Source organism: Kaistia sp. MMO-174 (assembly GCF_037147815.1).
GTDB classification, from domain to species: domain Bacteria; phylum Pseudomonadota; class Alphaproteobacteria; order Rhizobiales; family Kaistiaceae; genus Kaistia; species Kaistia nematophila.
In genome coordinates, this window is record NZ_JBBCUO010000006.1 from 54,184 (window position 1) to 109,757 (window position 55,574).

Sequence of the window (55,574 nt, forward strand, 5' to 3'; positions counted from 1 at the left end):
TCGACCAGGAAGCGCACCACCGCGATGGCGCGGGCCGAGGACAGTTCCCAGTTGTTGCGGAAACGACCGGAGCCGGAAAGCGGACGCGCGTCGGTATGGCCGTCGACGCGCAGCACCCAGGCGATCTCGGGCGGGATCTCGCCTTCCAGCACCTTGAGCGCGTCGGCGAGCTTGGTCATCTCGACCCGGCCCTCTTCGTTGATCTCGTCCGAGCCGGACGGGAACAGCACTTCCGACTGGAAGACGAAGCGGTCGCCGACGATGGTGATGTCGGGCCGGTTGCCGAGGATCTCGCGCAGGCGGCCGAAGAAGTCGGAGCGATAGCGCGACAGTTCCTGCACGCGCTGCGCCAGCGCCACGTTCAGCCGGCGGCCGAGGTCGGCGATCTTGGTCTGGCTTTCGGTATCGCGCTTCTCCGAGGCGCCCAGCGCTTCTTCGAGCGCGCCGATCTGGCGGCGCAGCGCCGCGATCTGCTGGTTGAGGATCTCGACCTGCGACAGCGCCTTCTGGCTGACGACCTTCTCGTTCTCGAGCGCCTTGGTGATGATGGCGATCTGGCCCTCGGCCGAGCCGGCGGCGGCGGTCGAGCTGTCGGCGGCGCCCTTCAGGCGGTCGCGTTCCGCCTCGGCGGAGGCGAGGCTCGCCTGCAGATTGGCGAGCTGGTCGGCGACGTCCTGCTTGCCGGCGCGCTCCATCGCGAGCAATTCGGTCAACTCGGCGATCTGGCCATTCAGCCGGTTCAGCACCGTGTCCTTGCCAGTGATCTCGCGGCTCTGCAGGAACTGCAGCAGCGCGAAGATTGACAGCAGGAAGATGAAGACGAGCAGCAGGTTCGACAGCACGTCGACAAACGCCGGCCAGACATCGCTCCTGGCCTCGCGGCGGCGGGCACGGGCGGCCACGCTTATTCTCCGGCCGGTTGCTTGAGGGCCCTGGCGATCACTTCAAGCAGCTGCTGCATCTCGCGCTGCTGGTCCGCCTGCTGCTCGACCCAGCCGCGCACCACCTGCTGTTCGCTGCGCATGTGCTGGACCAGGCCCTGGATGCCCTCGGCGAGGTTGGCCATCGCCGCGGTCGCGCGCTGCGTCGAGCCGCCGGCGCCGGCGCCGCCGCCTTCATGCACGGCGGCCGCCAGCCGTTCGATGGCGACGCGGAGATCCTCGCCCGAGGTGGCGCCTTCGCGCACGTCGAGCATGCTCGGGTCGAGATCGGTGACGGTGGAGAGCCAGTCTTCCAGCTCGGTATAGAACTTGTTCTGCGCCTGCCCGGCCTGCAGGTCGAGGAAGCCGAGGATCAGCGAGCCGGCGAGGCCGAACAGCGAGGACGAGAACGCCGTGCCCATGCCGGTCAGCGGGCCCTCCAGGCCAGCCTTCAGGTCCTCGAAGATCACCGTGCTGTCGCCGGCGCCGATGTTGAGGCCGCGAATGGCGTCGGCGACGGCGCCGACGGTCTCGAGCAGGCCCCAGAAGGTGCCGAGAAGGCCGAGGAAGATCAGCAGGCCCGCCAGATAGCGCGACGTGTCGCGATCCTCGTCCAGGCGCATCAGGATCGAATCGAGCACCGAGCGCATCGTCTGGGTCGAGATCGACATGCGGCCGAGGCGGTCGCCCAGGATCGCCGCCATCGGCGCGAGCAGCACCGGGGCGCGCTCCAGCTCGATCGAGCGGTCGGAATTGCGGAAGCCGTTGACCCAGCGGATTTCCGGGAAGATGCGGATCACCTGCCGGAAGGCCAGCAGAATGCCGATGAACAGCACGCCGATGATGACGCCGTTCAGGGCCGGGTTGGCGAGGAAGGACGTATAGACCTGGCGATAGAGGATCAGCGCGACGAAGGCGGCGATGACCAGGAAGATGATCATCCGCCACAGATAGACCTGCGGGCTGGCAAGTTTGTAAGGGTCGAAGTCTCTTGCCATCGTTCTCCGCCGGATCACGCTGCGTCTCGTTTCGCCTTCGCGCATCCTGGCCCAGCGATTTCCGCTGGCCGAAGCGATGCGCCAAGTCCGGTTCGAGAGTGCCAGTTCTTGCTCCGGAATGCGGCGACAGCAAGCCGCGCCGCATTCCGTCGATCAAGGTTTAACGTGATTTGACAGAGGATAGAAAGTCCCTAACGCAAGCGTCCGTCACGATGGACTCCTTGCCTCCGTCGACGCGTGGCGTCAGGCGATCTCGCGCTCCAGTTCCGGCGTCCACTGGCCGAGCGCGGCGAGGCCGTTCATGCGGCTGCGGTGCAGGAACGCGGCCTGGCCGGCGGCGATGTTCTCGCGCTTGCCGCCCCATGCCTTGAGGGCGGCCGCCTGCAGCGCGCGGCCGTAGGAGAAGGTGATCGCCCACGGACGGTCCGGGATCTGGTTGATCCGAGACAGATGCTCGGTGGCCAGCACGTCGGACTGGCCGCCCGACAGGAAGGCGATGCCGGGCACGCTGGTCGGGACGGTGGCGTGGAAGGCGGCAACGGTGCGCTCGGCGACTTCCGTCGTCGAGGCGTTCTGGCCGCTGTCCTTGCCGGGAACGACCATGTTCGGCTTCAGGATCATGCCGGTCAGGTCGACGCGGGCGCGTTCCAGCTCCTCGAACACGGAAGCGAGCGTCGCCTCGGTCACCTTCTGGCAGGTCTCGATCGTGTGGGTGGCGTTCGGATTGTCCATCAGGACTTCCGGCTCGACGATCGGGACGATGCCGTTCTCCTGGCAGAGCGCCGCATAGCGGGCGAGCGCATGGGCGTTGGCCGAGATCGCGCCGGGCGTCGGCAGGCCGGCGCCGATGGTGATGACCGCGCGCCACTTCGCGAAGCGGGCGCCGAGCTTGTGGTACTCGACCAGGCGCTCGCGCAGGCCGTCGAGGCCCTCGGTGATGGTTTCGCCGGGGTAGAGGGCGAGGGGCTTGGCGCCCATGTCGACCTTGATGCCGGGGATCGAGTTGTTGGCCTGGATCAGCTGCACCAGCGGCCGGCCGTCGCGGGCCGACTGGCGGATGGTCTCATCGAACAGGATGACGCCGGAGATGTGTTCGCGCATCGCCGTCTCGGCCGAGAACAGCATTTCGCGATAGTCGCGGCGGTTGTCCGCCGTCGATTCCAGCCCGATGGAATCGAACCGCTTCTTGATCGTGCTCGAGCTTTCGTCGGCCGCGAGGATGCCCTTTCCGGGGGCGACCAGACGACGGGCAATATCCTGAAGGCTCTCGGTCATGCGGTGCGATCTCTTCCCAAACGCGGTCCTGGACCGTCCAGGCCGTCCGCAGGACGCATACCGCGTCGGAATAGATTTTGCACTGCAAAATAAAACAACTTCCAAGTCGTCAGAACTCGGAAGTTGTTTAATTTTAACGATCAAATTATCGCAACGATAGCGCGAATTGCTTGGTTGCGATCCGCGATACTCAGCCGTTCTGCCGCAGCACTTCGACGCCGGGCAGGGGCTTGCCTTCAAGCCACTCCAGGAAGGCGCCGCCGGCGGTCGAGACATAGGAGAAGTCGTCGGCGACGCCGGCATGGTTGAGCGCCGCCACCGTGTCGCCGCCGCCGGCGACCGACAGGAGCTGGCCGGCCTTGGTGCGCTTGGCGGCATGGCGGGCCGCCTCGACCGTGCCGCGGTCGAACGGCTCCATCTCGAAGGCGCCGAGCGGGCCGTTCCAGACGAGCGTCGCCGCCTCGTCGATGGCGGCGTTGATGCGCTCGACCGACAGGCCGCCGACGTCGAGGATCATGCCGTCCTCGGGGATGGCGTCGACGCCGTAGGTCTGAGTCGGCGCATGGGCCTGGAAGTGATAGGCGACGGTGGCATCGACCGGCAGGATGATGGCGCAGTTCGATTCCTGCGCCTTGGCCATGATGCGGCGGGCGGTGTCGGCGAGGTCCTTCTCGCAGAGCGACTTGCCGACCGGATAGCCCTGGGCGTGCAGGAAGGTGTTGGCCATGCCGCCGCCGATCACCAGCGCCTCGACCTTGGTGACGAGGTTTTCAAGCAGCTCGATCTTGGACGAGACCTTGGCGCCGCCGACGAGCGCGATCACCGGGCGCTGCGGGCTGGTCAGCGCCTTCTCCAGCGCCTCCAGCTCGGCCTGCATGGCGCGGCCGGCATAGGCGGGCAGCTGGTGGGCGAGGCCCTCGGTCGAGGAATGGGCGCGATGGGCGGCCGAGAAGGCGTCGTTCACATAGACGTCGCCGAGTTCGGCGAGAGCGCTCGTGAAGATCGGATCGTTCTTCTCCTCGCCCTTGTGGAAGCGGGTGTTCTCGAGCAGCAGCACGTCGCCGTCCGACAGCTTGGCGATCGCCTGGGCGGCGTCGTTGCCGATGCAGTCATTGGCGAAGCCGACGGGGCGGCCGAGCAGGGTCTCCAGCGCCGGCACGACGGGGGCGAGCGACATTTCGGGCACGCGCTCGCCCTTGGGACGGCCGAAATGGGCCAGCAGGATCGCCTTGCCGCCGCGCTTCGACACGTCGCGGACGGTCGGCAGGATGGCGCGGATGCGCGTGTCGTCCGAAACCATGCCGTCCTTCATCGGGACGTTGAGGTCGACGCGGATCAGGACGCGCTTGCCCTTGATGTCGGCGGTATCGAGGGTTCGGAAGGTCGACATGCGCGCTCTCTCCTACAGGGCGTCGATCGCCCGAAATGTGAAAATGGCCCGGAGGGTGTCCGGGCCATCTGGTTCTAGCTGATCTGGTTTCGCCGGATCAAATCGTCTTTGGCGCGAGAGCGCCGAACGATCCGATCGCGATGGTCAGATCGTCTTCGCGAAATAGGCCGCCATGTCGGCCATACGGTTCGAGAAGCCCCACTCGTTGTCGTACCAGGCCAGCACGCGGACGAAGTTGCCGTCGATGACCTTGGTCTGGTCGAGGTGGAACGTTGCCGAATGCGGGTCGTGGTTGAAGTCGTGCGAGACGTTCGGCTGGTCGGTGATCGCGAGCACGCCCTTGAGCGGGCCGGCGGCGGCCGCCTTCATCGCCGCGTTGACCTCGTCGATGGTCGTCGCGCGCTTGGCGACGAACTTCAGGTCGATCAGCGAGACGTTCGGCGTCGGCACGCGGATCGACGAACCGTCGAGCTTGCCCTTCAGTTCCGGGATCACGAGGCCGATCGCCTTGGCGGCGCCGGTCGAGGTCGGGATCGAGGAGAGCGCCGCCGCGCGGGCGCGGTAGAGATCCTTGTGCATGGTGTCGAGCGTCGGCTGGTCGCCGGTGTAGGAATGCACCGTCGTCATGAAGCCGTGCTCGATGCCGACCGTCTCCTGCAGGACCTTGGCGACCGGCGCCAGGCAGTTGGTGGTGCAGGAACCGTTCGAGATCACCAAATGGTCCTTGGTCAGGCCCTCATGGTTGACGCCGAAGACGGCGGTGTAGTCGGCGCCGTCGGCCGGGGCCGAGACGATAACGCGCTTGGCGCCAGCGGTCAGGTGCGCGGCGGCCTTTTCGCGGCTGGCGAAGATGCCCGTGCACTCGAGCGCGATGTCGATGCCGAGCTCCTTGTGCGGCAGCTCGGCCGGATTCTTGATCGCCGTCACCTTGATGCGGTTCTTGCCGATGACGAGCGTGTCGCCGTCGACGACCACTTCATGCGGGAAGCGGCCATGGACCGAATCGAAGCGGAGCAGGTGGGCGTTGGTCTCGACCGGGCCGAGATCGTTGACCGCGACGACCTCGATGTCGGTCCGGCCTGACTCGACGATCGCACGAAGGATGTTCCGGCCAATCCGACCGAAGCCGTTGATAGCTACCCGCACCGCCATATTCGATCTCCTTGAGGCGCGCATCGCGCCTTCGTCCAGGTCGGCCGGGCGCGTGCCCGGCCGGGGTTCAGTTCATTGGGTTCAGGCGTTGGACTTCAGCCGTGCCAGCGCCGCATCGGCGGCGTGCTGCGCCGTGATGCCGAAGTACTCGTAGAGCTTGTCGGCCGGCGCGCTGGCGCCGAAGCCGTTCATGCCGATGAAGATGCCGTCATTGCCGATGACGCGGTCCCAGCCGAGGCGGATCGCCGCCTCGATGCCGACGCGCACCTTCGAATTGCCGATGGTCGCCGCCTTGTAGGCGTCGTCCTGCGCTTCGAACAGCTCGAAGCTCGGGACCGAGACGACGCGGGCCGTGTGGCCGGCTTCCTCGATCTTCGCCTTGGCGTTGACGGCGATCTCGACCTCGGAACCGGTCGCGAACAGCGTCACGTCGGCCTCGGCCGGGCCGGCGAGCAGGTAGGCGCCCTTGGCCGACTTGTTCTCGCTGACATGCTCGGTGCGCAGCGTCGGCAGGTTCTGGCGCGACAGCGCCAGCACCGACGGGTTCTTCGGGCTCTCGATGGCGATCTGCCAGACTTCCGCCGCCTCGACGGCGTCGGCCGGGCGGAAGACGAGCATGTTCGGGATGGCGCGCAGCGCCGCCAGGTGCTCGACCGGCTGGTGCGTCGGGCCGTCCTCGCCGAGGCCGATCGAGTCATGCGTCATGACATAGATCACGCGCTCATGCATCAGCGCCGAGAGGCGCATCGCCGGGCGGGCATAATCGGTGAACACCAGGAAGGTGCCGCCATAGGGGATGAAGCCGCCATGCAGCGCGATGCCGTTCATCGCCGCCGACATGCCGAATTCGCGGATGCCGTAGTGGATGTAGCGGCCCGAATAATCGTCCGGCGTCAGCGGCTGCTGGCTCTTGGCGCGGGTCAGGTTCGAACCGGTCAGGTCGGCCGAGCCGCCGGCGAGTTCCGGCACGACGGTCGCCAGCATGTCGAGTGCCATTTCGGAGGACTTGCGGGTCGCGACCTTCGGCTTCGTCTCCGACAGGGTCTTCTTGTAGGCGTCGATGGCGGCGTCGAGGCCGGCCGGCAGCTCGCCCTTCATGCGGCGCTCGAATTCCGAGCGCACGGCGGCGTCGGTGGCGGCGAGGCGGGCTTCCCACTCGGTGCGGGGCGCCGCGAGCTTCGCTGCCGCGCCATGCCAGTCGGCATAGACATCGTCCGGAATCTCGAACGGGGCGTAGGGCCAGCCAAGCGCCTCGCGGGCGCCGGCGATTTCCTTGTCGCCGAGCGCCGAGCCGTGCGAGGCGTGGCTGTCGGCCTTGGTCGGCGCGCCATAGCCGATGATCGTCTTGCAGGCGATCATGCTCGGGCGGTCGGAATTGCGGGCGCGCTCGATGGCGGCGGCGACCGCCTCCGGATCGAGGCCGTCGACGCGCTCGGCGTTCCAGCCGCTCGCCTTGAAGCGGGCGACCTGGTCGACCGAGGTCGAGAGATCGGTGTGGCCGTCGATGGTGATGCCGTTGTCGTCGAACAGCACGATCAGCTTGTTCAGCTTCAGGTGGCCGGCGAGGTCGATCGCCTCATGGCTGACGCCTTCCATCAGGCAGCCGTCGCCGGCGATCACATAGGTGTAGTGATCGACGAGGCCGTCGCCATATTCGGCATTCAGCATGCGCTCGGCCAGCGCGAAGCCGACCGACATGGCGAGACCCTGGCCGAGCGGGCCCGTGGTGGTCTCGACGCCCGGCGTCACGAAGTTCTCGGGATGGCCCGGCGTCTTCGAGTGAAGCTGGCGGAAATTCTGCAGCTCGCTGATCGGCAGTTCCTTGGAGCCGAGCAGATGCAGCACGGAATAGAGCAGCATCGAGCCATGGCCGGCCGACAGGATGAAGCGGTCGCGATCCGGCCAGTGCGGCTGGTTGACGTCGTATTTCAGGAAGCGCGTGAACAGCACCGTGGCGACATCGGCCATGCCCATCGGCATGCCGGGATGGCCGGACTTGGCCTTTTCGACCGAATCCATCGCGAGCGCACGGATGGCGTTCGCCATGCGCTTGTGAGTCTCAGGAGCTGTCATATCTGCTTCCACGCTTGTGGGCCGGACCGCTGCTCACTGATCGAGCAGCGAGCGGCCTCGTTGTTTTGTGGGGGTCTGTACCCGGCCGCCGACCGTCGCGGAAAGGCGCTGCGACAAATAACAGACCACCTTGGTGAGTCAATCTCGTGACCACGTCGCACAACCGGCGCGCGCCCCGGAAATGCGCGGAGAATCCCCGCCGCAGCTTAGGCCATTGACGCCCTGTTTCGGGCCTGCCTAATGTCCGGGACGATTTCAGGCCGGCTGCATCAGGGAGATTCCGCCACAATGCGAGGGGCGTCGCCCATTGACGGTGCGTTGCGGCGCTTGAGCGCGGCGCTGGACGGGCTGGAGGGCGCGGTCGATCGCCGCCTGAATGCCGGGGCGCGCCTTGGCGAGATCGAAATCGAAATGCAGCGCATCGGCCTCGACCGTTCGCGGCTGGCCCAGTCGGTCGATGCGGCGGAGGCCCGTTCCGAGCGTCTGGAAGAAGCCAACAAGGAAGTTTCCCGCCGTCTCGTCGCCGCCATGGAAACGATTCGTTCCGTGCTCGAGCGGAATGACGGCTGACCGGAGCGACAATGCCGCAAGTCAACGTCACGATTAACGGCAAGACCTACCGCATGGCCTGTGACGACGGCCAGGAGGCGCATCTCGAGGGCCTGGCCGATCGCCTGAACGAGATCATCGGCCAGCTGCGCCAGAGTTTCGGCGAGATCGGCGACCAGCGCCTGACCGTCATGGCGGCGATCACCATGGGCGACGACCTGGCCGAGGCGCATCGGCGCATCCGCCGGCTGGAGTCGGAACTCGCCGCCGTCAACGAGACCAAGACCGCCGTGATTTCACGCTTCGAGGAATCCGAGGCGAGCATCGCCCGCGCCATCGATCAGGCGGCCGGCCGGCTCGAGAGCCTGGCCCAGAAGCTCGTCTCCGGCGACAAGCGCGACTGATCCGCGCCCACGCGCAGCCGGCAGAAAAAAAGTCCTGCGCACATCGCGTCGAGATTGCTGGCTAAGCGGTCAGCGGTCCCCTATATTTGGGGTCGGCGAGGCTGCGCGGTGCGACAGGAGCTCACAATTCCCCGGGGCCTTATCGATCCAAAAGGGAGCTGTCCCTGACCGGAGCCCTGGTTCCGGACATACGGCGCCCACCTACGCTGTAGGTTCCCGGGATCGATCACTCCATCGGCCCATCGTGGCTCGCCACCCTTCTTTCCTTCCAGTTTTTCCATTGCCGTGACGAACAAGAACCAGCTTCGCGCCGCCGCCCTTGCCCGACGCGACGCCGTCGACGGGGCGTCGCGCGCCGCCGCCCGCGAGCGGATCGTCCAGCATGCCGGACCGCTGTTCGACCAGCCCGGCAACATCGTCTCCGGCTACTGGCCGATCCGCAGCGAGGCCGATCCCGGGCCGCTGCTCGACCGGGCCCGGCAGGCCGGCGCGACGATCGCGCTGCCGGTCCTGCTCGACGCGGAGACGCTTCTGTTCCGTCGCTGGGACCCCGGCGCCGTGCTCGAGCCGGCCGGTTTCGGCACGGTCGGCCCTTCCGTCGCCGCGCCTTTCGTCATTCCCGACATCGTCATCCTGCCGCTCGCCGCCTTCGACCGGCGCGGCCATCGGATCGGCTATGGCAAGGGCCATTACGACCGCGCCGTCGCCGGTCTGTTCGCCTCGGGGAGGCGGCCTTTGCTGGTTGGGCTTGCCTTCGCGGTGCAGGAGGTCGACAAAGTTCCCTTTGAGCCGCACGACATCCCCCTCGACTTCATCCTGACCGAGGAAGAACTGATCGCTGCGCCGAAACATGGCTGACCGATCAAGGGGGTTTGTGTGCGACTGCTGTTTCTGGGTGATATCGTGGGGCGGACCGGGCGCAACGCCGTCATCGAGCGGCTGCCCGGCCTGATCGACCGCTACAAGCTCGACTTCGTCGTCATCAATGGCGAGAACGCCGCCGGCGGCTTCGGCATCACCGAGGAAATCGTGCGCGACGTCCTCGATGCCGGCGCCGACGTCATCACCACCGGCAACCACGCCTTCGACCAGCGCGAGGCGCTTGTCTTCGCCGAGCGGCAGCCGCAATTCCTCCGCCCCGTCAATTATCCGCTCGGTACGCCCGGGCGCGGCGCCAACCTTTTCGTCGCCCGCAACGGCGCGCGCGTGCTTGTCGTCAACGCGATGGGCCGGATCTACATGGATGCGCTCGACGATCCCTTCGCCGTCATCGACCGCGAGGTCTCGGCCTGCCCGCTCGGCGAGCAGGCCGACGCGATCGTCATCGATTTCCACGCCGAGGCGACCAGCGAGAAGCAGGCGATCGGCCATCATCTCGACGGCCGTGTCACCCTTGTCGTCGGCACGCACACCCATGTGCCGACCTCGGATTGCCGGGTGCTGCCGGGCGGCACCGCCTACCAGTCGGATGCTGGCATGTGCGGCGACTATGATTCCGTGCTCGGCATGGAGAAGGAAGAGCCCGTCCGCCGTTTCCTGACCAAGGTGCCGTCCGGGCGCTTCCAGCCGTCGGGCGGTCCCGCCACGCTGTGCGGCCTCGCCGTCGAGGTCGACGACACCACCGGACTGGCTCGCGCCGTGTCGCCGCTGGCGATCGGCGGTGTGCTTGAAGAGCGGTTGCCGACCTTCTGGGGTTGACGCCGGTCGTCATTCCGTGATGGGAGAGGCAAACGCTTCCCCCATTTCAGATTTGCTCCGTCCGGGCGGGTTCGCCTCGATACCGCCGGACGATGCTGCAGGAGTTTCGCCCATGGCCCGCTCGGCCCTTCTCAACGTCATGGTCAATGCGGTCACCAAGGCCGGCCGTCCGCTCGCGCGCGACTTTGGCGAGATCGAGAACCTGCAGGTTTCGCTGCGCGGCCCGGCCGATTTCGTTATGGCCGCCGACCGCAAGGCCGGCCAGGCGCTGATCGCCGAATTGACCAAGGCGCGTCCGGGCTATGGCTTCCTGACCAAGGATCGCGGCGCGCTTGCCGGTACTGACGAGACGCATCGCTGGATCGTCGATCCGCTCGCCGGCGCGACCAACTTCCTGCACGGCATCCCGGTGTTCGGCGTCTCGCTGGCGCTGGAGCGGGAAGGGCAGATCGTCGCGGCGGTGCTGTTCAACCCCGTCACCAACGACCTCTACGTCACCGAGCGCGGCACGGGCGTGTTCCTGAACGACCGCCGCCTGCGCGTCGCCGGACGTAGCGCGCTCGCCGACGCCGTCGTCGCGACCGGCATTCCCCATCTCGGCACGCCGGACCATGCCGGCGCCATCCGCAAGATGCAGGGCGTGATGATCGAAGTGGCCGGCATGCGCGCCAGCGGTTCGCCGGCGTTCGAGCTTGCCTCCGTCGCCGCCGGCCGTCTCGACGGCTTCTGGCAGGAAGGCCTGCAGCCCTGGGATATCGCGGCCGGCGCACTGTTCGTGCGCGAGGCGGGCGGCAAGAGCACGGATCTCTGGGGCGGCGAGCGCATGATCGACACCCGGACGATCTGCGCCGGCAACGAGAAGATCCAGGGCCGGCTGCTCGCCGCGCTCACCAACGCGCGCGGCTGATACGCCTGACGTTCCGCGCGATGGCTTGAATGCCGTCGCGCTTTCGCCATAAGGCTGTGGCGTTTTCGGATGCGTTGTTGAAAGCGATCATGGCCAAGAAGAAAAAAGCCCCTCCGCCAGAGCCGTTTGCGCGCCTGTGCCTCGTCACGCCCGCGGGCCTCGATCCCGAGGCCTTCGCGCCGATGCTGGACGCGGTGGTGAAGGCCGGCGACGTCGCGACGCTGTTCATCGTCTCGGAGACGTCGAACGCAGCCGAGCTGCAGCGCATTGCCGAGGCGCTTGTGCCGGTGGCGCACGCAAACGGCGTCGCGGCCATCGTGCCGAACGACACCCGCCTGTTCGGCCGCGCGCGCGCCGACGGCCTGCATGTCGATACCGGGCTCGCCGATCTCAAGGACGCTGTCGCGGCCCTGCGGCCCGACCATATCGTCGGCGCCGGCGGCGTCACCACCCGGCATGATGCGATGCTCGCCGCCGAGACGGACTGCGACTACATCTTCTTTGGCCGTTTCGACGGCGATACCGGCGAGCAGAGCTTCGACAAGGCGTTCGATCTCGCGGCCTGGTGGTCGGCCGTGTTCGAGATACCGGCGATCGTCATGGGCGGCAGCAGCCTCGCCTCGGTCGAGCCCGCCGTCGACGCGCATGTCGAGTTCGTGGCGCTGCGCTCGGCGATCTGGAACCATGCCGCCGGCCCCGTCGCCGCCGTCACCGAGGCGAACGCGTTGATCGCCGCCCGCCAGGCCGAAGCGACCGAATGAAGCGGAGAGGCGCAATCCCGATGAGAGCCGCGATCCTGGGCGTCGTTCTTGTCGCTGTTGCGCTGCCGGCCCAGGCCGAGAAGGCCGTGTCCGTTCCGGCCAAGGCTACGCAATCGGCCAAGCAGGCTGCCTCCGACAAGGCGGCGCCGGCGAAGGACGCAGCCGCCGAGAAATCGATCGGCGTCGCGCCGGTGCTCGATTCGGACGGCACGCTCGGCGTGCCGCCGCCGGCCGCCGGCCTGATGCCGAGCGCCGACGACCTGATCCGCTCCGGCCGGGCTTTGACCGACGAGGGCGAGGGAGACCTGGCGTTCGGCGCGTTCCAGCGCGGCCTCTACCTCACCGCCTTCCAGATCGCCATGAGCCGGGCGCAGCGCGGCGACGCCATTTCCGCGACGCTTGTCGGCCGCCTCTATGGCGAGGGCCTTGGCGTCAAGCAGAACGACAAGGCCGCCGCCGCCTGGTATCAGCAGGGCGCGCTCGGCGGCGATCCCAATGCGCAGCTCGCGCTCGGCCTGCTCTATCTCGACGGGCGCGGCGTCAAGAAGGATCGTGCCAAGGCCGCCGACGCTTTCGAGCAGGCGGCCGAATGGAACGAGCCGCAGGCGCTCTACAATCTCGGCCTGCTCTATCTCGACGGCACGGCGCGGCCGCGCGATCCGGAAAAGGCGGCTTCGCTGTTCAGCAAGTCGGCCGGCCAGGGCAATATCGACGCCGAGTTCGCGCTGGCGCAGCTTTATGCGGAAGGCGAGGGCGTGCTGCTCGACGACGGCATCGCGACCATGTGGATGGCCAAGGCGGCCAAGGCAGGCCATCTCGACGCGGCGGTCGAATATGGCATCCGCCTGTTCAACGGCATCGGCACCCATAAGGATATCATCGCCGCGGCGGGCTGGTTCCAGCGCGCCGCCGAGGCCGGCAATCCGATTGGCCAGAATCGCTATGCGCGGGTCCTTGCCAGCGGCATGGGCGCCGACCCCGATCCGGTCGCGGCGGCGAAATGGCACCTGATCGCCGAGAAGCGCGGCGCCAAGGACGAATGGCTCGACGAATTCGTCGAGAAGCTGCCCGAGGGCCAGCGCAAGGCCGCCGAGATCGCAGCGGAACGCTGGCCTGCCGGCCACTGAGCCGACTTTATTTCAAGCCTTCTTGCCCCTATAAGCGGGGCGATCGCGCGGCGCCGCGCCGCCCATTTGCTTCAATAGGACGCCCCAGATGGCCGGACATTCCCAATTCAAGAACATCATGCACCGCAAGGGTGCGGCCGACGCCAAGCGGTCCAAGCTGTTCGCCAAGCTGGCGCGCGAAATCACCGTCGCCGCGAAGCTCGGCCTGCCGGATCCCAAGATGAACGCCCGCCTGCGCCTCGCCATCCAGAATGCGCGCGCGGAAAACATGCCGAAGGATAACGTCGACCGCGCCATCAAGAAGGCGTCCGGCTCCGACAGCGAGAACTATGACGAGATCCGCTACGAGGGCTACGGCCCCGGTGGCATCGCTGTCGTCGTCGAGGCGCTGACCGACAACAAGAACCGCACGGCGAGCGCGGTGCGCTCCTACTTCACCCGGTCCGGCGGTGCGCTCGGCGAAACCGGCGCCGTCTCGTTCATGTTCGATCACGTCGGCCAGATCGTCTACAAGCCCGAAGCCGGCTCCGCCGACAAGGTGCTCGACGCCGCGATCGAGGCAGGCGCCGACGACGTGCAGAGCAACGAGGACGGCCACGAGATCATCACCTCCTTCGAGACCCTCGGCGATGTCGCCAAGGCGCTCGAGGAGACGCTCGGCGAACCCGAGTCCGTCAAGGCGATCTGGAAGCCGCAGAACCTCGTCCCGGTCGACGAGGAGAAGGCCGTCGGCGTGATGAAGCTGATCGACGCGCTCGACGACGATGACGACGTCCAGAACGTCTACACCAACTTCGAAGTCTCCGACGAAGTCATGCAGAAGCTGACCGCCGCCTGAGGCTCCTTCGATATGGCCGGCCCGCCACGCGCGGGCCGGTTGCCGCCTTTGCGGCAGCGCGCTCGACAGCGCGCCGATGCACCCTAGTTGCTCCTTCCGATGGCCATGTCGGCCGTCCCGCCCCGGAGCGACCCATGCGCCTTCTCCCCCTTGTTACCGCCGGCTTCCTTCTGACCTTCGGCTCCCTCGCCGCGCAGGCGCAGCAGGCGGCGATGCCCGACCGCGTCGGTGGCACGGTCGTGAGCTTCGCCGGCGACATGCTGACGATGAAGACCGGCGACGGCCAGACCGAGACGGTGCGCGTTCCGCCCACCGTCAACGTCACCGCCTTGCAGAACCGCAAGCTCAGCGACATCAAGGCCGGCGATTTCGTCGGCTCCGCCGCCGTGAAGGGGCCTGACGGCAAGCTGCACGCGCAGGAAGTGCATATTTTCGCCGAGAGCATGCGCGGCACGGGCGAGGGACAGCGGCCGATGTCGGGCGTCAACCGCTCGATGACCAACGCCACCGTCACCACCGTGATCGCCGACCCGAAGGGCCAGACCCTGCGCCTGACCTACAAGGGCGGCGAGCAGGACATCGAGGTGGGGCCGGACGCCCGCATCGTTGCCATCGTCCCGGGTGACCGCTCGCTGCTGAAGCCGGGCGCCGCCGTCTCCGCCTTCGTCGTCAAGGGCGCCGACGGCAATCTGTCGGCCCGCGCCGTGCAGGCGGAAAAGGACGGCGTCAAGCCGCTCTAGGCGCCTCCGCCGGGCGACCGCGTGTCTCGTCGGCTGCCGATGTTCCCCGAATGTTCTTCACAAGCGGGCGAGGGTCGGCTAGGCCTTTGGCATGACACATACGATTCGCATCATCGGCATCGACCCGGGGCTCCGCCGCACCGGCTGGGGTGTTGTCGACAGCCGCGGCAATGCGCTTTCCTTCGTCGCCTCCGGCACGGTCAAGGCACAGCTCGACGGCGAACTGGCGCACCGGCTGGTGACGCTGCATGCGGGCCTGACGGAAGTCATGCAGCAGTTCAAGCCGGACGAGGCGGCGGTCGAGCAGACCTTCGTCAACAAGGACGCGGGCGCGACGCTGAAGCTTGGCCATGCGCGCGGCATCGCGCTGCTGGTGCCGGCGCTCGCCGGTCTTTCGGTCGCCGAATATTCGCCGAACGCGGTCAAGAAGACGATCGTCGGCGCCGGCCATGCCGGCAAGGAGCAGATCCGCATGATGGTGAAGGTGCTGCTGCCCAAGGCCGAATTTGACGGGGACGACGCGGCGGATGCGCTCGGCATCGCCATCTGCCACGCTCATCACCGCGTCTCGCTCGCCCGTATGATGCGGGCGGCGGGGTAGTTCGTCTCGACGCAGGATCCGATCCGGTGGGCTCGCCGCCTTACGGGTCGCCGTTTTCGGAGGCTGGGGAAAGCATGATCGGCAAGCTCAAGGGGATCGTCGATTCGTTCGGCGATGACTGGGTGATCCTGGATGTCGGCGGCGTCGGCTACCTGGTGCATTGCTCGACCCGCACCCTGCAGGGCCTGCCCGCGCCGGGCGAGGCGGCCCAGCTCGCCATCGAGACCTATGTGCGCGAGGACATGATCAAGCTGTTCGGCTTCGGCGCCGATGTCGAGCGCGAGTGGTTCCGCCTGCTGATGACCGTGCAGGGCATCGGCTCAAAGGTGGCGCTCGCCATTCTCGGCATCCTGAAGCCGGCCGACCTCGCCAACGCGATCGCCCTGCAGGACAAGGCGCAGATCTCGCGCGCGCCGGGCGTCGGGCCGAAGGTGGCGGCGCGCGTCATCGCCGAGCTCAAGGACAAGGCGCCGGCCTTCTCGACCGCCGACCCGACCTTCGTCTCCCTGCAGGAAGAATTGCACGACAAGCGCGCGCCGCAGGCGGTGGCCGATGCCGTCTCGGCGCTGACCAATCTCGGCTATGCCCAGCTGCAGGCGAGCGCCGCGGTGGCCGCGGCGGCGCGTTCGGCCGGCGAGGCGGCGACGACCGAAACGCTGATCCGCCTCGGCCTCAAGGAACTGGCGCGATGATCCGGACCGTCGCGGGGAGGGGGCTGCCGTGACCGGGATCCGCGCGGCGCTCGCCCGGCGCTGGCCGACCATCGTGATCTTCATGCTGCTGGGACCGTTCCTCTTCATGCTTTTCGACATGGCCTTCGAGCAGATGAGCCAGGATCCGGGGCTGACGCTTGCCCGTCTCGGCAACTGGATCGCCGAGGATGTCTTCTTCGTGCCCCGCTTCGTCTTCATGCTCGGCGCGTTGCCGGCGGCGGTCGTCGGCGCTCTGGTCGCCTGGCGCGATTCGCGCGGGCTGGCCTCTGGCCGCTGGATCGGCGGTCTCTCGGCCGGTTTCGGGATCGTCATCGGAATTTTCTTCGCCCGGAACCTCTTCATCTTCACGCCGCCGCCCTTGGGTGCTCAGCTGGCGATCGGGGCGCGGGCTTTCGTCAGCGTGGTCCTTGCCGGCTTCCTCTGCTACGGACTGAGCCGACCATTCGCGCGGCCGCTGTTGTCGCAGGAGGAACGATGAGCGACGGCCGCCTGATAGATCCGGAAATGCAGAGCGAGGATTTCGACCGCACGCTGCGGCCGCAGGTGCTCGCCGATTTCGTCGGCCAGCAGCAGGCGCGCGCCAACCTCTCGGTCTTCATCGAGGCGGCGCGCAACCGCAAGGAAGCGCTCGACCATGTGCTGTTCGTCGGGCCGCCCGGCCTCGGCAAGACGACGCTGGCGCAGATCGTCTCGCGCGAGCTCGGCGTCAATTTCCGCGCCACTTCGGGACCGGTGATCGCCAAGGCCGGCGACCTCGCCGCGCTCCTGACCAATCTCGAGGAGCGCGACGTCCTCTTCATCGACGAGATCCACCGCCTCAGCCCGGCGGTCGAGGAAATCCTCTATCCGGCGATGGAGGATTTCCAGCTCGACCTGATCATCGGCGAGGGACCGGCGGCGCGCTCGGTGAAGATCGACCTGGCCAAGTTCACGCTCGTGGCGGCGACGACGCGTCTCGGCCTCCTGACGACGCCGCTGCGCGACCGTTTCGGCATTCCGGTCCGGCTGCAGTTCTATACCGTGCCGGAGCTGGAGCACATCGTCTCGCGCGGAGCGCGGATGATGGGCATCGGCATGACGCCGGACGGGGCGACCGAGATCGCGCGCCGCTCGCGCGGCACGCCGCGCGTCGCCGGCCGGCTGCTCCGGCGGGTGCGCGATTTTGCCCTGGTCGAGGGACCGGGCATGATCACGCGCGAGGTGGCCGATGGCGCGCTTCTCAGGCTCGAGGTCGACGGCATGGGGCTCGATTCGCTCGACCGGCGCTACATGTCGACGATCGCCGTTTCCTTCGGCGGCGGCCCGGTCGGCATCGAGACGATCGCCGCCGCCCTGTCGGAGCCGCGCGACGCGATCGAGGAAATCGTCGAGCCCTATCTGATCCAGCAGGGTTTCGTGCAGCGGACGCCGCGCGGCCGCCTTCTGACGCCGCACGCGTTCCGCCATCTCGGCCTCGCCGTGCCGAACAGCGCGATCGCCGACGCGCCGCTGCTCGATCTCGACGACTAGATCGCATAAAGGCTCTGCGACGGTGACCGCCGCCGCGGCGCGGCGTCGCAGCGGCATGGACAGGAGCCAGGATCGATGAGCCAGGCAGGCACTCCCGAGGACTATCCCCATCTCGCAGGCCGGCACACGCCGGACGGCCATGTGCTGCCGGTCCGGATCTATTTCGAGGACACCGACTTTTCCGGCGTCGTCTACCACGGCTCCTATGTCCGCTTCCTGGAGCGCGGACGCAGCGACTATGTCCGCCTGCTCGGCGTCCATCACAGCGAGCTCGACGCCGGCGAGACGGGCGAGCCGATCGCCTTCGCCGTCCACAGGATGGAGATCGACTTCAAGCGGCCGGCGCGCATCGACGACGTCGTCGAGGTGCTGACCCGGCCGAAGGAGGTTCGCGGCGCGCGAATCCTGCTCTCGCAGACGATCCGGCGCGGCCATGAGATCCTGGTCGAGGCCGTGGTGACGGTGGTTCTGGTCAATCGGGCGGGCCGGGCGCAGCGAATTCCGGAGAGCCTCGCGTTGCGCTTCGCTGCGGCGCCGAAATAACCATTGCTTAACCATACGGACACTATACAGAAGGCGTCGCGACAGCCGGGGCGAACTGGCGGAAACGCCCTCAAATGAACAAATTTGAAGGCGAGACACCAAGTCGGATTGTTGTGTTCGGCCCGATGCTTGCAGGACTGGTTCCGGAGTGGGGATGGGTGCCGGATGCGCGTCCTGTCCTCGCGCTTCGCGAGATGCGAGAGATCAACTCCGAGAGGTTGCAAAGCGAATGAATCCGGTCGACGTGGGCCAGGTAGCGCTCGACGCGCCGGCAAATATGTCGCTTATCGCCCTGTTCTGGCAGGCGCACATCATCGTCAAGCTGGTGATGCTTGGCCTGCTCGTCTCGTCGATCTGGAGCTGGGCGATCATCATCGACAAGGTTCTGCTGTTCGGCCGCGTGCGCCGGCAGATTGACCGGTTCGAGAAGGTATTCTGGTCCGGCCAGTCGCTCGAGGAACTCTACCGCTCCCTTTCCAACCGTCCCGCCACCTCGATGGCCGCGCTCTTCGTCGCCGCGATGCGCGAATGGAAGCGCTCGTTCGAATCCGGCGCCCGCTCGCCGATGGGCCTGCAGATGCGCATCGACAAGGTGCTCGACGTGACGCTGTCGCGCGAGGCAGAGCGGCTGGAAAGCCGGCTGCTTTTCCTCGCCACCGTCGGCGCCGCCGGCCCGTTCATCGGCCTGTTCGGCACGGTCTGGGGCATCATGACCTCGTTCCAGGCGATCGCCGCCTCGAAGAACACGTCGCTCGCCGTCGTGGCGCCGGGTATCGCCGAGGCGCTGCTGGCGACCGCGATCGGCCTGTTCGCCGCCATTCCCGCGGTTATCGCCTACAACAAGCTGTCGAGCGCCGCTGGCAAGATCTCGTCGCGCCTGGAAGGCTTCGCCGACGAGTTCTCCGCCATCCTGTCGCGCCAGATCGACGAGAGGGCCTGATCCATGGGCATGTCGGTCGGCGGACGGTCGGGAGGCGGTGGACGCGGCGGACGCCGGCGTCGGCGCTCGACCGGCGTGATGAGCGAGATCAACGTCACGCCCTTCGTCGACGTGATCCTCGTGCTTCTGATCATCTTCATGGTGTCGGCGCCGCTGCTGACGGCCGGCGTGCCGCTCGACCTGCCGCAGAGCCAGGCCAAGGCGCTGACCGCCGACAAGGATCCGATCTCGGTCAGCGTCAACGCCGAGGGCAAGATCTTCCTGCAGGAGACCGAGATTTCGCTCGACGAGCTCATGCCGAAGCTGAAGGCGATCGCCGCCGCCGGCTATGAGGAGCGCATCTTCGTGCGCGGCGACAAGACCAGCAATTACGGCGCCATCATGCGCGTGATGGGCGCTATTTCCAGCGCCGGCTATCACAACATCGGCCTCGTCACCGAGGCGACGGACGGCTGATTCATGCGCGCCGGGCTCGCCCTTTCCGCCGCTGCCCACCTCGCGCTTCTGGCCTGGGGGCTCATCGGCCTGCCCAGCAGCAAGCCGTTCGACGTGACCATGGTCGAATCGATGCCGGTCGACCTGGTGCCGATCTCGGAGCTGACTAGCCTGCAGAAGGGCAAGAAGACCGCCGAGGTCAAGAACAAGCCCTCGCCGAACAAGCCCTCCGAGAAGGAAGCGCCGAAGCCGTCACCGACGCCGCCAAAGCCGACACAGGCGACGACACCGCCGCCGCCGCCGCCTCCGCCGCCGAAATCGGAACCGACGCCGCCTACGCCGCCGACCCCGACGCCGCCCGAACCCGCGCCTGCGCCGCCCGAGCCGCCGAAGCCCGAGCCGCCGAAGCCGGCCCCCGCAGAGGCGAAGCCCGAGCCGTCGCCCGATCCCGCGCCCGCGCCGACGGAAGCGGAGGCCACGCCGCCGCAGCCCGCGCCGAAGCCGCGCGTGAAGCCGCAGCCGCCGAAGCCGGTCGAGACCGCGGAAGCGCCGAAGAAGCAGCCCGAGAAGCCCGCGAAGCAGCCGTCGCAGAGCACGACTTCGTCCGACTTCGACCCGGACCGCATCGCCGCGCTGCTCGACAAGCAGAAGCCGACGGGCGGCGAGACGCGCAGCCAGGAGCCGGAATCCTTCGGCGCCGAGGAGGCGCGCAATCCGAGCGCGACGATGACCCAGAGCGAGATCGACGCCTTGCGCGCGCAGATCCAGCGCTGCTGGAACATCCCGGTCGGCTGGACGGATCCGAAGGACGTGACGGTGACGATCCGCTTCAAGTTGAACCAGGACGGCACCGTCAATGGCGTGCCGTCGATCCAGCAATACCCGGCCAGCCAGTATGGCACGGTCGCAGCGGATCGAGCGGTCGGCGCCGTTCTCCAGTGCGGTCCGTACCAGCTTCCGGCCGAGAAATACGATCTCTGGAGCGAGGTGCAGATGCGATTCTCTCCGCAAGGATGAGGATCGCCTGCGTCACTGCTCTGCCGTTATCTTCGGTCACAACCGGCCCAGCACAGACGTTTTGGATTACAGGAACAGCATCATGACGGTTCACGCCCTCGACAAAGGCGCCGCGGCCGCTCCGCGTCGCCTAAGCCGCACCTCTCTCGGAGCGGCCCTGCTTTTCGCCGCTGCCTTCGTGGTGGCGACCGTCCCGTTCACCCAGCGCGCCGAGGCCCTGATCGAGCTCGACGTCACGCAGGGCAATGTCCAGCCGCTGCCGATCGCGATCCCGACCTTCATCGGCGGGACCCAGGCCGACGCTCAGCTCGCCGCTGACGTCTCCGGCGTCATCGCGGCCGACCTGAAGCGTTCTGGCCTGTTCCTGCCGCTCGATCCGGCCTCGTTCATCGAGAAGATCAGCAATCCGAACCAGACGCCGAACTTCCAGAGCTGGTCGGTGATCAAGGCACAGGGCCTCGTCACCGGCGGCGTCACTCGCCAGTCGGACGGCCGCCTGCGCGCCGAGTTCCGTCTCTGGGACATCTATGCCGGCCAGCAGATGGCGGGCCAGCAGTTCTACACCACGCCGGAAAACTGGCGCCGCGTCGCCCACATCATCGCCGATGCGATCTATGAGCGCCTGACCGGCGAGCAGGGCTATTTCGACAGCCGCGTCGTCTATGTCGACGAGAGCGGCCCGAAGGACAAGCGCGTCAAGCGTCTCGCCATCATGGATCAGGACGGCGCCAATTCGCGCTACCTGACCCGCGGCAACGACCTCGTGCTGACGCCCCGCTTCAATCCCTCGGCGCAGGAAGTCGTCTACATGTCCTACGGCTCCGATCAGCCGCGGGTCTATCTGCTTAACATCGAGACCGGGCAGCGCGAGCTGGTCGGCAATTTCCCGGGCATGACCTTCGCGCCGCGCTTCTCGCCGGATGGCCAGCGCATCGTCATGAGCTTCGAGGACCAGGGCAACGCCAACATCTATGCCATGGACCTGCGCTCGCGCCGCACGACCCGGCTGACCAATTCGGCCTCGATCGACACCAGCCCGTCCTACGCGCCGGACGGCTCGCGCATCGTCTTCACCTCGGATCGCGGCGGCAGCCAGCAGATCTACGTGATGGGCGCCGACGGCTCCAACCCGCAGCGCATCTCGTTCGGCCAGGGCTCCTATTCGACGCCGGTGTGGTCGCCGCGCGGCGATCTGATCGCCTTCACGCGGCAGTCCTCGAACGGCTTCGCCATCGGCGTGATGAAGCCGGACGGCTCTGGCGAGCGCATCCTGACCGAGGGCTTCCACAATGAAGGCCCGACCTGGTCTCCCAACGGACGCGTGCTGATGTTCTTCCGCGACACGCCTGGCGCGAATGGCGGACCGCAGCTCTGGTCGGTCGATCTGACCGGCTACAACGAGTTCCGCGTGCCGACCCCCGCTTTCGGCTCGGATCCGGCCTGGTCGCCCTTGATCAACTAGGCCAGCTTGGTTAATTTCCATGCCGTCGACGCGTCGCGCCGACGGCATTTTTTTATGCCGAAGATGAATCGGTAACGATGTTTTCCAGCCGCGTTAGGCATGGGAAACCCAGACGGGGCCTTGATTTCTTCACCATCGGACCGTGGGCGCGGGGACGGCGTTAACCTCCTCTCAACCACGTTTTTGAACCCGTGCTTAACCAACGGGCTGCTAAGAACGCGTCATGTCCGAGTATGGTGGACAAGGAGTTATCTTCATGACGAATACTCTACCCATTCTGCGCGGCGCCAAGTTCGTCGTGTTCATCGGCGCAGCGCTCGCGCTCGCAGCCTGCGCCAACAAGCCCGGCGCTGGCGCCGGTGCCGGCGGCTACGGTTCCGGCGGCATTGGTTCGGCGACGCCGGGCAGCGCCCAGGACTTCGTGGTCAATGTCGGCGACCGCATCTTCTTCACGACCGACCAGACCGAGATCACCGCCGCGAACCGCACCACGCTCGACAAGCAGGCGCAGTGGCTGCAGCAGTATCCGCGCTACCAGGTCACGATCGAAGGCCATGCCGACGAGCGTGGCACGCGTGAATACAACATCGCGCTCGGCGCGCGTCGCGCGACCAACACCAAGAACTACCTCGTGTCGCGCGGCATCAACCCGGCCCGTATCCGCACCATTTCCTACGGCAAGGAACGGCCCGTCGCCGTCTGCAACGACATCTCCTGCTGGTCGCAGAACCGTCGTGCCGTCACGGTGCTGAACAACGCCGGCTCGTGATCGCCGTCCACCATACGGTTTGACGGAAACGGCGGCCTCGGGCCGCCGTTTCTGTTTGTGCGGCGCCGCAATTTGGCCGAACTCGAACCCATCAGATAGACCGAGACGCAATGCGGTGGATCGTGCCGTGACGATCCCTCAACGGATGGGCCGATGAAACAGAGACTTCCAATCCTGGCCGCGGTGCTTGTCGCCGCAGGCTTGAGCTTCGCCTCGACGGGGCCGGCCGATGCAGGCCTGTTCGACCGGCTGAAGCGCGGCCCAGAGGAGCAGGTTCCGCCTGGCAATGTCGGTGACGGTGGCTACCAGCCGGCGCAATCGGGCGCCAACGAGGGGCAGGCAGGCCTGCGCATGGACCGCATCGAGCAGCAGATGCGCGAGATGACCGGCCAGATCGAGCAGCTCAACTTCCAGGTCCGCCAGCTGCAGGAACAGCTCAATCGTCTGCAGGGCGGCCAGGGCGCCGCCGATGTCGCCGGCAAGCGCTCGGAGGCGCCGCCGCTTCGGGCGCGCATGCCGGCGCAGGCTCCGGCCGCCGCGCAGGCCCCGGCACCCGGCGGCGATCCGATCGGCCGGGCAATCGGCTCCACCGATGGCGAGATGGGCGGCGGCGTGCCGGCCGGGCAGGGCGCCCCGCCGCGCGATCTCGGCCAACTGACGCTCGACCCCAACGCGCCGATCGACCTGTCGCAGGGGGGAGGCGCTGCCCCCACCGCCGCTGCGGCCTCCACGGGAAGCCCGCGCGGCGACTATGACGCCGCCTACAACCTCGTGCTGAAGGGCGATTACGACGTCGCGGAGACGTCCTTCCGCCAGTTCCTGCAGCAATATCCGCGCGACCCGCTTGCCGCCGACGCACAGTACTGGCTTGGCGAAAGCCTTTACGCGCGGCAGGATTATCGTGGCGCGGCGGATTCCTTCCTCTCCGGCTACAAGCAGTATCCGAAGAGCGGCAAGGCGCCGGACATGTTGCTGAAGCTCGGCATGTCGCTTGCCGGCCTGAAGCAGCGCGAGGCCGCCTGCGCCACCTTTGCGGAGGTACTGAAGCAGTACCCGAAGAGCTCGAATGCGCTGTTGCAGCGGGTCAAGCAAGAACAGGCCAGTGCCAGCTGCTGATCCTTCGGCGGCGGGAGGCGACGCGGCGCTCCTGGCACGGTTCGCGCCGTTCGCCGGCGCGAAGCGGCTGGCCCTCGCCGTTTCCGGCGGCGCCGATTCGCTCGCCCTTCTGATCCTCGCCTGTCGCTGGCGCGCCGGCCTGGCATCCGGCCCCGATCTGTTCGTCCTGAACGTCGATCATGGCCTCCGGCCCGAATCGGCGGCCGAATCCCGCTTCGTCGGCGAGGTCGCCGGGCGCTACGATCTCGCTTTCCGCTCGATGCGCTGGGACGGTCCCGCGCCTGCGTCCGGCGTTGAGGCGGCCGCGCGAGGGGCGCGATATGCGCTGCTGCTCGACGCGGCGCGCGAGGCGGGCGCTACCCATCTCGCCACCGCCCATCATCGCGACGACCAGGCCGAGACCTTCCTGATGCGGCTCGCGCGCGGCTCGGGCGTCTACGGGCTGGCGGCCATGGCCGGGGACGTCGAGCGCGACGGCATCCGCCTGGTCCGCCCCTTGCTCGACGTGCCGCATGACCGGCTGGTCGCCGTCGTCCGGGAGGCGGGCCTCGTGCCGGTGGAAGATCCCCACAATGCCGATCCGGGCTTCGACCGGGTCCGTTTCCGCCAGCGGATGCCCATGCTCGCCGCCGAGGGCCTCGACGCCGCGACGCTTGCCGCGACGGCGCGACGGCTCGGACGCGCCGCCGCGGCGCTCGACGCCTATGTCGGACGATTGTTCGCGAACGCGGCGACGGCGGACGCCACAGGCGCCGTCCGGCTCGACGCGCAGGCCTGGCGCGGCGAGCCGGAGGAAGTGCGGCTGCGCGCGCTCGCCCGCATCCTGCGCGCCGTGGGCGGCGCCGCCTATGTGCCGCGTCTCGACAGCCTCGAGGGGCTGGAGGCCGCGATGCGGCTCGCGGCGGAAGGGCTCGCGGGCGAGGGCGCCGGCACGTTTTCGCGCACGCTCGCCGGCGTCGTGATCGATCTTCGGAAGGGTGATTTCCGCTTCCAGCGCGAGCCCGGACGCGACGGGCTACCGGAACTGGCGGTTTCGAACGGCTTCGACGGCATCTGGGACGGTCGTTTCGCGGTCCGCCTCGAGGTTTCGGGCGGCGGCGCGTTTACCATCGGCGCACTCGGGCCCGAGGGGCGGCGACAATTTGCCGTCTGTGTCCCCAAGGCCATGCCGCGCGCCATCGAGGCGCTGCCAGCACTACGGCGGAATGGCGAAATCGTCGCCGTTCCGGGGCTTGGCGTTGCGGCGGAAGCGGAGCTGGGCGTGGCTTTCTCGGCGACCTCGCGGGTCGCGGCGCGGTTGCAGGAGCCCGTCCGGCAGGCCGATTGAGGGGCCGGATCTAAACCATTGCCGCATTTTCCGCACTTTCATTGGCATAGCTCATATTGGCTTCAGCGGCCGGGCCACCTATCTTAGCCTCAAACGGGCGGCGCCTAGGCCGCAATCCTGCCCTTGAAGGGATTCTGATGAACGCGAATTTTCGCAACTTCGCAGTGTGGGTCATTATCGGCCTGCTGCTGATCGCCCTGTTCAACCTCTTCCAGAACCCGGGTCCGCGCGCGGCCGGTCAGGACATTGCCTATTCGCAGTTCCTGAGCGACGTCGACAGCGGCCGCGTCCGCAGCGTCGTGATCGCCGGACAGCAGATCACCGGCAGCTACACCGACAATGGGAGCTTCCAGACCTTCGCGCCGAATGACGCGGACCTGGTGAAGCGCCTCGAGAACAAGAACATCTCGATCACGGCGAAGCCGCCGACCGAAGGCGGCACCTCGCTGATCGGCGTGCTGATCTCGTGGTTCCCGATGTTCCTGATCCTTGCCGTCTGGATCTTCTTCATGCGCCAGATGCAGGGCGGCGCCGGCGGCAAGGCGATGGGCTTCGGCAAGTCGAAGGCCAAGCTTCTGACCGAGGCGCATGGCCGCGTCACCTTCGACGACGTCGCCGGTGTCGACGAGGCCAAGGAAGACCTGCAGGAGATCGTCGAGTTCCTGCGCGATCCGCAGAAGTTCCAGCGCCTCGGCGGCCGGATCCCGCGCGGCGTGCTGCTGGTCGGTCCTCCGGGCACCGGTAAGACGCTGACGGCGCGCGCCGTCGCCGGCGAAGCCAATGTGCCGTTCTTCACCATCTCGGGTTCCGACTTCGTCGAAATGTTCGTCGGCGTCGGCGCGTCCCGCGTCCGCGACATGTTCGAGCAGGCGAAGAAGAACTCGCCCTGCATCATCTTCATCGACGAAATCGACGCGGTCGGCCGTCATCGCGGCGCCGGCCTCGGCGGCGGCAATGACGAGCGCGAGCAGACGCTGAACCAGTTGCTCGTCGAGATGGACGGCTTCGAGCAGAACGAAGGCGTCATCATCATCGCGGCGACCAACCGTCCCGACGTGCTGGATCCGGCGCTGCTGCGTCCCGGCCGTTTCGACCGCCAGGTCATGATCCCGAACCCGGACGTCGTCGGCCGCGAGAAGATCCTGAAGGTGCACGCCCGCAAGGTGCCGATGGCGCCGGACGTCGACCTGAAGACGCTTGCCCGCGGCACGCCAGGCTTCTCGGGCGCCGACCTGATGAACCTCGTCAACGAGGGTGCCCTGCTGGCGGCGCGCCGCAACAAGCGCATCGTCACCATGGCCGAGTTCGAGGACGCCAAGGACAAGGTGATGATGGGCGCCGAGCGCAAGTCGATGGCGATGACCGCCGACGAGAAGCGCAACACCGCCTATCACGAGGCTGGCCACGCCATCATCGCGTTGCTGCTCGCCGGGACGATCGACCCGATCCACAAGGCGACCATCATTCCGCGCGGTCGCGCGCTCGGCATGGTGATGACGCTGCCGGAATCGGACCGCTACAACTGGACCTATGAGAAGGCCAAGTCGCGCCTGATCATGCTGTTCGGCGGCCGCGAGGCCGAGATCATGACCTTCGGCCCGGAAAAGGTGACGACCGGCGCCAGCGGCGACATCCAGATGGCGACCAACCTGGCCCGCTCCATGGTGATGGAGTGGGGCATGTCGGAGCGCCTCGGCCGCGTGCGCTACCGCTCGAACGAGCAGGAGGTCTTCCTCGGCCATTCGGTGTCGCAGTCGACCAACATCTCGGACGAGACGGCGAAGATCATCGACGAGGAAGTGCGCAAGCTGATCGAGGAAGGTGAAAGCGAGGCGCGCCGCCTCATCACCGAGAACCGCGACAAGTTCATCGCCATCGCCGAGGCGCTGCTCGAATACGAGACGCTCTCCGGCGAGGAGATCAAGAACCTGCTCGACGGCCAGCCGCCGATCCGCGACACCGGTGACGACGTGCCGCCGTCGCGCCCCTCGGTCGTGCCGACGACGCGCGGTCCGCGTCCGAAGGGCGATACCGGCCTGGAGCCGCAGCCGCAGGTCTGACCGCGGCGGAAGGAATGCAGAAAGGGCGGGTCCTCGCGGACCCGCCCTTTTTCGTTGTGCGCTCGCTGTGCCGGGCTGGCGCTAAGCCGCCTTGCTGATGTCGGCGGCGAGGATCGCCGAGGAGTCGGTGATCGTCGCGCCATAGATGGTGCGCAGATATTCGATCGCCGCCTGGTTATCGACGCCGTCGAAGACGCAGACGCCATCGGTCGGGATCTCGATGCCATAGCCGCGGATGAAGGCGCCGTAGCTGGTGTGGCGGACGCAGCAATGGGTGTGCTGGCCGACCACCACCACGTCGGTGACGCCGTATTCCTTGAAGATCGCGTCGAGGCCGGTCTCGTCGAAGGCGCCGTAGAAGCGCTTGGGCGAGACGATCTCGCGCGGCGCGCCGATCGGCGTCAGCGCGTCGATCACGTCGGCGCCGCGCGTGCCGGCCATGGCGTGCGGGCCCCAGATGGCGATCTCGGCATCCTCGGCGCGATGGGCGTCGTTGGAATAGACCACCAGCCAGTCCGTCCGGCTTCGCGCATGATCGATGAGCCGGGCGATCACCGGCACGATCTTCGAGGCATGCGCCTCGTTCTGCAGCACGCCGGTGTAGAAGTCGTTCAGCATGTCGACAATGATGAGGGCCTTCATGGATGGGCTCCGCTTGGGGAAGGAGAGTGCCCCCTTGCCATCCGTTCCCGCTCGCGAAAATGCACTTTGCGTGTCGGGCTGAAATATTCGGCGTCCGAACGGTTCTTCCGGCGCAGGAATCCGGATTCTCCAATCAAATCTGTACCTTGCGGTAAAAATACTGGAGCGGGCCGTCGGCGTCGCGAGAGCCCGCGCTGCACGCGCCGGCTGTGGCCTGGGGAGCGTGTAACAACTGCTCATGAATTTTGAACTGTTTCGCCGCAATGCTGGTCTATGACTGCCGGCGATTCAGGAGACGGATTCGACGCATGGCTCGCAAATTCTTCGGTACCGACGGCATTCGTGGCAAGGCCAACGCCTTTCCGATCACCCCGCAACTTGCGCTGCAGGTGGGGATCGCCGCGGGGCTCGCGTTCCGGAACGGCGGCCACCGGCACCGCGTGGTGATCGGCAAGGATACGCGCCTCTCGGGCTACATGATCGAGCCGGCGCTGACCGCCGGCTTCACCGCCGCCGGCATGGACGTGTTCCTGCTCGGCCCGATGCCGACGCCGGCCGTCGCCATGCTGACGCGCTCGCTGCGCGCCGATCTCGGCGTGATGATCTCCGCCTCGCATAACCCCTACGAGGATAATGGCATCAAGCTGTTCGGCCCGGATGGCTACAAGCTCTCGGACGAGACGGAAGCCAAGATCGAGGCGCTGATCGAGGAAGATCTTTCCGGCCGCCTGGCGGCCTCCGCCGATCTCGGCCGCGCCAAGCGCATCGACGGCGCGCAGGAGCGCTATGTCGAGTTCGCAAAGCGTACATTGCCGAAGACGCTCGACCTCGCCGGCCTGCGCATCGTCATCGATTGCGCCAATGGCGCCGCCTACAAGGTGGCGCCCGAGGTGCTGTGGGAACTCGGCGCCGAGGTCATCACCATCGGCGACAAGCCGAACGGCTTCAACATCAACCTCGATGTCGGCTCGACCGCGCCGGACGCGCTGCGCAGGAAGGTGCATGAGGTGCGCGCCGACATCGGCATCGCCCTCGATGGCGACGCCGATCGCGTCATTATCGTCGACGAGAACGGCGAAGTGGTCGATGGCGACCAGCTGATGGCGGTGGTCGCCGCTTCCTGGGCCGAGGATGGTCTGCTGTCGCAGCCCGGCATCGTCGCCACCGTCATGTCCAATCTCGGCCTCGAGCGCTATCTCGACTCGCTCGGCCTGTCGCTGGCGCGCACCAAGGTCGGCGACCGCTATGTCGTCGAGCACATGCGCAACCACGGCTTCAATGTCGGCGGCGAGCAGTCGGGCCATCTGATCCTGTCGGACTTCTCCACCACCGGCGACGGCCTCGTCTCGGCGCTGCAGATCCTCGCCGTCGTGCGCAAAACCGGCAAGCCGGTCAGCGAGGTCTGCCGCCGCTTCGAGCCGGTGCCGCAGATCCTGAAGAACCTGCGCTTTGGCGGCGGCAAGCCGCTGGAGGTCGCTAGCGTGCAGGCGGCAATCGCCGAGGGCGAGGCGCGGCTCGGCCGTTCCGGCCGTCTTGTCATCCGTCCTTCCGGCACCGAGCCGCTGATCCGCGTCATGGCCGAGGGCGACGACCACGCCCTGGTCGAGGCGGTGGTCGACGACATCATCGGCGCGCTGAAAGAGGTCGCCTGAACGGCGGCGGCAGTTTGTCGCAGGGGCGCAATTCTGCCGGTCGGGCCATCTGCCCGGCCGCCTTCGCGTCCATTCCGGTCCGGATGGCCGAATTGCGAGAGTTTCCACGGCATATTCGGCGTTCGTCCTGTGCGAAGATGCTTAATCTTCCGTTGCGGCAAGTGCATCGTGGTTAAAAGTTGTGGTTAATCCGATGTTAAATAGTTCCGGTTGAACTCCTGTCCCATGTGAATTGCGGGATCGCGCGCGCCGTGGCCCGACCTTGGATGGGGAATAGGATGACCAAGTCTCGGATACTGGCGCTCGCGATTGCCGCGGGCCTTTGCGGCAGTGTTTCGGGCGGGACGGCGGTGGCGGCGGATCTGCCCTATGTCGAGCCGGTGCCTGTGCCGCTCGCGGTCGGCGGCTGGTACCTCCGCGGCGCGATCGGCATGAGCAACCAGCGCCTCGGCAATCTCGACTACCAGTATTTCGAAACGCCCGGCTACGCGACCGAGTGGATCAACAAGGGCGATTTCTCCTCCGCCCCGACCTTCAGCCTCGGCGGCGGCTACCAGTTCAACGACTGGTTCCGCGCCGACGTGACCGGCCAGTATCGTGGCAAGGCGGACTTCCACGCTTCGCAGCGCGTGACCGACCTCGGCAACGAATCGGTCTACAGCGACGACTACACGGCGCGTAAGTCCGAGTGGCTGTTCCTCGCCAACGGCTATGTCGACCTCGGCACCTATCACGGCATCACGCCCTATGTCGGCGCCGGTATCGGTACATCGCGCAACACCATCTCAGGCTTCCGCGACATCAATACCGAACTGGGCGCGAGCGGCTATGCCGGCTCCGATTCGCAGTGGAACTTCGCCTGGGCGCTGCATGCCGGCCTGGGCTTCAAGGTGACCGAGAACCTGATCTTCGATCTCGGCTACTCCTATCTCGATCTCGGCAATGCGCGCACGGACACGGCCTACAACACCAATCCTGCCTATTCCCGTGCCAATGACGGCTTCAAGTTCAAGAACATCACCTCGCACGACGTGAACTTCGGCATTCGCTACCTGTTCAACTGAGCGGCAGCCGGCGCGCCGGAGTCAGATGCATCGACTTGGAAAGCCTGTCGCCTCCCGGTGACGGGCTTTTGCCATTCCGGGCCGTGGCGATGCCGCACCCGTCGGCGCGGCTAGAACCAGCCCTGCGATTTCGCCGTCTGCAGGACCGTCAGGATGACGATGAGCACGAGCAGGACCAGTTGCCCGGACGGGCGATAGGGCGGGCGGCGCGGGGACTTGCCGTCGATCTGCATGGAACCTCTGCAAGGCGGGTGGTCGGATGTCAGCCTCGCTCCATGTAGGCGCCGAGGGGCCGTTCGACAAAATCTTCGTCCTCGTCTTGCTTTCCCTCCAGGCCAGGCGTAAACGCGTCGGCGGGACACGCCTCCCCAACGAGGCGCTCACTATCTGAGAGGGTAGATCATGGCTGATCTCGCCACGCCCGGCCGCCGGCCGGTGAACGCTAACTATTCTTCCGGCCCCTGCGCCAAGCGTCCTGGATGGACCTTCGAAGCGCTCAAGGATGCGGCCCTCGGCCGATCCCACCGGGCCAAGATCGGCAAGACCAAGCTCCAGAAGGCAATCGACCTGACCCGCGACGTGCTCGGCGTTCCCGCCGACTATCGCATCGGCATCGTGCCGGCTTCCGACACGGGCGCCGTCGAGATGGTGTTGTGGTCGATGCTCGGCGCCCGTGGCGTCGACATGCTCGCCTGGGAATCTTTCGGCGAGGGCTGGGTCACGGATGTCGTCAAGCAGCTGAAGCTTGAAGACACCCGTACCTTCAAGGCCGACTACGGCAAGCTTCCCGACCTCAATCAGGTCGATTTCGACCGCGACGTCGTCTTCACCTGGAACGGCACCACCTCGGGTGTCCGCGTTCCGAACGGCGACTGGATCGACGCCGACCGCGCCGGCCTGACCATCTGCGACGCCACCTCGGCCGCCTTCGCGCAGGATCTCGCCTGGGACAAGCTCGATGTCGTCACCTTCTCCTGGCAGAAGGTGCTCGGCGGCGAGGGCGCCCACGGCATGCTGATCCTGAGCCCGCGCGCCGTTGAGCGGCTCGAGACCTACAAGCCGGCCTGGCCGCTGCCGAAGATCTTCCGCATGACCAAGGGCGGCAAGCTGATCGACGGCATCTTCGTCGGCGAGACGATCAACACGCCGTCCATGCTGGCCGTCGAGGATTATCTCGACGCGCTCACCTGGGCCCAGTCGCTCGGCGGCTGGAAGGCGCTCGCCGCCCGTGCGGACGCCAACCTCAAGGTGCTGGCCGACTGGGTCGAGAAATCAGACTGGATCGACTTCCTGCCCGTCGTCGAGAATACGCGCTCCAACACCTCGGTCTGCCTGATCATCACCGATCCGGCGGTCAAGGCGCTCGACGACAAGGAACAGGCCGCCTTCGCCAAGGCGATCTCGACCGCGCTCGACAAGGCCGGCGTCGCCTATGATATCGGCTCCTACCGCGACGCCCCGGCGGGCCTGCGCATCTGGGCCGGCGCCACGATCGAGGCCTCGGATCTCGAAGTCGTCACCGAGTGGCTCGACTGGGCCTTCGCATCGCAGAAGGCCGCCCTCCAGGCGGCCTGATTCCCAGCGCGTTCCGGCCGGGGTTCGCCCCGGCCACCATTTTCATTCCCCGTTTGATGCGCCAGCTTGTCCCTTTGGCGTCATCCCCGCGAAAGCGGGGATCCATCCAGTTCCAGGCTTCGGCCGGATGGATCCCGGATCTCCGCTTCGCTTCGTCCGGGATGACGACGGATGGTGACGGTGGCGAACCCAAAGGAACCATTCAGCATGGCACCGCGCGTTCTCATTTCCGACAAGCTCTCCAAGACCGCCGTCCAGATCTTTAAGGATCGTGGCGTCGAGGTCGACTACCTGCCCGACCTCGGCAAGGACAAGGAGAAGCTGCTCGAGATCATCGGCAACTATGATGGTCTCGCCATCCGCTCGAATACCAAGGTGACTGAGAAGGTGATCGCCGCGGCGAAGAACCTGCGCGTCATCGGCCGCGCCGGCATCGGCGTCGACAATGTCGACATCCCGGCCGCGACCGCCAAGGGCATCATCGTGATGAACACGCCCTTCGGCAATTCGATCACCACTGCCGAACACGCGATCGCGATGATCTTCGCCACCGCCCGCCAGATCCCCGAGGCCAATGCTTCGACCCAGGCCGGCAAGTGGGAGAAGAACCGCTTCATGGGCGTCGAGGTGACGGGCAAGACGCTCGGCATCATCGGCTGCGGCAATATCGGCTCGATCGTCGCCGAGCGCGGCGTCGGCCTGAAGATGCGCGTCATCGCCTTCGATCCGTTCCTGTCGCCCGAGCGCGCCGTCGATCTCGGCGTCGAGAAGGTCGAGTTGGACGAGCTGTTCCGTCGCGCCGACTTCATCACCCTGCACACGCCGCTGATCGACAAGACCCGCGGCATCATCGACGCCAAGGCGATCGCGCAGATGAAGGACGGCGTCCGCATCATCAACTGCGCCCGCGGCGGCCTCGTCGTCGAGAAGGACCTGGCCGAGGCGCTGAAGTCCGGCAAGGTCGCCGGCGCCGGCTTCGACGTGTTCGAGGAAGAGCCCGCGACCGAGAACGTCCTGTTCGGCCTGCCCAACGTCGTCGCGACGCCGCATCTCGGCGCCTCGACTACGGAAGCGCAGGAGAATGTCGCGCTGCAGGTCGCCGAGCAGATGTCGGACTACCTGACCAAGGGCGCCGTCTCCAACGCGCTGAACATGCCGTCGATCACGGCCGAGGAAGCGCCGCGCCTGACGCCGTTCGTCAAGCTCGCCGAGCAGCTCGGCTCCTTCGCCGGCCAGCTCACCGAGAGCGGCATCAAGGCGATCCGTCTCGAATATGAGGGCGACGTCGCCGAGATGAACGTCCGCGCGCTGACGGCGGCGGCGCTTGCCGCCGTGCTGCGGCCGCAGCTGCAGACCATCAACATGGTCTCGGCACCGGCCGTCGCCAAGGAACGCGGCATCGCGGTCGAGGAAGTCCGGCGCGAGCAGCAGGGTGCCTATGAGAACTATATCCGCCTGACCGTGACGACGGAGCGCCAGGAGCGTTCGGTCGCCGGCACGGTGTTCGGCGACGTCAAGCCGCGCATCATCCAGATCAAGGGCATCAACATGGAAGCCGAGCTCGGCCCCCACATGCTCTACGTCACCAACAAGGACAAGCCGGGCTTCATCGGCCGCTTCGCCAGCCTGCTGGGCGGCGAGGGCATCAACATCGCCACCTTCAACCTCGGCCGCAAGGCCGCCGGCGAGGATGCGATCGCTCTGATCGGCCTCGACGAGGAAATCTCCGATAGCGTGCTCGACCGCGTCAGCGGTCTCGAGGGCGTCGTTCAGGCCAAGCGCCTGAACTTCTGAGATCCTCTCTCGGCACTGGAATGAAGAGGGCGACGGGCAACCGTCGCCCTTTTTTTCTTGGGCTCTCGTCGGCGGGACCAGACGTCTCCGTCATCTTTGCGAAAGCAGGGATCCATCCATCCGCACGAGCGGGCACTTCACGCGGCGGCCAACCCGGCTGCATGGATCCCGGGTCTTCGCCCGGGATGACGGCGAGGGTGCGGAGGGGCAGGGGCGTTCGGCCGTGACCTGACAGTGCCCAGCGGCCGGTTCGAGAGTCACCGCCCGAAGGCGCGGATCCTGGAGAGGCTCAATTGCGCCAGCGCGATGCCGCCGATGATCAGCGCATAGCCGGCGCCGTGATACCAGCGCGGCTGCTCGCCGAGGAAGAGGATTGCGATGATCGAGCCGAAGACCGGCAGCAGATGGAAGAACGGACCGGCGCGGTTCGGCCCGATCAGCGCGACGCCGCGGTTGAAGAACATGTAGGCGACGACGGACGGGATCACGACGACATAGGCGAGCACGGCGAAGGTGAGCGGCGTCGCGTGCATGAACTTGCCGGAGGCCATCTCCCAGATCCAGAACGGCAGGATCATCGTCGCGCCGGCGGGAATGGTGAAGCCCAGCATCGACAGATAGTGGATGCGCGGGCTCTTCTTCAGCAGCGCCGAATAGAAGCCGTAGCAGCTGATCGCCAGCAGCATGATGATGTCGCCGATGTTGAGCGTCAGGTGCAGCAGCACCATCGGGTCGCCGCGGCAGATGATCAGCACGACGCCGGAGAGCGACAGGCAGACGCCGGTGATCTGCGGTGCCGTCATGCGGTCTCGGAACAGGATCAGCGACCACACGCCGATGACGAGCGGGGCGATCGACTGCATCAGGAGGCCGTTCAGCGCCTCGGTATATTGCAGCCCGTAATAGGCGAGCGTGTTGTAGGCGCCGATGCCGGATGCGGCGAGCAGCAGCATGATGGCGAGGCTGCCACGGATCGCCGGCCAGTCGCGCTTCAGATGCGGCCAGGCGAAGGGCAGGATGATCAGCGATGCCCCGGCCCAGCGCACCTGCGCCAGCGCCACCGGCGGGATCGAGCCGGCGACATAGCGTCCGAGCACGATGTTGATCGCCCAGAACAGGAAGGTGAGGGCGAGCAGCAGATAGGGCCGGTTGAACAGCCAGGCGAAGGCTCGCGGAAGCAATGACATGAACTGGCCCCGGACAGCGGAACGTCTGGATAGCCCCGACGGGGCGTCGCTGCCAAGCCTCAACCGTGCGCCCGGACGGGATCGACGGTTTGCGAAGCGCGGGCGCGAGGGCTATGCCATCCTGCAACCGAGGATGGAGGGGCTCGATGGCGGTTCCGGACGGCAAGGATGCACTTCTGGAGGCGATCGACGACGCCTATGCCAGGCTGATGCGGGAGCTCGCCACCATTCCCGCCGATCGGACCGGGGAGAAGACGCTCGACGGTCATGCGAAGGGGACCCGCATGAGCGTGCGGGACCTCGTCGCCTATCTGACCGGATGGAACGAGCTGGTGCTGAAGTGGCATACGCGGCGGGACGCCGGCGAGCCGGTCGACTTTCCGGAAACCGGCTACAAATGGAATCAGCTCGGCGCGCTCGCGCAGAAGTTCTATGCCGATTATGACGGCCTCTCCTTTGAACAATTGCTGCAGCGCCTGGCCCAGGCGAAGGATCGCCTCGTCGCGCTGATCGAACGCCATGACGACGCCGCGCTCTATGGGACGCCCTGGTACGAGAGCTACACGATGGGCCGGATGATCCAGTTCAACACGTCGTCGCCCTATGCGAATGCGCGCGGGCGGTTGCGCACGTGGAAGAAGGCGAACGGCATCGCCTGAGCGGCGAGGGGCGTTTTTCACGAGATCCGCGCAATTGTGGCGCGGCGATACCACAATCGCGCGTTATCCGGCGGAATGCTCGCCGGCAGGTCCATGGATGGCGGCGTTTCATCTTGAGGGGAATCCAGACGGCCATGAAGATCCTCGCTCTGTCCGTGGCGGCGCTTGCCGCCTGCAGCGCCCACGCCCTTGCCGCCGACCTGCCGCTCGGCAGCCGGGTTACCGCCGTGACCGTGCATCCGCAGGGGGCGGCCGTGCTGCGCGAGGCGACGTTCGCCGTGCCGGCCGGCGTCAGCGTGCTGGTGGCCGACGATCTGCCGGCTGACATGGTCGCCGACAGCCTGCGGGTGAAGGGCATGGCCGCCGGCGGCGTCACCATCCGCTCCGTCGAGACGCGACCGGGCAGGGCGGATGCCGGCGCCGATCCGGCCCGGCAGTCGATCGCCGTCGAAATCGAGGCGCTGCGCGACCAGGTCGCCGCGCTCGACGACCGGCTCGCCGCCCTCGACCTCCGGGTGAAGTTCATCGACCAGCTGGCCGAGAGCGTGCCCGAGGGGCTCGCCAAGGGCATGGCGGAAGGCAAGTCGATCGGCAATTGGGTCGAGACCGCCGAAGGCCTCGGGCTCGAGCGGGAGAAGATCGACCGCCAGCGCGCCGCGCTTCGCATCGAAAAGCGCGGCGTCGAGAAGACCATCGCCGAGCGGCAGAAGGCGATGGATGCGCTGCCGCCGTCCCTGCCGAAGCTGACGGCGCGGATCGAGCTGCAGGCCGACCAGCCGGCGACGGGCCAGCTGACGCTCGGCTACCGCACCGAGTCGGCCGGATGGAGCCCCGCCTACGACATCTCGCTGGCGCTGGGCGAGACGGCGGCCGAGCCGAAGCTGGAACTGATCCGGCGGGCCGAGCTGCATCAGGAGACCGGCGAGGACTGGTCCGGCGTGGCGTTGACGTTGTCGACGACACGGCCGGCCGAAGGCACGCAGCCGCCCGAGCTCTATGAGAGCGTCGTTCGCTTCATGCCGCGCTTCGTCCAGGAGCCGGCGCGCGAATCGCTCGCCATCGCGCCGCCGGCCCCCGCCCCGATGGCGCCATCCCGGAAGATGGCCGCGGGTGGCGCGGATGCCGAGGCGGTGGGGCAGGCGGAGGCCGTCGCCGATTTCGGCGATTTCCGTGCCGAATACCGGATTGCCGAGCCGGTTTCGATCGCCTCGGGCGAGGGCAATCGCTCGGTGCGGATTGCGACCGAGACCCTGGCGCCGACGATCGAGGTGCGCGCGGTGCCGGCGGTGAGCGATGCCGCCTTCCTGACGGCGCTGTTCAAGAACCGGTCCGGCGCGCCCTATGTCGGCGGCAATGCCGTGCTTTACCGTGATGGCGTCTTCGTCGGCACGGTTCCGCTCGGTTTCGTCGCGCCGGATGGCGAACTGACGCTCGGATTCGGCATCGACGACAAGGTGAGCGTCACGCGAACGACGCTCGACCGCAAGACCGGCGAGCGCGGGCTGATCTCGTCGGAGAAGACCGACGAGCGGCGTTATCGCATCAAGGTCGAAAACCGCCACGCCCGCCCGATGGCGATCGTCGTGCTCGACCAGTTGCCGGTTTCCGAGGCGGCGGCCATCACCGTGCAGTCGCTCGCCGAGGCGACGCCGCCGACGGAGAGCGCCGTCGACGGGGCGCGCGGCGTGGTTGCCTGGCGCTATGATTATGCCGCCGGCGAAACAAAAGAGATCTTGAACGCCTTTGCCGTGCGTTGGCCGGCGGATCAGGACGTATTCTGGGAGAATTGAGGGGCTGAGATGCTCTCGCGGGGGTCGCGCGGGGCAGATGGAGTCTATATAGTCCGCGCGCCTCGTCCTGGCGGCTCGCCGGGGTGAGTCCTATCGCGTGCCGCGCAGCGTGGCATCAGCAATTGGCTTGACGTCGAAGAGGGAAGTTCAATGGCGAATGTAGTCGTCGTCGGATCGCAATGGGGCGACGAAGGCAAGGGCAAGATTGTCGACTGGCTCTCCGAGCGCGCCGACATCGTCGTGCGCTTCCAGGGCGGACATAACGCCGGCCATACGCTCGTCATCGACGGCGTCTCCTACAAGCTCAGCCTGCTGCCGTCCGGCGTCGTGCGTCCGGGCAAGATGGGCGTCATCGGCAATGGCGTCGTCGTCGATCCGCATGCGCTCGTGGCCGAGATCGGCCGCCTCGAGGCGCAGGGCGTCAAGGTCGGCCCCGACAATCTCCGCATCGCCGAGAACGCCGCGCTGATCCTGTCGCTGCATCGCGAACTCGACGCCTTCCGCGAGAACAGCAATGCCGGCACCCGCATCGGCACCACCAAGCGCGGCATCGGCCCGGCCTATGAGGACAAGGTCGGCCGCCGCGCCATCCGCGTCATGGACCTCGCCGACCTGCCGGCGCTGCGCGAGAAGATCGAGCGGCTGCTGGCGCACCACAATGCGCTGCGCCGTGGCCTCGGCCAGGAAGAGATCCTCGCCGAGACGCTCTACGAGGAGCTCGCCTCGGTCGCCGACAAGGTCCTGCCGTTCATGGATTCGGTCTGGCAGCTGCTCGACCGCGAGCGTCGCGCCGGCAAGCGCATCCTGTTCGAGGGCGCGCAGGGCGCGCTGCTCGACATCGACCACGGCACCTATCCGTTCGTCACCTCGTCCAACACCGTCGCCGGCCAGGCCTCGACCGGTTCGGGCGTCGGCCCGGGTGCCGTCGGCTACGTGCTCGGCATCACCAAGGCCTACACGACGCGCGTCGGCGAGGGTCCGTTCCCGACCGAGCAGACCGGCGAAGTCGGCGATTTCCTCGGCACGCGCGGCCATGAATTCGGCACGGTGACGGGCCGCAAGCGCCGTTGCGGCTGGTTCGACGCCGTGCTGGTTCGCCAGACGATCCGCACCTCCGGCATCACCGGAATCGCGCTGACGAAGCTCGATGTTCTCGACGGCCTTGAAGAAATCAAGATTTGCGTTGGATATAGGCTGGACGGCCGCGAGATCGACTATCTCCCGGCATCCCAGGCGGCGCAGGCCCGGGTCGAGCCGATCTACGAGACGCTGGAAGGCTGGAAGGATTCCACCGCCGGCGCCCGTAGCTGGAACGATCTGCCGGCGCAGGCCGTGAAATATGTCCGTCACGTCGAGGAACTGATCGGCGCGCCCGTTGCGCTCCTGTCGACCAGCCCGGAACGAGACGATACAATTCTGGTTCAGGATCCGTTTCAGGACTGAGGTTGTCGATCGCAGGCGCCGGTTCGGACGTAGTTAGTAGAATGGGACGATGACCGACTATTACGCGGTATTGAAAAAGGCGGTTTCCGGGTTCGAGAGCGAATCCGGCGACGCGCGTCGTTCAGTTTACGACAAGGCGCGCACGGCGCTGATCGGACAGCTGAAGTCCATCGACCCGCCCCTGACCACGTCCGAGATCTCGCGCCAGCGCCTGGAACTGGAAGAGGCGATCCGCAAGGTCGAGCGCGAGGCGAGCGCCGCGCGCCCGGCCCCGGTCCGCGTCAGCGCCGCGGCGGCCGTTGCCGAGGCGCTTGCCGTCACGCCCGAGCCGGTCGAGCCGGAGCCGGTCGAACAGCTCGAAGAAGAGCTGGAGGCGGAGATCGCGCCGCCGCCGCCTCCGCCGCCCCTGCCGACGCCGGCCTCGCAGCCGGTCGTGGCCCGCCCGCGTCCGGCCGCCGAGCCGCCGCGTCAGCAGCCCGCCGCGCCGACGCCGGCCCCGGCGCCCGTAGCGCCTCCGCCGCAGGCCGCCGAGGCCGAATTCTTCCATGACGAGGCCGACGAGGCGCATGCGTCCGAGCCCGAGATCGAGGCCGACTGGCACGAGCCCGAGCCGCCGCAGAAGCCTTCGCGCCAGCCGCCGCCGGTGCAGCCGCAATGGCCGCAGGTCTCGCCCACGCGCCCGAGCGCCTATGATCGCGCCGCGCCGCAGGGCCGTCGCGAGCCGACGATGTCGGCGCCGGAACCGGCCGACGAGCCCCGCTTCGACGCGGATCTCGAACATGACCACGACCATGACGACAGCCGTCATTTCAGCGCCGACGCCGACTGGGCGCCCGAGCCGCTGCGCGCCACGCCGATGGGGAATGACGCTTTCGACGAGCCGCGCGAGCGCCGTCCGTCGCGTCGCGAGCGCAACCGCGAGGCTGCCGAGCGTCCCGCCGTTTATGTCGAGCGCACCAAGCCTTCGCGCTGGCCGACGATCATTCTGCTGGTCCTGATCGCGCTGATGCTTTGCGGCATCGCGGCGCTGGTCTGGTCGCAGCGCAGCGTTGTCAAGGACGTGATCGGCGACCTGATCTCGTCCTCCGATACCGGCGCCAAGACCGCGTCGAACGAGGACGCGCCGCCGACGCTTTCGGCGCCCGCGAGCAGCAAGAATTCCGATCGCCTCGGCGGCGGCGCCGCGGAAGAGGCGCCGGCGAAGTCGGTCCGCACGGTCGATGCCCAGCCTTCGTCGGATGGCGAGGAAGCCGATCCGCTCGCCGGCGTGATGACGCCGGAGGGCACCGGCTCCGCCGCCCCGGCCCAGGCGCCGGCCGCGGCCGAGCCGGCCGATACGGCCCCGGCGGCCTCGGCTCCCGCCGCGGCGCCCGCGGCCGGAACGGCTGATGAGTCGCTCGTCGCGCAGAAGGCAATCCTCTACGAACAGCCGACCGACGGCACCCAGAACGTCAAGGTGGTTCCGGCCAATGTGACGTGGAAGTTCAACGCCAATTCGCCGAACGGCCCGGAGATCCAGGCCAATCTCGACGTGCCCGAGAAGGGCATGAAGGTGACGCTGAACATCCGCAAGAACAATGACAGCGCGCTGCCGGCGAGCCATCTGGTCGAGATTGTCGTGGATACCCCGGCGAATTTCGCCGGCGGCGGCGTCAAGTCGGTGCCGGCACTGGTGATGAAGCCGACCGAGGAATCGCGTGGCCAGCCGCTCGACGGCGCCGCTGCCAAGGTCGCCGACGGCTTCTTCTGGATCGCCTTCTCGAACGACGCCCAGCCGATGGCGCAGAACGTCGCGCTGCTTCGTGAGCGCAACTGGATCGACCTGCCGATCGTCTACAACAACGACCAGCGCGCGATCCTGACCTTCGAGAAGGGCACACCCGGCCAGCGCGTCTTCGACAAGGCGATGACCGCCTGGGGCAACAAGTAGCGCCACGCCAACCTCGCGGGATGAACCATGAAAGTCCGGCTCATCCTGCATGGCAAGGCGGCGCGCGATCCGCGCGTGCGTGAGGCCGTCGGCGCCGTCCGCGCCGATGGCCATGTTGTCGAGGTCCGCGTGACCTGGGAGGCGGGCGACGCCAGTCGTTTCGCCCGCGAGGCCGTCGCGGAAGCGCGCAAGGGCGCGATTGACTGCATCGTCGCCGGCGGCGGCGATGGCACGGTCAACGAGGTGTTCGCCGCCTCGCTCGCGGCCGAGCCGCCGGAACGCTGCTCGTTCGGCATCCTGCCGCTCGGCACCGCCAATGATTTCGCCCGTTCCACCGGCATTCCCGTCGACGACCTGACGGCGGCGCTCCGGCTCGTCACCACGACCCCGGCGCGACGGATCGATGTCGGCAGCCTGAACGGTCGCGTCTTCGTCAATCTCGTCTCCGGCGGCTTCGGCTCGCGCGTCACCGTCGAGACCGATCCGGAGCTGAAGAGCCGGCTCGGCGGCCTCGCCTATGTCGTCACCGGCGTCACCCGGTTTCGCGAGCTCTCGGCCAATAGCGGCCGCTTCCGCGCCGAAGGCTTCGAGTGGGAAGGCAGCTTCCTGGCGCTCGCGATCGGCAATGGCCGCCAGGCCGGCGGCGGCATCGTGCTCTGCCCGGAAGCCCGCATCGACGACGGCCTGCTTGACCTCGCCATCCTGCCGGAACTCACCGGCGATGCTCGGCTCGAAGCCTTCACGCAGTTGTGGCGGCAGGGCGCGGCGGCCGTCGAGAACATCCAGATCAGGACCCGCAGCGCCTGGATCGAATATGATTCGCACGAGGAACTGCACGTCAATCTCGATGGCGAGCCGGTGAAGACGCGGCATTTCCGCGTCGAGTGCCGGCCCGCCTCCCTTCGCGTCCACCTCGGCTCCACCCCGCTCGACGGCACCGCATAGCAGCTCCGCTCTGCCGGCCCCTTGCACGGGGAAGCATCCTCGGCCATGCTCGCCCCATTCCGAGGGGTGTTCGCGAACGCGAGCTGAGATGGCCTGGGGCCGAACCCTTCGAACCTGATCCGGGTCATGCCGGCGAAGGGACGGGAAGCTGGTTCACGACGTCTGCTCGTTTCCATCGCCATGCGCATGGCCTCGTCCGATCTTCGGAGGAGCGGCTTCGCCATGGTGGCAAGGGCAGAGTTTGAGGGAACTGTGCGACGGCATGGCTGGGCCGGCGGCCTCGCGCGCGGGCTCGCCGTCGCCGTCGCCCTGATTGCCATCTGGCAGATCGTGATCGTCGTCTTCGCGCCGCCGCCCTTCATGCTGCCGCCGCCCGCGCGTGTCTGGCGCGCCCTCGTCGAGCGGCCCGATCTCTGGCGCCGCGACGCCGTCACCACGCTGATCGAGACGATCTCAGGCCTCGTTACCGGTGCGCTCGCCGGCGTCGCGCTGGCGCTGGTCATGACCTTCGTTCCGGCGATCCGGCGCATCCTGATGCCGCTGCTGATCGTCACCCAGGCCTTTCCCGTCTTTGCCATCGCGCCGCTGCTCGTGCTCTGGTTCGGTTTCGGCATCGGCTCGAAGATCGTCATGGCGACGATCGCCATCTTCTTTCCGGTCGCGTCCGCTTTCCATGACGGGCTGGCGCGCACCGATGCCGGGCTGATCGACCTGAGCCGCCTCTACCGGGCCAGGCGCTGGCAGGAAATCCTCTATCTGCGCATCCCCGACGCGCTGCCGGCGCTGGCCTCCGGACTCCGCGTCGCCGCTGTCTACGCGCCCGTCGGCGCGCTGATCGGCGAATGGGTCGGCGCCTCGTCGGGGCTTGGCTACGCCATGTTGATGGCGAACGGCAGGGCGCAGACCGACGTCGTCTTCGCCGCGCTGGCGCTTCTCGCCGCCATGGCCGTGCTGGTGCGCGCCGCGGTCGAGATCGCCACGCGCCATATCGCCCCTTGGGCGCCCGAAACCATCCGCTAATCCCCTCGACCTGCAAAGGAAACGTCGATGAAACCCTTCCTCCGGCTCGCGGCGCTCGGCCTGGCCGCTGCCCTGACGATCGGCCCGGTCCAGGCGGCCGACAAGCTGACCGTCCTGCTCGACTGGTTCTACAATCCCGACCATGCGCCGCTGGTGATCGCCAAGGAGGGCGGCTTCTTCGAGAAGCACGGCCTCGACGTCGAGATGATCGCGCCTGCCGACGCCAGCGCGCCGCCGCGCCTCGTCGCCGCCGGCCAGGCCGATATCGCGATCACCTATCAGCCGGACCTTATGCTGCAGGTGAAGGAAGGGCTGCCGCTGACCCGCATCGGTACGCTGATCGAGACGCCGCTCAACGCGCTGATCGCGCTCAAGGACGGGCCGATCAAGACGCTCGCCGACCTGAAGGGCAAGAAGGTCGGCTATTCGGTGGCGAGCCTGCAGAACGCCTATATCGGCGCCGTCCTCGCCTCCGTCGGCCTCAGCGAGAAGGATGTCGAGATGGTCAACGTCAACTTCAACCTCTCGACCTCGCTGATGTCTGGCCAGGTCGATGCGGTGATCGACGGCTATCGCAACGTCGAGCTGATCCAGCTCGGCCTCGAGGGCAAGCCGGGCATCGCCTTCTACCTGGAGGAGCACGGCGTTCCCGCCTATGACGAGCTGATCTACGTCACTCGCAACGAGCTTCGCGACGACCCGCGCATGGTCCGTTTCCTGGCGGCGGTCGAGGACGCGACGATCTTCCTGACCAACCATCCGGAAGAGGCGCTGGCGATGTTCCTGAAGTTGCACAAGGACCTGGATGACCAACTGAACCGCGACTCGTTCCTGGCGACGCTGCCGCGCTTCGCCAAGCGCCCTGCCGCCCTCGATATCGGCCGCTATGACCGCTTTGCCGAGTTCATGAAGGCGAGGGGGCTGCTCGATTCGATCCCGCCGATCGACAGCTACGCGATCGCGCCGCGATAGGACGGATCGGCATCGATATGCCGGCGCAATCCGTCACCTCTCGCTGAGGGAGGCCTTCGCCCAGCACTAACCTCAGTATTTTGAGGTGGCCGGAGGGCCGTCTCGAAGCACGCAGGGCGGCGTCGGTACGGAGATTTTCCTCTCAGGTGGTGCGTCCTCCGAGACGGCTTGCAGCGCAAGCCGCCTCAGGATGCTGGAGATCGAGACCTGTAGAACCTCAAGGGTTGCGTGAGAGGTTCATTCCGGCAGGCCGGCCAGCTTCAGGCCTTCCATGTAGCGGTCGAGCTGCGGGCCGGCGAGATTCTTGATGCCGTCGCGGACGCCGGCGACCGTCAGGCCCGGGCTTTCGGCCAGGAGCCGACGCACGGCGTTGCGGGCGAGCGTCGTCTGGCCAGCGAGCGCCGCAGAGGTCGCCTGCAGGCGATAGGCCCAGACCATGCCGGGACGGCCATGCAGCGACTGGCCGGCCCAATGCGCCGCCTCGGCATAGTTGCCGAGCAGGAAATGGCAGGTCGCGATGCCGGCGAAGGCGTTGAACTGGATCGGATCTTCCGGGCTCAGCGCGATCGCCTTCTCGAAGCTCTCGATGCCGAGTTCCGGCCGCTCCGAATAAGCCTGCGCATAGCCCAGCCGGGTCCAGGCCCAGGCGAAGGTCGAATCGAGCGCGATGGCTCGCTCGATGAACTGCAGCGCGCGCGACTGGTCGGTGTTGAGGATCGAGAAGGTGGCGCCGATCGCGGTCAGGACAAGCGGATCGGGTTCGCCCAGCTCCGCCGCCAGCTCGGCGAGCGCAATCGCCTCGGCGCGGTCGGCGGCCGGATCGTCGGACCAGAGATAGGTGATCTGCTGACTGAGGCACCAGCCCTTCAGGCTGATCGCGGCGCTCGAACGCGGATCCGCGAGCAGTGCCTTCTGCAGCAGCGCCAGGGCGGCGGCATTGTCCTCGCGCCGATGCGCCCAGAAATGCGGCATTGCCTGCAGCACGAGCTCGTGCGTCTTCAGCGTTTCCGTCGCCTTGCGCCTCACCCGCTCGATTTCCGCCGCCCGGATGGCGGGGCGGAGCGCGCCGGCGACCAGCGTGGCGACTTCGTCCTGCAACGTCAGCGGATCATGGACGGTGCCATCTTTGCGGCCAGACCACAGATGCGCGCCCGTCTCTGCCTCGACCAACTGGGCCGTGACGCGCAGCGTTTCACCGGCCTGGCGAACGCTGCCCTCGATCACGTAGCGCACGCCGAGGTCGCGGCCCAGCGAGCGGACGTCGGTCGGCTTGCCCTTGTAGGTGAAGGCGGAATTGCGGGCGACGACGCGGATGTCGCGCACGCGCGACAGCGTGGCGGTCATCTCCTCGACGACCCCGTCGGCGAAGGCCTCGTGATCGCTGCGCAGCGACAGGAAGCCGGCCGGCTTGAAGGCGGCGGCCGGTTCGCCGAGCAACTGCCAGCGAACAGAATGGGTGATGGCGATGCCGCCGGGCGGCGCGGCGGCCTGCAGGCGCATGGCGAAGCCGATGGCGGCGCCGAACCGGTCGTCTTCGGTGAGGATCAGGTCGGCGAGCACGATCGCCGCGCGCACCTCGATCGGCGGGCGGCCGCGGGTGGCGTTGCGCGCCGCCATGCCGTTCTGGAACGCCATCGTCCATTCGACCGCGTCAAGGACGCTCGGAAACTCGATCAGGCCGCCATCGCCCATCGTCTTGATGATGTGGGCGCCGAATCGGGGAATGGTGGGTCGGACGAGGCTGCGATAGATCGCGCGCATCTCGCGAATGGCGCCGAGCTCGTCACGCTGGATGAGCTCGGAATAACCGACCACATCCAAGGCAGCAATGACGGTCAATCGGCGACGCGGGCGCGCCATGATGATCCCTCGACACTGTGTTGTATGAGCTATCGGGCCTGCCGCAGATTACGCAAAGGCAAGTCACCTCTAGCCGCATACAGCATCAGCGAAACTTTCGCAACGGTTTCGTTTGTCGAGAAAGTCGAAAGTTACGCGCGTAGGCAGAAAGGACGCAACGCGCGAAACCGACGCCGGATCGGGTCAGGCGTCGGTGTCGGCCAGTTCGTCGTCGGCGTGGCTGCGCTCGAGATCGCGCGCGCCACGCTTGACCGCCTTCTGCACCTTTTCGAACGCCCTGACCTCGATCTGGCGGACGCGTTCGCGGCTGACGCCGAATTCGGCCGAGAGTTCCTCGAGCGTCATCGGGTCGTCGGCCAGGCGGCGCGCTTCGAAGATGCGGCGTTCGCGCTCGTTGAGCACGCCCATCGCATCGCGCAGCAGCTGGCGGCGGTTGTCGGCCTCTTCCTGGTTGGCGAGGATGGTTTCCTGGTTGTCGCTGTCGTCGACCAGCCAGTCCTGCCATTCGCCGCCCTCGGTATCGGCGCGAAGCGGCGCGTTCAGCGACGCGTCGCCGCCAAGGCGACGGTTCATCGAGATGACGTCGTCGGTCGAGACGCCGAGCTTGGTGGCGATCTGCTCGACCTGGTGCGGCTTCAGATCGCCTTCCTCGAGCGCCTGGATCTGGCTCTTCATCTTGCGCAGATTGAAGAACAGGCGCTTCTGGTTGGCGGTCGTGCCCATCTTGACCAGGCTCCACGAGCGCAGGATGTACTCCTGGATCGAGGCCTTGATCCACCACATCGCATAGGTCGCGAGGCGGAAGCCCTTTTCGGGCTCGAACCGCTTCACGGCCTGCATGAGGCCGACATTGCCCTCGGAGATCACTTCGCCGATCGGCAGGCCGTAGCCGCGATAGCCCATGGCGATCTTCGCCACGAGGCGCAGATGGCTCGTCACCAGCTTGTGGGCGGCGCTGCGGTCGTCATGCTCCTTGTAGGCCTTGGCCAGCATATATTCTTCATCCGGCGCGAGCATGGGAAAGCGGCGGATGTCGTCGAGATAACGTGAAAGTCCGGCTTCGCCGGACGCGATGACAGGAAGACTTGCTCTGGCAGCCATACGTGCCCCCTCCATTCTTTTCGGCGTTCCCCGAAAGCCAACGCCGATCGCGGCCATGTTGGCCCGCATGGAGATATATAGGCACGAAATACAAGTTTAACAGGACCGATTGGTCCGACCCGATCACAGTCCGTTGAAGGCCTCGATCAGATCGGCCAGGTCTTCCGGCGGATCGCTTTCAAAATGCAGCGTTTCTCCGGTCGTCGGATGCTCGAAGCCGAGCAGCCACGCGTGCAGCGCCTGGCGGTGGAAGCGGGCGATCGCGCTGCGGGCCGGTTCCGGGATCCGCGCCAGCTTGGTAAGGAAGCCCTTGCCATATTCCTGGTCGCCGATCAGCGGATGCGCCATCGCGGCCATGTGGACGCGGATCTGATGGGTGCGGCCCGTCTCCAGCCGGAGGTCGAGCAGGCTGGCGATCGGATTGGCGGGATCGCCGAAGCGCTCCTCGACCGTATAGTGGGTGATCGCTTCCTTGCCGCCCGTCTTCACCACCGCCATCTTCAGCCGGCTCACCGGCGAGCGGCCGATCGGGGCGTCGACGAGGCCGTAGGGCAGGGACGGCACGCCCCAGACGATGGCGCGATAGCCGCGCTCGAGCGGACCGGAGCGGCCATGGTCGGCGAACTGGTTGGCGAGGCGCTTGTGGGCGCGGTCGTTCTTCGCCACCACCATCAGGCCGGTCGTGTCCTTGTCGAGCCGGTGCACGATGCCCGGGCGGCGGACGCCGCCAATGCCGGAAAGGCTGTCGCCGCAATGGGCAATCAGCGCGTTGACGAGCGTGCCGGTCCAGTTGCCGGCGGCCGGATGCACGACGAGGCCGGCCTGCTTGTCGATGACGAGCAGGTCGCTGTCCTCATAGACGACATTGAGCGGGATCGGCTCGCCTTCCGGCTCCGGCGCCACGGCGGGCGGCACGGCGACGCGGATGACGTCGCCCGCGTTGACCGCCTTTTTGGCCTCCACTATGGTCGCGCCGCCGATCGAAACGTGGCCGGCCTCGATCAGGGCCTTGAGGCGGCTGCGGGAAAGCTCGGCGATCGCGGCGGCCAGATAGGCGTCGAGGCGACGGCCAGCCGCATCCGGTTCGACCACGAGGTCGACGATTTCCTCGCCGTCATCCGGAAACTGATCCATGGTCAACCCTACTTCCTCTTCGAACGGCGCGCCGCAACAGGGTGGCGATACGCCCCTCGATCCCGCCGTCGAGCGCGTCCGGCAGAAGCTGAGACGACTGATTCTGGTATCGAGTCTGACGGTGGTGCTCGGCTTCGTCGCCGTGCTGTTCGCCGTCATCTATCGGATCGGCCCCGGCGGAAGCAAGTCCGGTCTTGCCCCGTCCTCGGCGGAACTGCGCATCGAGCAGGCCATACCGGCCGGCGGCCGCGTCGTTTCCTCGGCGCTGAACGGCGACCAGCTGGCGCTGACGCTCGATGTCGGCGGCGCGACGCGCGTCGTCATCCTCAACATCAACACCGGCAAGGTGCTGCGCAACATCAGCCTCGGCACCACGCCGTAGCGCCGGGTCGCGGGTTTCCGCCATCTTCTCCCCCATGCGGAAAAAGTTCTGCACAGGGAGTTTCAAAGAACTTTGGCGAGGTGGCTTGCCAAGGTTCCGATCACCCGGTATATCGCCGTCATCCGAAAGCAAACGGATCCGCGCCCATCGTCTAGCGGTCAGGACGTCGCCCTCTCACGGCGAAAGCAGGGGTTCGATTCCCCTTGGGCGTACCAAAACCTCCACATTCCAGAACTGAATACTGACCCGTCCAACACGGCATGTTTCGCGCGTGGGCTAGCCGCTTGTGCCCTTTAGGCTCAGGCGGGAGATGGCCTTCCGGCGACATAGTCGCCGAGCCCCGCGACCAGATGGTCGAAGGCGAGGCGCATGCGCCGGACCGTGCCGAGATCCTCGTGCATGGCGACCCAGCATTCGAGCGGATAGGCGAATTCTGCCGGCACGAGATGGACGAGCTCGGGATCGCGCGCCGCGAGCGGGCTCTGGCAGCCGCCGATGCCGAGGCCGGCCCGGATCGCGGCGAGCTGGGCGGTGTCGCTGTCGGTGCGCAGGCTGAACATCTCGCGCGAAAGCGGCAGGCCCAGCTGCTGCAGCGCCCGGATGGCGGGTGAATCGCGGTCGAACCCGATCAGCGCATGGCCATCCAGCTCGGCCAGCGTCCCCGGCGTGCCCCGTCGCGCCAGGTAGCGGCGATGGGCATGCAGGCCGATGTCGATCGTGCCGATGCGGCGGGCGAGCAGGGCGCCCTGCGTCGGCCGGGCCATCCGCACGGCGATGTCGGCCTCGCGCCGCACCAGATCCTCGTTGCGGTTGGAAACCACCAGTTCGACGGCGATGCCCGGATGCCGCTCCATGAAGGGGGCGAGGATCGCCGGCAGGATTTCCGTGCCGACCACCTCGCTCGCCGTCAGACGCACCGTGCCGCGGTCCCCGGCCGCCTCGGCCGACGCCGCGCGCACCAGCGCCTCGGCGGCGGCGGCCATGGTTTCGGCATGCGGCGCCAGCTCCAGCGCCGCCTCCGTCGGCGTCAGGCCGGCGCGCGAGCGGGTGAACAGCACGACGCCGAGCGCCTGCTCCAGTTCGTCGACGTGGCGGCCGAGCGTCGGCTGGGTCAGCCGCAGGCTGCGCGCCGCCGCCGACAGGCTGCCGTCGCCGAGTACGGCGAGGAAGGAGCGGAAATGGTCCCAGGATGGGGTCATCATAGAAAAATGTATGACTGGCATCCAAAGTTCAACAATTTAAAATGACATGCGCCAGCGCGATGTTCGTTTCCACGGCAACGAAGGAGCGGATCATGACCGAACAGAAACGGGCCCTGGTGATCGGCGCGACGGGCGGCGTCGGTGGCGCGGTGGCACGGGCGCTTTTGGCGCATGGCTGGCGGGTGCGCGCGCTGCAGCGCGACCCGGCGGCGGCCCGCCGCAAGCCCGGCGGTGATGGCATCGAATGGGTCAGGGGCGACGCCATGAACCCCGCCGACGTCATCGCCGCGGCGGAAGGGGCGTCGATCCTGTTCCATGGCGCCAACCCGCCCGGCTATCACAACTGGCGGGGTCTGGCCCTGCCGATGCTGGAAAGCACGATCACCGCCGCGAAGGCGGTCGGCGCCCGCATCGTCTTCCCCGGCACCATCTATAACTTCGGGCCGGACGCGCGGCCTCTGATCGACGAGACCTCGCCGCAGCGGCCGACCACGCGCAAGGGGAAGATCCGCGTCGCCATGGAACGGCGGCTGCGCGATACGGCGGCCGCCGGGACGCCGGTGCTGATTGTCCGTGCCGGTGACTTCTTCGGCCCGCATGCCGGCAACAACTGGTTTGCAGCCGGCATCGTCAAGCCGGGTAAGCCCGCGACGACGATTGCCTATCCGGGCAAGCGCGACATCGGGCATGACTGGGCCTATCTGCCGGATCTGGCCGAGACCATCGTCGAACTGATCGAGCGCGCCGACGAGCTCGGGCCGTTCGAGGTGTTCCACTTCCGCGGCCATTATTTCGAGCACGGCGTCGACATCGCGAAAGGGGTCGCGGCGGCGATGGGGCGGCCGGCAAGCCGGATCCGCGGCTTTCCATGGTTCGCCATCTATCTCGGCGCGCCCTTCGTCGAGATGTTCCGCGAGCTGATCGAGGTGCGCTACCTCTGGAAGGAGCGGCTGGAACTCGACAATCGCAAGCTCATCGCCTTTCTCGGCCGCGAGCCGCATACGCCCCTGCCGGAGGCGTTGCACACGACGCTGGCGGCGATGGGAGTGCTGCCCGTGGCGTCTGCGCGCTGACGTCCCCTAGAGGCCGGTGCCGGCGTGCTGCAAGGCGCGGATACGCTCGGCAAGGCCCTGGGCGGGCGCCGGAGACGGCGTCCCCTCGGGGGGCGGAGGCAGCATCGTGACGAGGGTCGGGCCTTCGCCGCGCTCATTGGCGAGGCGCGCCACGGCAGCGCCGAACTCGATCAGCTTGCCGCGCAGCAACGCCGTCTCCTCGGCACTCGCGGTGCCCGAACGAAGCCTCAGCGCCTCGATATCGGCTTCGAGGCCGGCATTGCGGGTTTCGAGCGCAGCGATGCGCTGCTCCAGCTCGCGCTTCTGGTCCTTGAGCGCCAGGGCGCCCATTTCGGCCGTCTCCGCCTCGACGAGGCGGATCGACAGGTCCTTGACCTTGGCGTGCGTCTCTTCGAGCTCGGTTTCGCGCAGCTTCAGTTCGGCGATCGCGGCGCGCATCGTCGCCTCGCTCTGGGCCTCGCGCTCGCTCTGCTCCTCGATGCGGCGGCGCTCGATCGCCAGATTGGCCTTCAGCGTCGACATCTCGCTCTCGATGCCGGCATTCGCCACTTCGTCGCCCGTCGTCGACATCTTCAGCGCCGCCAGCGCGTCGCGCATGTTGTCGAGCTCGGTGTCGCGGGCGATGATTTCCAGGCGCTGCGCCTCGCGTTCGTCGTTCGTCTCGCGAAGCGTCTCCTCGGTTTCGGCCAGCTTGAGCCGGATCTTCTCCAGCCGTTTTTCGTTTTCGGCGCGGTCGGTCGTAGCGGTGGCTGCGGCGAGTTCGGCGTCGGCGACGCGGACTTCCAACTCGGCCCGGCGCGCTTCGAGCGCGACGATGTCATCGGCCGAAAGCGAACCCTGTGCCGTCAGATGGGTGATGACCTCGCGCTTGCGGTTGATGTCGATCATCTGCTCCATGACCTGCGCCTTCAGCCGCTCGACCGTCTGGTCGAGGGTGCGCGTCGACATGGCGAAACCGGCGCGGATCTGATCCTTCTCGGCCTGGATCTCGGCGCGCGTCATCGGCAGCGTCCGCTCCATGTTGCGGCGGGAGAGGCGGACGGCGCGGCGCCAGAAAGGGGGGATGAGGACCAAGGCCAAGATGCCTGCCGACAGGAAGCCGAGAGCGAAGTACATCAGAGATTCAATCAACGCACCGTCTCCGGATGTCGGTTGCGCCCGCGGAGCGCCTGGCGAGAACCGCTCCGCAGACATCGGCCTTCAGCGCCAGCCCACGCGCAGGCTTCCAGATGACATTGTCCGAACCCGAGAGTCCAGCCACAAGCGCGTGTCGCCGGCCCGCAATGCCGGTTCTGACGCGGGTGTGGCTTTGTCGCGATGATCCCGGTCACAGCCGCCGGGATTCAATGGCCCTGGTCAGAAGGGGTTCCAGGTCTGACGGTCGGTGAACTTCAGGTAGCCGATGTTGAGACCGAGGCGGGCGCCGAGGCCGGAGACGATCGGGACGATGAAGACGTCGTCGCGCGACAGCACCGTCATGCCGACGCCGCCGACCAGGAAGGCCGAGCCGTTGACGCCGCCGAAGCGCGAATAGATCGCGTTGATCGAGGGCAGGTTGTAGACCAGCATCATGACGCGCGAGCCTTCGCCGCCGATGTCCCAGCCTAGCGAGGGACCCTGGAAGAACACCTGATGCTGGCCGGCGTTCTTGGTGTAGAGCGTGCCGTTGCCGTAGCGCAGACCCGCGAACAGCGCGCCCGAGCCCTGCTCGCCGAGAATGTAGCCGTTCGGCTGGCCATATTTGGAGACGGCGTGCTCGACGACGGTGGCGAGGCTGCCGGAAACCTCGCCGAAGAACTTGTGGCCGGTATTGACCAGCTCATCGGAAGAATACTGGTTCTGTGCCTGAGCCTGGGCGTGGCTGAGGGCAAGGAAGGGCGCCGCCAGGGCGACCAGCGCGAGCAGGAGGAAAAGACGCAGGCTGCGGGTCATGTCGGTCGGCTCCTTGTCGTGGCGGCTGTCATGGCACGGAACCCGATCCCCGATGGGCGGAAACCGGCAGTGGGCACGCGAATCACCTCAGGAAGTGTAAGTCAAAAAGGGGCGGCATCGGGGCACGCGGTGGGCTGCAGGAGCTGCGGGCCGCGACCGGCTGGCGGTTGGCAGCTTCGCTGGGCCGGTGTATCCCCGAAGCGCCTTTTTTACTGCGCTGATTCGTTCAGGGGGATCCGTCATGACCAATGAGATCGAACTCGAAGCCCTCGATCTCGCGGCGCTGCTCTGCAGCCGCGTCTGTCACGACATCATCTCGCCGGTCGGCGCCATCAACAACGGCCTCGAGGTCCTCGACGAGGAGACCAGCGAGGAGATGAAGGCGTTCGCCTTCGACCTGATCCGCAAGAGCGCCCGCCAGGCTTCTGCCAAGCTGCAGTTCGCACGGCTCGCCTTCGGCGCCGCCGGTTCCGCCGGCGCCGAGATCGACATCGGCGACGCCGAGAAGGTGGCGCGCGGCTACATGGAAGGCGAGAAGGCATCGTTCGAGTGGACGGCGCCCCGCGCGTTGATGCCGAAGAACCAGGTCAAGCTGATCCTGAACCTCGTGCTGATGGCGGTCGCGGCCGTGCCGCGCGGCGGCTCGATCAAGGTCACGATCGAGGGCGAGCCCACGAAGCCGGACGTCACCTTCCATTGCTCCGGCCCGAGCGCCCGCATCCCGGTTGCGTTCGAGAAGCTCATTCCCGGCGCGATCGTCGACGTCAACATCGATGCCCATGCCGTGCAGCCCTATTATGCGGGCCTGCTGGCGCGCAGCTGCGGCATGAGCGTCGCCGCCGTGCTCGACGGCGCCGATGTCATCATCACGGCGCGCTCCAGCGCCCTTGCGCCTGCGGCGGAAGAGGCTCCGGTCGAGGCGCCGGCGGTCGAGGCTCCCGCCACCGAGACGATGCTGGCGGACGCACCCGAGGCCGCCGCCGAGGCTGCTGTCGCCGAGACCACCGGCCAGGCCTGATCCCGACTTGGACGCCCGGCGCGTCCGAGGCAACAAAAAAGCCGCGCGGCTTGATCCGCGCGGCTTTTTTGTTGCCTGCCAGTTGGTTGGCCCGGGGCGGGGAGCGCAGCTGATCGCCGCCGCCGCGCAGCCGGACAAGAAAAAAGCCCCGCAGGGGCGGGGCTTTCTAGTTTCGGCCGGGGGAGGTCCGGCTATGCGCTTGCGCGCATCTGGGTCTCATCCGGCTCGCGCAGCACGTAGCCGCGGCCCCAGACGGTCTCGATGTAGTTGAGTCCGTTGGTCGCGGTCGCCAGCTTCTTGCGCAGCTTGCAGATGAAGACGTCGATGATCTTCAGTTCGGGCTCGTCCATGCCGCCATAGAGGTGGTTCAGGAACATTTCCTTGGTCAGCGTGGTGCCCTTGCGGAGCGAGAGCAGCTCCAGCATCTGGTATTCCTTGCCCGTCAGGTGGACGCGGCTGCCATGCACTTCGACGGTCTTGGTGTCGAGGTTGACGGTCAGCTCGCCGGTGACGATCACCGACTGGGCATGGCCCTTCGAGCGGCGCACGATCGCGTGGATGCGCGCAACGAGCTCGTCCTTGTGGAAGGGCTTGGTCATGTAGTCGTCGGCGCCGAAACCGAGGCCGCGCACCTTGTCCTCGATGCCGGCCAGGCCGGAGAGGATCAGGATCGGCGTCTTGACCTTGGCGACGCGCAGCGACCGGAGAACCTCGTAGCCCGACATGTCGGGCAGGTTCAGGTCGAGCAGAATGATATCGTAGTCGTAGAGCTTGCCGAGATCGACACCCTCTTCGCCGAGATCCGTCGTGTAGACGTTAAAATTCTCGGACTTGAGCATCAACTCGATGCTCTGCGCCGTGGCGCTGTCGTCCTCGATCAGCAGAACTCGCATACCAATCCCCTCAATTGCCTATCCTGGGCTTGGCGCTCCGGCCTCGAAAACCGGTGCTTGGAAAACGGCTCACCCCGATTCGAAGGCTAACGCTTAATGGTTAACAAATTCTGATTCGTGCTCACAAGGGGTTCAGGCGAATTATTCGGAAATCGCCCAAGCTCTTTGAGATTCCGAGCGAATTGGTGTGGATTGCACCTCATCGCCCGAATGCACGCAATCCGGTAACCAATTGGTCGGACTCACGGAATTAGGATGAAGGCACCGCAGGATGGGTTTACCCGCCCTTAAGCCCTCCAGCGCATGATTAACGCGAGACGTAAACGAAAGGTTAGCGCGAGCCCGAAGGCTTAAGGTTTTGACAAGTCTGATGGCCGCAACCCACAGCGGCGATGCGCGCCTGCAAGGGCCGGCGTCGCGGCGCGTGTGCGTCTCAGTGTTCAGGGAGTAACGAGTATGAAGTCGCGTGATAGCATCATTCGGCTAAAGCGTTTCCAGGCCGAGGAAAAGCGTCGGCAGGTCAACCAGATCCAGACCATGGTCGCCGAGTTCGAGCGCATGGCCCGCGACCTGGAAGACCAGATCAATGTCGAGCAGGAACGGGCCGGCATCCGGGACAGCTCGCATTTCGCCTATCCGACCTTCGCCAAGGCGGCGATGGCCCGGCGCGACAATCTCCGCGCCTCGGCGCATGATCTTGAGGCGCAGCTTTCGGCCGCGCAGGCCGAACTGGACCTGGCGCTGGACGATCTCCGCAAGGCGGAGCAGATGGCGGCGCGCGACCAGGAGCGGAGCGCTTCGGTCGAGCTCGCGGCGGCGCGTCGTCCCGGTCGCTCCTCGACGGCGGCCGAGCGGCGGTCCTGGTAGGGGTTAACAGCGCACCAAGCTGGTAGCCTTCCGTCAACCCTTTCCTGCCGGCGCCGGCCTCAGCCGGCGGTGTCCGGATCGATCAACGCGACATGCGGGCCCGCCGAGCGCGGCA

General features: G+C 67.0%; 55 protein-coding genes, 1 tRNA gene, 1 other RNA gene and 1 riboswitch (2 of these 58 only partly in view). Of the genes, 40 read left to right on the top strand and 17 right to left on the bottom strand.

All coding sequences use genetic code 11. From position 1 onward, the window contains the following. The 6 genes from WFK98_RS20965 to tkt form a co-directional block, all read right to left on the bottom strand. A protein-coding gene (locus WFK98_RS20965) for a peptidoglycan -binding protein (RefSeq protein ID WP_266340232.1) crosses the window boundary here: on the bottom strand, positions 1 to 902 show its 5' portion. 127 nt of this gene lie to the left of the window's left edge; the window shows 902 of its 1,029 coding nt (coding positions 1-902); it begins with the start codon at positions 900 to 902; its stop codon lies off the left edge, out of view. A gap of 2 nt (positions 903 to 904) precedes the next feature. Further along, positions 905 to 1,918, bottom strand: coding sequence for a flagellar motor protein MotA (locus tag WFK98_RS20970; RefSeq protein ID WP_266340233.1), 1,014 nt, complete (start codon positions 1,916 to 1,918; stop codon positions 905 to 907). Between the two features lie 243 nt (positions 1,919 to 2,161). Beyond that, positions 2,162 to 3,193 (bottom strand): class I fructose-bisphosphate aldolase, encoded by a 1,032-nt coding sequence (locus WFK98_RS20975; RefSeq protein ID WP_266340234.1) that lies wholly within the window; start codon positions 3,191 to 3,193, stop codon positions 2,162 to 2,164. Positions 3,194 to 3,383: 190 nt separating this feature from the next. Next, entirely contained in the window at positions 3,384 to 4,583 is a 1,200-nt protein-coding gene (locus WFK98_RS20980) for a phosphoglycerate kinase (RefSeq protein WP_336801610.1), read from the bottom strand. Positions 4,584 to 4,727: 144 nt separating this feature from the next. After that, positions 4,728 to 5,735: a type I glyceraldehyde-3-phosphate dehydrogenase gene (gap, locus tag WFK98_RS20985; RefSeq protein ID WP_336801611.1), complete on the bottom strand. Its 1,008-nt coding sequence runs from the start codon at positions 5,733 to 5,735 to the stop codon at positions 4,728 to 4,730. 81 nt (positions 5,736 to 5,816) lie between these two features. Further along, positions 5,817 to 7,808 carry a transketolase gene (gene tkt / locus WFK98_RS20990; protein ID WP_266340237.1) on the bottom strand — a complete coding sequence of 664 codons (1,992 nt, stop codon included), beginning with the start codon at positions 7,806 to 7,808 and terminating at the stop codon, positions 5,817 to 5,819. A 288-nt stretch (positions 7,809 to 8,096) separates the two neighbouring features. Between tkt and WFK98_RS20995 the strand changes: the two genes are divergently transcribed. From WFK98_RS20995 to ftsH, 24 genes are all read left to right on the top strand, one after another. Then, on the top strand, positions 8,097 to 8,378 hold the full coding sequence (locus WFK98_RS20995; protein WP_266340345.1) for a DUF4164 domain-containing protein: 282 nt from the start codon (positions 8,097 to 8,099) through the stop codon (positions 8,376 to 8,378). Positions 8,379 to 8,389: 11 nt separating this feature from the next. Then, positions 8,390 to 8,761 carry a cell division protein ZapA gene (locus tag WFK98_RS21000; protein ID WP_266340238.1) on the top strand — a complete coding sequence of 124 codons (372 nt, stop codon included), beginning with the start codon at positions 8,390 to 8,392 and terminating at the stop codon, positions 8,759 to 8,761. Positions 8,762 to 8,856: 95 nt separating this feature from the next. Continuing rightward, positions 8,857 to 9,015, top strand: a non-coding RNA gene (gene ssrS / locus WFK98_RS21005) — 6S RNA. Positions 9,016 to 9,040: 25 nt separating this feature from the next. Further along, positions 9,041 to 9,619, top strand: coding sequence for a 5-formyltetrahydrofolate cyclo-ligase (locus tag WFK98_RS21010; protein WP_442907473.1), 579 nt, complete (start codon positions 9,041 to 9,043; stop codon positions 9,617 to 9,619). 18 nt (positions 9,620 to 9,637) lie between these two features. Continuing rightward, positions 9,638 to 10,459 (top strand): TIGR00282 family metallophosphoesterase, encoded by an 822-nt coding sequence (locus WFK98_RS21015; RefSeq protein WP_336801613.1) that lies wholly within the window; start codon positions 9,638 to 9,640, stop codon positions 10,457 to 10,459. 112 nt (positions 10,460 to 10,571) lie between these two features. Next, positions 10,572 to 11,366: an inositol monophosphatase family protein gene (locus WFK98_RS21020; protein WP_266340241.1), complete on the top strand. Its 795-nt coding sequence runs from the start codon at positions 10,572 to 10,574 to the stop codon at positions 11,364 to 11,366. A gap of 89 nt (positions 11,367 to 11,455) precedes the next feature. Continuing rightward, on the top strand, positions 11,456 to 12,127 hold the full coding sequence (locus WFK98_RS21025; RefSeq protein WP_336801614.1) for a thiamine phosphate synthase: 672 nt from the start codon (positions 11,456 to 11,458) through the stop codon (positions 12,125 to 12,127). A gap of 20 nt (positions 12,128 to 12,147) precedes the next feature. After that, positions 12,148 to 13,254: a tetratricopeptide repeat protein gene (locus tag WFK98_RS21030; RefSeq protein WP_336801615.1), complete on the top strand. Its 1,107-nt coding sequence runs from the start codon at positions 12,148 to 12,150 to the stop codon at positions 13,252 to 13,254. Positions 13,255 to 13,342: 88 nt separating this feature from the next. Further along, entirely contained in the window at positions 13,343 to 14,092 is a 750-nt protein-coding gene (locus tag WFK98_RS21035) for a YebC/PmpR family DNA-binding transcriptional regulator (protein WP_336801616.1), read from the top strand. Positions 14,093 to 14,226: 134 nt separating this feature from the next. Continuing rightward, entirely contained in the window at positions 14,227 to 14,832 is a 606-nt protein-coding gene (locus WFK98_RS21040) for a hypothetical protein (protein WP_336801617.1), read from the top strand. Between the two features lie 91 nt (positions 14,833 to 14,923). After that, complete coding sequence (gene ruvC / locus WFK98_RS21045; protein ID WP_266340246.1) at positions 14,924 to 15,433, top strand: crossover junction endodeoxyribonuclease RuvC; 510 nt, start codon at positions 14,924 to 14,926, stop codon at positions 15,431 to 15,433. A gap of 74 nt (positions 15,434 to 15,507) precedes the next feature. Next, positions 15,508 to 16,125, top strand: a complete 618-nt coding sequence (gene ruvA, locus WFK98_RS21050) for a Holliday junction branch migration protein RuvA (protein WP_336801618.1) — start codon at positions 15,508 to 15,510, stop codon at positions 16,123 to 16,125. A 28-nt stretch (positions 16,126 to 16,153) separates the two neighbouring features. After that, positions 16,154 to 16,624: a hypothetical protein gene (locus WFK98_RS21055; protein ID WP_336801619.1), complete on the top strand. Its 471-nt coding sequence runs from the start codon at positions 16,154 to 16,156 to the stop codon at positions 16,622 to 16,624. Then, positions 16,621 to 17,655: a Holliday junction branch migration DNA helicase RuvB gene (gene ruvB, locus WFK98_RS21060; protein ID WP_266340249.1), complete on the top strand. Its 1,035-nt coding sequence runs from the start codon at positions 16,621 to 16,623 to the stop codon at positions 17,653 to 17,655. The genes WFK98_RS21055 and ruvB overlap by 4 nt, the downstream gene beginning before the upstream one ends. Before the next feature lie 75 nt (positions 17,656 to 17,730). Further along, positions 17,731 to 18,198, top strand: a complete 468-nt coding sequence (gene ybgC, locus WFK98_RS21065; protein WP_266340250.1) for a tol-pal system-associated acyl-CoA thioesterase — start codon at positions 17,731 to 17,733, stop codon at positions 18,196 to 18,198. Between the two features lie 74 nt (positions 18,199 to 18,272). Continuing rightward, positions 18,273 to 18,431: a hypothetical protein gene (locus WFK98_RS21070; RefSeq protein WP_266340251.1), complete on the top strand. Its 159-nt coding sequence runs from the start codon at positions 18,273 to 18,275 to the stop codon at positions 18,429 to 18,431. An 11-nt stretch (positions 18,432 to 18,442) separates the two neighbouring features. Continuing rightward, complete coding sequence (tolQ, locus tag WFK98_RS21075) at positions 18,443 to 19,138, top strand: protein TolQ (RefSeq protein WP_266340346.1); 696 nt, start codon at positions 18,443 to 18,445, stop codon at positions 19,136 to 19,138. 3 nt (positions 19,139 to 19,141) lie between these two features. Beyond that, positions 19,142 to 19,594, top strand: a complete 453-nt coding sequence (gene tolR / locus WFK98_RS21080) for a protein TolR (protein ID WP_266340252.1) — start codon at positions 19,142 to 19,144, stop codon at positions 19,592 to 19,594. Between the two features lie 3 nt (positions 19,595 to 19,597). After that, entirely contained in the window at positions 19,598 to 20,590 is a 993-nt protein-coding gene (locus WFK98_RS21085; RefSeq protein WP_266340253.1) for a cell envelope biogenesis protein TolA, read from the top strand. 82 nt (positions 20,591 to 20,672) lie between these two features. Continuing rightward, complete coding sequence (gene tolB, locus WFK98_RS21090) at positions 20,673 to 22,052, top strand: Tol-Pal system beta propeller repeat protein TolB (RefSeq protein ID WP_266340254.1); 1,380 nt, start codon at positions 20,673 to 20,675, stop codon at positions 22,050 to 22,052. 256 nt (positions 22,053 to 22,308) lie between these two features. Next, the gene (gene pal, locus WFK98_RS21095; RefSeq protein WP_266340255.1) at positions 22,309 to 22,821 is read left to right on the top strand and encodes a peptidoglycan-associated lipoprotein Pal; all 513 of its coding nucleotides are present in this window, start codon (positions 22,309 to 22,311) and stop codon (positions 22,819 to 22,821) included. Positions 22,822 to 22,974: 153 nt separating this feature from the next. Then, positions 22,975 to 23,937 carry a tol-pal system protein YbgF gene (ybgF, locus tag WFK98_RS21100; RefSeq protein ID WP_336801620.1) on the top strand — a complete coding sequence of 321 codons (963 nt, stop codon included), beginning with the start codon at positions 22,975 to 22,977 and terminating at the stop codon, positions 23,935 to 23,937. Next, entirely contained in the window at positions 23,924 to 25,264 is a 1,341-nt protein-coding gene (gene tilS, locus WFK98_RS21105; RefSeq protein WP_336801621.1) for a tRNA lysidine(34) synthetase TilS, read from the top strand. The genes ybgF and tilS overlap by 14 nt, the downstream gene beginning before the upstream one ends. A gap of 137 nt (positions 25,265 to 25,401) precedes the next feature. Further along, entirely contained in the window at positions 25,402 to 27,324 is a 1,923-nt protein-coding gene (gene ftsH / locus WFK98_RS21110) for an ATP-dependent zinc metalloprotease FtsH (protein WP_266340258.1), read from the top strand. A gap of 81 nt (positions 27,325 to 27,405) precedes the next feature. Here ftsH and WFK98_RS21115 read toward each other — a convergent pair whose 3' ends face one another. Further along, positions 27,406 to 27,966, bottom strand: coding sequence for a cysteine hydrolase family protein (locus WFK98_RS21115; RefSeq protein ID WP_266340259.1), 561 nt, complete (start codon positions 27,964 to 27,966; stop codon positions 27,406 to 27,408). Positions 27,967 to 28,274: 308 nt separating this feature from the next. Here WFK98_RS21115 and glmM point away from each other — a divergent pair, with 308 nt between their 5' ends. Further along, a complete protein-coding gene (glmM, locus tag WFK98_RS21120) occupies positions 28,275 to 29,618 on the top strand; it encodes a phosphoglucosamine mutase (protein ID WP_266340260.1) in 1,344 nt (447 codons plus the stop codon). Between the two features lie 278 nt (positions 29,619 to 29,896). Then, entirely contained in the window at positions 29,897 to 30,682 is a 786-nt protein-coding gene (locus tag WFK98_RS21125) for an outer membrane protein (RefSeq protein ID WP_266340261.1), read from the top strand. A 110-nt stretch (positions 30,683 to 30,792) separates the two neighbouring features. On the opposite strand, the gene WFK98_RS21130 is transcribed toward WFK98_RS21125, so the two are convergent. Further along, positions 30,793 to 30,915 (bottom strand): hypothetical protein, encoded by a 123-nt coding sequence (locus WFK98_RS21130; RefSeq protein WP_266340262.1) that lies wholly within the window; start codon positions 30,913 to 30,915, stop codon positions 30,793 to 30,795. A gap of 169 nt (positions 30,916 to 31,084) precedes the next feature. Here WFK98_RS21130 and WFK98_RS21135 point away from each other — a divergent pair, with 169 nt between their 5' ends. Further along, entirely contained in the window at positions 31,085 to 32,257 is a 1,173-nt protein-coding gene (locus tag WFK98_RS21135) for a phosphoserine transaminase (RefSeq protein WP_336801622.1), read from the top strand. A gap of 207 nt (positions 32,258 to 32,464) precedes the next feature. Beyond that, entirely contained in the window at positions 32,465 to 34,051 is a 1,587-nt protein-coding gene (gene serA, locus WFK98_RS21140; protein ID WP_266340264.1) for a phosphoglycerate dehydrogenase, read from the top strand. Between the two features lie 257 nt (positions 34,052 to 34,308). Here the strand turns inward: serA and WFK98_RS21145 are convergent, their stop codons facing one another. Further along, positions 34,309 to 35,238, bottom strand: coding sequence for a DMT family transporter (locus tag WFK98_RS21145; RefSeq protein ID WP_336801623.1), 930 nt, complete (start codon positions 35,236 to 35,238; stop codon positions 34,309 to 34,311). Between the two features lie 146 nt (positions 35,239 to 35,384). Here WFK98_RS21145 and WFK98_RS21150 point away from each other — a divergent pair, with 146 nt between their 5' ends. The 7 genes from WFK98_RS21150 to WFK98_RS21180 all read left to right on the top strand — a co-directional run bounded on the left by WFK98_RS21150 (position 35,385) and on the right by WFK98_RS21180 (position 43,997). Further along, positions 35,385 to 35,897 (top strand): ClbS/DfsB family four-helix bundle protein, encoded by a 513-nt coding sequence (locus WFK98_RS21150; RefSeq protein WP_266340266.1) that lies wholly within the window; start codon positions 35,385 to 35,387, stop codon positions 35,895 to 35,897. A gap of 134 nt (positions 35,898 to 36,031) precedes the next feature. After that, positions 36,032 to 37,687, top strand: a complete 1,656-nt coding sequence (locus WFK98_RS21155; RefSeq protein WP_336801624.1) for a mucoidy inhibitor MuiA family protein — start codon at positions 36,032 to 36,034, stop codon at positions 37,685 to 37,687. 150 nt (positions 37,688 to 37,837) lie between these two features. Continuing rightward, complete coding sequence (locus tag WFK98_RS21160; protein WP_266340268.1) at positions 37,838 to 39,130, top strand: adenylosuccinate synthase; 1,293 nt, start codon at positions 37,838 to 37,840, stop codon at positions 39,128 to 39,130. A 49-nt stretch (positions 39,131 to 39,179) separates the two neighbouring features. Beyond that, positions 39,180 to 41,060, top strand: a complete 1,881-nt coding sequence (locus tag WFK98_RS21165; protein WP_336801625.1) for a hypothetical protein — start codon at positions 39,180 to 39,182, stop codon at positions 41,058 to 41,060. 27 nt (positions 41,061 to 41,087) lie between these two features. Beyond that, positions 41,088 to 42,005 (top strand): lipid kinase YegS, encoded by a 918-nt coding sequence (gene yegS, locus WFK98_RS21170; protein WP_336801626.1) that lies wholly within the window; start codon positions 41,088 to 41,090, stop codon positions 42,003 to 42,005. 52 nt (positions 42,006 to 42,057) lie between these two features. Further along, positions 42,058 to 42,163, top strand: a riboswitch (TPP riboswitch). A gap of 64 nt (positions 42,164 to 42,227) precedes the next feature. Then, on the top strand, positions 42,228 to 43,025 hold the full coding sequence (locus WFK98_RS21175; protein WP_336801627.1) for an ABC transporter permease: 798 nt from the start codon (positions 42,228 to 42,230) through the stop codon (positions 43,023 to 43,025). Between the two features lie 27 nt (positions 43,026 to 43,052). Beyond that, positions 43,053 to 43,997 carry an ABC transporter substrate-binding protein gene (locus WFK98_RS21180; RefSeq protein ID WP_336801628.1) on the top strand — a complete coding sequence of 315 codons (945 nt, stop codon included), beginning with the start codon at positions 43,053 to 43,055 and terminating at the stop codon, positions 43,995 to 43,997. Between the two features lie 237 nt (positions 43,998 to 44,234). On the opposite strand, the gene WFK98_RS21185 is transcribed toward WFK98_RS21180, so the two are convergent. The 3 genes from WFK98_RS21185 to WFK98_RS21195 form a co-directional block, all read right to left on the bottom strand. Continuing rightward, positions 44,235 to 45,857 carry an adenylate/guanylate cyclase domain-containing protein gene (locus WFK98_RS21185; protein WP_336801629.1) on the bottom strand — a complete coding sequence of 541 codons (1,623 nt, stop codon included), beginning with the start codon at positions 45,855 to 45,857 and terminating at the stop codon, positions 44,235 to 44,237. Positions 45,858 to 46,040: 183 nt separating this feature from the next. Next, positions 46,041 to 46,958, bottom strand: coding sequence for an RNA polymerase sigma factor RpoH (gene rpoH / locus WFK98_RS21190; protein WP_266340274.1), 918 nt, complete (start codon positions 46,956 to 46,958; stop codon positions 46,041 to 46,043). 123 nt (positions 46,959 to 47,081) lie between these two features. After that, entirely contained in the window at positions 47,082 to 48,092 is a 1,011-nt protein-coding gene (locus WFK98_RS21195) for an RluA family pseudouridine synthase (RefSeq protein WP_266340275.1), read from the bottom strand. Between WFK98_RS21195 and WFK98_RS21200 the strand changes: the two genes are divergently transcribed. Then, entirely contained in the window at positions 48,091 to 48,474 is a 384-nt protein-coding gene (locus WFK98_RS21200; protein ID WP_266340276.1) for a hypothetical protein, read from the top strand. The two genes, WFK98_RS21195 and WFK98_RS21200, sit on opposite strands and share 2 nt — an antisense overlap. Positions 48,475 to 48,614: 140 nt before the next feature. Beyond that, positions 48,615 to 48,689: transfer RNA gene (locus WFK98_RS21205), tRNA-Glu, on the top strand. Positions 48,690 to 48,773: 84 nt separating this feature from the next. On the opposite strand, the gene WFK98_RS21210 is transcribed toward WFK98_RS21205, so the two are convergent. Continuing rightward, entirely contained in the window at positions 48,774 to 49,676 is a 903-nt protein-coding gene (locus WFK98_RS21210; RefSeq protein ID WP_336801630.1) for a LysR family transcriptional regulator, read from the bottom strand. 92 nt (positions 49,677 to 49,768) lie between these two features. Here WFK98_RS21210 and WFK98_RS21215 point away from each other — a divergent pair, with 92 nt between their 5' ends. After that, on the top strand, positions 49,769 to 50,749 hold the full coding sequence (locus WFK98_RS21215) for an NAD-dependent epimerase/dehydratase family protein (RefSeq protein ID WP_336801631.1): 981 nt from the start codon (positions 49,769 to 49,771) through the stop codon (positions 50,747 to 50,749). 6 nt (positions 50,750 to 50,755) lie between these two features. Here the strand turns inward: WFK98_RS21215 and WFK98_RS21220 are convergent, their stop codons facing one another. After that, the gene (locus tag WFK98_RS21220; protein ID WP_336801632.1) at positions 50,756 to 51,865 is read right to left on the bottom strand and encodes a hypothetical protein; all 1,110 of its coding nucleotides are present in this window, start codon (positions 51,863 to 51,865) and stop codon (positions 50,756 to 50,758) included. Between the two features lie 240 nt (positions 51,866 to 52,105). Next, positions 52,106 to 52,681: a DUF1134 domain-containing protein gene (locus WFK98_RS21225; protein WP_266340280.1), complete on the bottom strand. Its 576-nt coding sequence runs from the start codon at positions 52,679 to 52,681 to the stop codon at positions 52,106 to 52,108. 241 nt (positions 52,682 to 52,922) lie between these two features. Here WFK98_RS21225 and chpT point away from each other — a divergent pair, with 241 nt between their 5' ends. After that, entirely contained in the window at positions 52,923 to 53,699 is a 777-nt protein-coding gene (chpT, locus tag WFK98_RS21230) for a histidine phosphotransferase ChpT (protein WP_336801633.1), read from the top strand. A gap of 191 nt (positions 53,700 to 53,890) precedes the next feature. Here chpT and ctrA read toward each other — a convergent pair whose 3' ends face one another. Then, on the bottom strand, positions 53,891 to 54,592 hold the full coding sequence (ctrA, locus tag WFK98_RS21235) for a response regulator transcription factor CtrA (RefSeq protein WP_266340282.1): 702 nt from the start codon (positions 54,590 to 54,592) through the stop codon (positions 53,891 to 53,893). Positions 54,593 to 55,048: 456 nt separating this feature from the next. Between ctrA and WFK98_RS21240 the strand changes: the two genes are divergently transcribed. Next, the gene (locus WFK98_RS21240; RefSeq protein ID WP_266340283.1) at positions 55,049 to 55,459 is read left to right on the top strand and encodes a flagellar export protein FliJ; all 411 of its coding nucleotides are present in this window, start codon (positions 55,049 to 55,051) and stop codon (positions 55,457 to 55,459) included. Between the two features lie 59 nt (positions 55,460 to 55,518). Here the strand turns inward: WFK98_RS21240 and WFK98_RS21245 are convergent, their stop codons facing one another. Next, a protein-coding gene (locus WFK98_RS21245; protein WP_336801634.1) for a GNAT family N-acetyltransferase crosses the window boundary here: on the bottom strand, positions 55,519 to 55,574 show its final stretch. 580 nt of this gene lie beyond the right edge of the window; the window shows 56 of its 636 coding nt (coding positions 581-636); its start codon lies off the right edge, out of view — the gene reads right to left on this strand; it ends in the stop codon at positions 55,519 to 55,521.

Coding starts and splice junctions, on each gene's coding strand:
- WFK98_RS20970 (WP_266340233.1), bottom strand. CDS start 1,918: ATGGCAAGAGACTTCGACCCTTACAAACTTGCCAGCCCGCAGGTCTAT.
- WFK98_RS20975 (WP_266340234.1), bottom strand. CDS start 3,193: ATGACCGAGAGCCTTCAGGATATTGCCCGTCGTCTGGTCGCCCCCGGA.
- WFK98_RS20980 (WP_336801610.1), bottom strand. CDS start 4,583: ATGTCGACCTTCCGAACCCTCGATACCGCCGACATCAAGGGCAAGCGC.
- gap (WP_336801611.1), bottom strand. CDS start 5,735: ATGGCGGTGCGGGTAGCTATCAACGGCTTCGGTCGGATTGGCCGGAAC.
- tkt (WP_266340237.1), bottom strand. CDS start 7,808: ATGACAGCTCCTGAGACTCACAAGCGCATGGCGAACGCCATCCGTGCG.
- WFK98_RS20995 (WP_266340345.1), top strand. CDS start 8,097: ATGCGAGGGGCGTCGCCCATTGACGGTGCGTTGCGGCGCTTGAGCGCG.
- WFK98_RS21000 (WP_266340238.1), top strand. CDS start 8,390: ATGCCGCAAGTCAACGTCACGATTAACGGCAAGACCTACCGCATGGCC.
- WFK98_RS21020 (WP_266340241.1), top strand. CDS start 10,572: ATGGCCCGCTCGGCCCTTCTCAACGTCATGGTCAATGCGGTCACCAAG.
- WFK98_RS21025 (WP_336801614.1), top strand. CDS start 11,456: ATGGCCAAGAAGAAAAAAGCCCCTCCGCCAGAGCCGTTTGCGCGCCTG.
- WFK98_RS21030 (WP_336801615.1), top strand. CDS start 12,148: ATGAGAGCCGCGATCCTGGGCGTCGTTCTTGTCGCTGTTGCGCTGCCG.
- WFK98_RS21035 (WP_336801616.1), top strand. CDS start 13,343: ATGGCCGGACATTCCCAATTCAAGAACATCATGCACCGCAAGGGTGCG.
- WFK98_RS21040 (WP_336801617.1), top strand. CDS start 14,227: ATGCGCCTTCTCCCCCTTGTTACCGCCGGCTTCCTTCTGACCTTCGGC.
- ruvC (WP_266340246.1), top strand. CDS start 14,924: ATGACACATACGATTCGCATCATCGGCATCGACCCGGGGCTCCGCCGC.
- ruvA (WP_336801618.1), top strand. CDS start 15,508: ATGATCGGCAAGCTCAAGGGGATCGTCGATTCGTTCGGCGATGACTGG.
- ruvB (WP_266340249.1), top strand. CDS start 16,621: ATGAGCGACGGCCGCCTGATAGATCCGGAAATGCAGAGCGAGGATTTC.
- ybgC (WP_266340250.1), top strand. CDS start 17,731: ATGAGCCAGGCAGGCACTCCCGAGGACTATCCCCATCTCGCAGGCCGG.
- WFK98_RS21070 (WP_266340251.1), top strand. CDS start 18,273: ATGAACAAATTTGAAGGCGAGACACCAAGTCGGATTGTTGTGTTCGGC.
- tolR (WP_266340252.1), top strand. CDS start 19,142: ATGGGCATGTCGGTCGGCGGACGGTCGGGAGGCGGTGGACGCGGCGGA.
- WFK98_RS21085 (WP_266340253.1), top strand. CDS start 19,598: ATGCGCGCCGGGCTCGCCCTTTCCGCCGCTGCCCACCTCGCGCTTCTG.
- tolB (WP_266340254.1), top strand. CDS start 20,673: ATGACGGTTCACGCCCTCGACAAAGGCGCCGCGGCCGCTCCGCGTCGC.
- pal (WP_266340255.1), top strand. CDS start 22,309: ATGACGAATACTCTACCCATTCTGCGCGGCGCCAAGTTCGTCGTGTTC.
- ybgF (WP_336801620.1), top strand. CDS start 22,975: ATGAAACAGAGACTTCCAATCCTGGCCGCGGTGCTTGTCGCCGCAGGC.
- ftsH (WP_266340258.1), top strand. CDS start 25,402: ATGAACGCGAATTTTCGCAACTTCGCAGTGTGGGTCATTATCGGCCTG.
- WFK98_RS21115 (WP_266340259.1), bottom strand. CDS start 27,966: ATGAAGGCCCTCATCATTGTCGACATGCTGAACGACTTCTACACCGGC.
- glmM (WP_266340260.1), top strand. CDS start 28,275: ATGGCTCGCAAATTCTTCGGTACCGACGGCATTCGTGGCAAGGCCAAC.
- WFK98_RS21125 (WP_266340261.1), top strand. CDS start 29,897: ATGACCAAGTCTCGGATACTGGCGCTCGCGATTGCCGCGGGCCTTTGC.
- WFK98_RS21130 (WP_266340262.1), bottom strand. CDS start 30,915: ATGCAGATCGACGGCAAGTCCCCGCGCCGCCCGCCCTATCGCCCGTCC.
- WFK98_RS21135 (WP_336801622.1), top strand. CDS start 31,085: ATGGCTGATCTCGCCACGCCCGGCCGCCGGCCGGTGAACGCTAACTAT.
- serA (WP_266340264.1), top strand. CDS start 32,465: ATGGCACCGCGCGTTCTCATTTCCGACAAGCTCTCCAAGACCGCCGTC.
- WFK98_RS21145 (WP_336801623.1), bottom strand. CDS start 35,238: ATGTCATTGCTTCCGCGAGCCTTCGCCTGGCTGTTCAACCGGCCCTAT.
- WFK98_RS21150 (WP_266340266.1), top strand. CDS start 35,385: ATGGCGGTTCCGGACGGCAAGGATGCACTTCTGGAGGCGATCGACGAC.
- WFK98_RS21155 (WP_336801624.1), top strand. CDS start 36,032: ATGAAGATCCTCGCTCTGTCCGTGGCGGCGCTTGCCGCCTGCAGCGCC.
- WFK98_RS21160 (WP_266340268.1), top strand. CDS start 37,838: ATGGCGAATGTAGTCGTCGTCGGATCGCAATGGGGCGACGAAGGCAAG.
- WFK98_RS21165 (WP_336801625.1), top strand. CDS start 39,180: ATGACCGACTATTACGCGGTATTGAAAAAGGCGGTTTCCGGGTTCGAG.
- yegS (WP_336801626.1), top strand. CDS start 41,088: ATGAAAGTCCGGCTCATCCTGCATGGCAAGGCGGCGCGCGATCCGCGC.
- WFK98_RS21175 (WP_336801627.1), top strand. CDS start 42,228: ATGGTGGCAAGGGCAGAGTTTGAGGGAACTGTGCGACGGCATGGCTGG.
- WFK98_RS21180 (WP_336801628.1), top strand. CDS start 43,053: ATGAAACCCTTCCTCCGGCTCGCGGCGCTCGGCCTGGCCGCTGCCCTG.
- WFK98_RS21185 (WP_336801629.1), bottom strand. CDS start 45,857: ATGGCGCGCCCGCGTCGCCGATTGACCGTCATTGCTGCCTTGGATGTG.
- rpoH (WP_266340274.1), bottom strand. CDS start 46,958: ATGGCTGCCAGAGCAAGTCTTCCTGTCATCGCGTCCGGCGAAGCCGGA.
- WFK98_RS21200 (WP_266340276.1), top strand. CDS start 48,091: ATGGTCAACCCTACTTCCTCTTCGAACGGCGCGCCGCAACAGGGTGGC.
- WFK98_RS21195 (WP_266340275.1), bottom strand. CDS start 48,092: ATGGATCAGTTTCCGGATGACGGCGAGGAAATCGTCGACCTCGTGGTC.
- WFK98_RS21210 (WP_336801630.1), bottom strand. CDS start 49,676: ATGATGACCCCATCCTGGGACCATTTCCGCTCCTTCCTCGCCGTACTC.
- WFK98_RS21215 (WP_336801631.1), top strand. CDS start 49,769: ATGACCGAACAGAAACGGGCCCTGGTGATCGGCGCGACGGGCGGCGTC.
- WFK98_RS21220 (WP_336801632.1), bottom strand. CDS start 51,865: ATGTACTTCGCTCTCGGCTTCCTGTCGGCAGGCATCTTGGCCTTGGTC.
- WFK98_RS21225 (WP_266340280.1), bottom strand. CDS start 52,681: ATGACCCGCAGCCTGCGTCTTTTCCTCCTGCTCGCGCTGGTCGCCCTG.
- chpT (WP_336801633.1), top strand. CDS start 52,923: ATGACCAATGAGATCGAACTCGAAGCCCTCGATCTCGCGGCGCTGCTC.
- ctrA (WP_266340282.1), bottom strand. CDS start 54,592: ATGCGAGTTCTGCTGATCGAGGACGACAGCGCCACGGCGCAGAGCATC.
- WFK98_RS21240 (WP_266340283.1), top strand. CDS start 55,049: ATGAAGTCGCGTGATAGCATCATTCGGCTAAAGCGTTTCCAGGCCGAG.